The sequence below is a fragment of the Gilliamella sp. W8136 genome (assembly GCF_016101285.1).
GTDB classification, from domain to species: domain Bacteria; phylum Pseudomonadota; class Gammaproteobacteria; order Enterobacterales; family Orbaceae; genus Gilliamella; species Gilliamella apicola_N.
In genome coordinates this window covers 115,344-173,014 of record NZ_JACFQU010000004.1, presented here as the reverse complement: position 1 = coordinate 173,014, position 57,671 = coordinate 115,344, and the positions used below count along the sequence as shown (strand labels likewise).

Annotated in this window: 55 protein-coding genes and 1 riboswitch (2 of these 56 cut by a window edge); of the genes, 25 read left to right on the top strand and 30 right to left on the bottom strand. The window is 33.8% G+C overall.

Going from position 1 to position 57,671, the window contains the following annotated elements; all coding sequences use genetic code 11:
- Together H3T96_RS03765 and tpx are read right to left on the bottom strand one after the other, a co-directional pair.
- Positions 1-480 carry the start of a sugar transporter gene (locus H3T96_RS03765; protein ID WP_065603577.1) on the bottom strand. It extends 684 nt beyond the left edge of the window, so only the first 480 of its 1,164 coding nucleotides appear in the window; its start codon is at positions 478-480; its stop codon lies beyond the left edge, outside the window.
- A 142-nt stretch (positions 481-622) separates the two neighbouring features.
- Complete coding sequence (gene tpx / locus H3T96_RS03760; RefSeq protein WP_144091515.1) at positions 623-1,135, bottom strand: thiol peroxidase; 513 nt, start codon at positions 1,133-1,135, stop codon at positions 623-625.
- 233 nt (positions 1,136-1,368) lie between these two features.
- Between tpx and H3T96_RS03755 the strand changes: the two genes are divergently transcribed.
- Both H3T96_RS03755 and H3T96_RS03750 read left to right on the top strand, forming a co-directional pair.
- A complete protein-coding gene (locus tag H3T96_RS03755) occupies positions 1,369-1,722 on the top strand; it encodes a DMT family protein (RefSeq protein WP_144091516.1) in 354 nt (117 codons plus the stop codon).
- Between the two features lie 323 nt (positions 1,723-2,045).
- On the top strand, positions 2,046-2,789 hold the full coding sequence (locus H3T96_RS03750) for a phosphatase PAP2 family protein (protein ID WP_086326729.1): 744 nt from the start codon (positions 2,046-2,048) through the stop codon (positions 2,787-2,789).
- Between the two features lie 94 nt (positions 2,790-2,883).
- Here the strand turns inward: H3T96_RS03750 and apbC are convergent, their stop codons facing one another.
- On the bottom strand, positions 2,884-3,951 hold the full coding sequence (gene apbC / locus H3T96_RS03745) for an iron-sulfur cluster carrier protein ApbC (protein WP_144091517.1): 1,068 nt from the start codon (positions 3,949-3,951) through the stop codon (positions 2,884-2,886).
- A gap of 257 nt (positions 3,952-4,208) precedes the next feature.
- On the opposite strand from apbC, the gene metG reads away from it, so the two are divergent.
- Positions 4,209-6,236 carry a methionine--tRNA ligase gene (metG, locus tag H3T96_RS03740; protein ID WP_144091518.1) on the top strand — a complete coding sequence of 676 codons (2,028 nt, stop codon included), beginning with the start codon at positions 4,209-4,211 and terminating at the stop codon, positions 6,234-6,236.
- 1,748 nt (positions 6,237-7,984) lie between these two features.
- Here the strand turns inward: metG and H3T96_RS03735 are convergent.
- Complete coding sequence (locus tag H3T96_RS03735; protein WP_144091519.1) at positions 7,985-8,773, bottom strand: SDR family oxidoreductase; 789 nt, start codon at positions 8,771-8,773, stop codon at positions 7,985-7,987.
- 115 nt (positions 8,774-8,888) lie between these two features.
- Positions 8,889-9,554, bottom strand: coding sequence for an NADPH-dependent F420 reductase (locus tag H3T96_RS03730; RefSeq protein ID WP_144091520.1), 666 nt, complete (start codon positions 9,552-9,554; stop codon positions 8,889-8,891).
- Positions 9,555-9,656: 102 nt separating this feature from the next.
- Here H3T96_RS03730 and H3T96_RS03725 point away from each other — a divergent pair, with 102 nt between their 5' ends.
- Positions 9,657-10,544, top strand: a complete 888-nt coding sequence (locus tag H3T96_RS03725) for a LysR family transcriptional regulator (protein WP_144091521.1) — start codon at positions 9,657-9,659, stop codon at positions 10,542-10,544.
- 149 nt (positions 10,545-10,693) lie between these two features.
- On the opposite strand, the gene tolC is transcribed toward H3T96_RS03725, so the two are convergent.
- A complete protein-coding gene (gene tolC / locus H3T96_RS03720; protein WP_086327130.1) occupies positions 10,694-12,049 on the bottom strand; it encodes an outer membrane channel protein TolC in 1,356 nt (451 codons plus the stop codon).
- Between the two features lie 137 nt (positions 12,050-12,186).
- Between tolC and nudF the strand changes: the two genes are divergently transcribed.
- Together nudF and cpdA are read left to right on the top strand one after the other, a co-directional pair.
- Positions 12,187-12,816, top strand: a complete 630-nt coding sequence (gene nudF, locus H3T96_RS03715; protein WP_086327129.1) for an ADP-ribose diphosphatase — start codon at positions 12,187-12,189, stop codon at positions 12,814-12,816.
- A 160-nt stretch (positions 12,817-12,976) separates the two neighbouring features.
- A complete protein-coding gene (gene cpdA / locus H3T96_RS03710; RefSeq protein ID WP_086327219.1) occupies positions 12,977-13,807 on the top strand; it encodes a 3',5'-cyclic-AMP phosphodiesterase in 831 nt (276 codons plus the stop codon).
- Positions 13,808-13,833: 26 nt separating this feature from the next.
- On the opposite strand, the gene cls is transcribed toward cpdA, so the two are convergent.
- The 5 genes from cls to fldA form a co-directional block, all read right to left on the bottom strand.
- Positions 13,834-15,297 (bottom strand): cardiolipin synthase, encoded by a 1,464-nt coding sequence (cls, locus tag H3T96_RS03705; RefSeq protein WP_086327218.1) that lies wholly within the window; start codon positions 15,295-15,297, stop codon positions 13,834-13,836.
- Positions 15,298-15,302: 5 nt separating this feature from the next.
- Positions 15,303-15,761 carry an acyl-CoA thioester hydrolase YciA gene (gene yciA, locus H3T96_RS03700; RefSeq protein ID WP_086327217.1) on the bottom strand — a complete coding sequence of 153 codons (459 nt, stop codon included), beginning with the start codon at positions 15,759-15,761 and terminating at the stop codon, positions 15,303-15,305.
- 20 nt (positions 15,762-15,781) lie between these two features.
- A complete protein-coding gene (locus H3T96_RS03695; protein ID WP_144091522.1) occupies positions 15,782-16,324 on the bottom strand; it encodes an inner membrane-spanning protein YciB in 543 nt (180 codons plus the stop codon).
- A 75-nt stretch (positions 16,325-16,399) separates the two neighbouring features.
- A complete protein-coding gene (gene fur, locus H3T96_RS03690) occupies positions 16,400-16,858 on the bottom strand; it encodes a ferric iron uptake transcriptional regulator (protein ID WP_086327215.1) in 459 nt (152 codons plus the stop codon).
- Between the two features lie 79 nt (positions 16,859-16,937).
- Positions 16,938-17,450, bottom strand: coding sequence for a flavodoxin FldA (gene fldA, locus H3T96_RS03685; protein ID WP_086327214.1), 513 nt, complete (start codon positions 17,448-17,450; stop codon positions 16,938-16,940).
- Between the two features lie 180 nt (positions 17,451-17,630).
- Here fldA and sucC point away from each other — a divergent pair, with 180 nt between their 5' ends.
- The 11 genes from sucC (at position 17,631) to hslU (ending at position 27,524) form a co-directional block, all read left to right on the top strand.
- Positions 17,631-18,803 carry an ADP-forming succinate--CoA ligase subunit beta gene (gene sucC, locus H3T96_RS03680; RefSeq protein ID WP_086351315.1) on the top strand — a complete coding sequence of 391 codons (1,173 nt, stop codon included), beginning with the start codon at positions 17,631-17,633 and terminating at the stop codon, positions 18,801-18,803.
- Positions 18,804-18,824: 21 nt separating this feature from the next.
- Complete coding sequence (sucD, locus tag H3T96_RS03675) at positions 18,825-19,697, top strand: succinate--CoA ligase subunit alpha (RefSeq protein WP_144091523.1); 873 nt, start codon at positions 18,825-18,827, stop codon at positions 19,695-19,697.
- 109 nt (positions 19,698-19,806) lie between these two features.
- Positions 19,807-21,378 (top strand): cytochrome ubiquinol oxidase subunit I, encoded by a 1,572-nt coding sequence (locus H3T96_RS03670; protein ID WP_144091524.1) that lies wholly within the window; start codon positions 19,807-19,809, stop codon positions 21,376-21,378.
- An 18-nt stretch (positions 21,379-21,396) separates the two neighbouring features.
- Entirely contained in the window at positions 21,397-22,533 is a 1,137-nt protein-coding gene (gene cydB / locus H3T96_RS03665; RefSeq protein ID WP_086351316.1) for a cytochrome d ubiquinol oxidase subunit II, read from the top strand.
- 9 nt (positions 22,534-22,542) lie between these two features.
- A complete protein-coding gene (locus tag H3T96_RS03660) occupies positions 22,543-22,650 on the top strand; it encodes a cytochrome bd oxidase small subunit, CydX/CbdX family (protein ID WP_110287270.1) in 108 nt (35 codons plus the stop codon).
- A gap of 185 nt (positions 22,651-22,835) precedes the next feature.
- Entirely contained in the window at positions 22,836-23,231 is a 396-nt protein-coding gene (ybgC, locus tag H3T96_RS03655) for a tol-pal system-associated acyl-CoA thioesterase (protein ID WP_144091525.1), read from the top strand.
- The gene (gene tolQ, locus H3T96_RS03650; protein ID WP_086327584.1) at positions 23,232-23,912 is read left to right on the top strand and encodes a protein TolQ; all 681 of its coding nucleotides are present in this window, start codon (positions 23,232-23,234) and stop codon (positions 23,910-23,912) included.
- Positions 23,913-23,914: 2 nt separating this feature from the next.
- A complete protein-coding gene (gene tolR, locus H3T96_RS03645) occupies positions 23,915-24,334 on the top strand; it encodes a colicin uptake protein TolR (protein ID WP_039130651.1) in 420 nt (139 codons plus the stop codon).
- 41 nt (positions 24,335-24,375) lie between these two features.
- Positions 24,376-25,479 carry a cell envelope integrity protein TolA gene (gene tolA / locus H3T96_RS03640; RefSeq protein ID WP_222102788.1) on the top strand — a complete coding sequence of 368 codons (1,104 nt, stop codon included), beginning with the start codon at positions 24,376-24,378 and terminating at the stop codon, positions 25,477-25,479.
- A 161-nt stretch (positions 25,480-25,640) separates the two neighbouring features.
- Positions 25,641-26,168, top strand: a complete 528-nt coding sequence (gene hslV / locus H3T96_RS03635; RefSeq protein WP_025316169.1) for an ATP-dependent protease subunit HslV — start codon at positions 25,641-25,643, stop codon at positions 26,166-26,168.
- Positions 26,169-26,195: 27 nt separating this feature from the next.
- Positions 26,196-27,524 (top strand): HslU--HslV peptidase ATPase subunit, encoded by a 1,329-nt coding sequence (hslU, locus tag H3T96_RS03630; protein WP_065738670.1) that lies wholly within the window; start codon positions 26,196-26,198, stop codon positions 27,522-27,524.
- 87 nt (positions 27,525-27,611) lie between these two features.
- Here the strand turns inward: hslU and asmA are convergent, their stop codons facing one another.
- The 3 genes from asmA to mltA form a co-directional block, all read right to left on the bottom strand.
- The gene (gene asmA / locus H3T96_RS03625; protein ID WP_144091527.1) at positions 27,612-29,498 is read right to left on the bottom strand and encodes an outer membrane assembly protein AsmA; all 1,887 of its coding nucleotides are present in this window, start codon (positions 29,496-29,498) and stop codon (positions 27,612-27,614) included.
- A gap of 36 nt (positions 29,499-29,534) precedes the next feature.
- Complete coding sequence (gene dcd / locus H3T96_RS03620; RefSeq protein WP_065738672.1) at positions 29,535-30,116, bottom strand: dCTP deaminase; 582 nt, start codon at positions 30,114-30,116, stop codon at positions 29,535-29,537.
- A 70-nt stretch (positions 30,117-30,186) separates the two neighbouring features.
- Complete coding sequence (gene mltA / locus H3T96_RS03615; protein ID WP_186279217.1) at positions 30,187-31,275, bottom strand: murein transglycosylase A; 1,089 nt, start codon at positions 31,273-31,275, stop codon at positions 30,187-30,189.
- 196 nt (positions 31,276-31,471) lie between these two features.
- Between mltA and cycA the strand changes: the two genes are divergently transcribed.
- Positions 31,472-32,842 carry a D-serine/D-alanine/glycine transporter gene (gene cycA / locus H3T96_RS03610; protein WP_144091529.1) on the top strand — a complete coding sequence of 457 codons (1,371 nt, stop codon included), beginning with the start codon at positions 31,472-31,474 and terminating at the stop codon, positions 32,840-32,842.
- 47 nt (positions 32,843-32,889) lie between these two features.
- Here the strand turns inward: cycA and H3T96_RS03605 are convergent, their stop codons facing one another.
- A complete protein-coding gene (locus H3T96_RS03605; protein WP_144091530.1) occupies positions 32,890-33,912 on the bottom strand; it encodes a TerC/Alx family metal homeostasis membrane protein in 1,023 nt (340 codons plus the stop codon).
- A 183-nt stretch (positions 33,913-34,095) separates the two neighbouring features.
- Here H3T96_RS03605 and dacB point away from each other — a divergent pair, with 183 nt between their 5' ends.
- Entirely contained in the window at positions 34,096-35,532 is a 1,437-nt protein-coding gene (gene dacB / locus H3T96_RS03600; protein WP_144091531.1) for a serine-type D-Ala-D-Ala carboxypeptidase, read from the top strand.
- 76 nt (positions 35,533-35,608) lie between these two features.
- Here the strand turns inward: dacB and H3T96_RS03595 are convergent, their stop codons facing one another.
- Together H3T96_RS03595 and H3T96_RS03590 are read right to left on the bottom strand one after the other, a co-directional pair.
- The gene (locus tag H3T96_RS03595; protein ID WP_039127331.1) at positions 35,609-37,444 is read right to left on the bottom strand and encodes an ABC transporter ATP-binding protein; all 1,836 of its coding nucleotides are present in this window, start codon (positions 37,442-37,444) and stop codon (positions 35,609-35,611) included.
- Positions 37,445-37,697: 253 nt separating this feature from the next.
- Positions 37,698-38,390, bottom strand: coding sequence for a LexA family transcriptional regulator (locus H3T96_RS03590; protein ID WP_039127328.1), 693 nt, complete (start codon positions 38,388-38,390; stop codon positions 37,698-37,700).
- Between the two features lie 644 nt (positions 38,391-39,034).
- On the opposite strand from H3T96_RS03590, the gene tatA reads away from it, so the two are divergent.
- On the top strand, positions 39,035-39,199 hold the full coding sequence (gene tatA / locus H3T96_RS03585) for a twin-arginine translocase TatA/TatE family subunit (protein WP_051516275.1): 165 nt from the start codon (positions 39,035-39,037) through the stop codon (positions 39,197-39,199).
- A gap of 12 nt (positions 39,200-39,211) precedes the next feature.
- Positions 39,212-40,396, top strand: a complete 1,185-nt coding sequence (locus H3T96_RS03580) for an FAD-dependent monooxygenase (RefSeq protein ID WP_144091532.1) — start codon at positions 39,212-39,214, stop codon at positions 40,394-40,396.
- A gap of 56 nt (positions 40,397-40,452) precedes the next feature.
- Here H3T96_RS03580 and H3T96_RS03575 read toward each other — a convergent pair whose 3' ends face one another.
- From H3T96_RS03575 to raiA, 5 genes are all read right to left on the bottom strand, one after another.
- Positions 40,453-41,493 carry an NADH:flavin oxidoreductase/NADH oxidase gene (locus H3T96_RS03575; protein WP_144091533.1) on the bottom strand — a complete coding sequence of 347 codons (1,041 nt, stop codon included), beginning with the start codon at positions 41,491-41,493 and terminating at the stop codon, positions 40,453-40,455.
- Between the two features lie 314 nt (positions 41,494-41,807).
- Positions 41,808-42,986, bottom strand: coding sequence for an MFS transporter (locus H3T96_RS03570; protein WP_039127323.1), 1,179 nt, complete (start codon positions 42,984-42,986; stop codon positions 41,808-41,810).
- Positions 42,987-43,058: 72 nt separating this feature from the next.
- On the bottom strand, positions 43,059-44,093 hold the full coding sequence (gene mutY, locus H3T96_RS03565; protein ID WP_144091534.1) for an A/G-specific adenine glycosylase: 1,035 nt from the start codon (positions 44,091-44,093) through the stop codon (positions 43,059-43,061).
- Between the two features lie 11 nt (positions 44,094-44,104).
- Positions 44,105-45,256, bottom strand: coding sequence for a bifunctional chorismate mutase/prephenate dehydratase (gene pheA, locus H3T96_RS03560; protein ID WP_144091535.1), 1,152 nt, complete (start codon positions 45,254-45,256; stop codon positions 44,105-44,107).
- Between the two features lie 101 nt (positions 45,257-45,357).
- Entirely contained in the window at positions 45,358-45,690 is a 333-nt protein-coding gene (gene raiA / locus H3T96_RS03555; protein ID WP_144091536.1) for a ribosome-associated translation inhibitor RaiA, read from the bottom strand.
- 259 nt (positions 45,691-45,949) lie between these two features.
- Between raiA and trmJ the strand changes: the two genes are divergently transcribed.
- Positions 45,950-46,687: a tRNA (cytosine(32)/uridine(32)-2'-O)-methyltransferase TrmJ gene (trmJ, locus tag H3T96_RS03550; protein ID WP_086326700.1), complete on the top strand. Its 738-nt coding sequence runs from the start codon at positions 45,950-45,952 to the stop codon at positions 46,685-46,687.
- Between the two features lie 82 nt (positions 46,688-46,769).
- On the opposite strand, the gene cysS is transcribed toward trmJ, so the two are convergent.
- The 5 genes from cysS to mog all read right to left on the bottom strand — a co-directional run bounded on the left by cysS (position 46,770) and on the right by mog (position 52,247).
- Positions 46,770-48,161, bottom strand: coding sequence for a cysteine--tRNA ligase (gene cysS, locus H3T96_RS03545; protein ID WP_144091537.1), 1,392 nt, complete (start codon positions 48,159-48,161; stop codon positions 46,770-46,772).
- A 517-nt stretch (positions 48,162-48,678) separates the two neighbouring features.
- Complete coding sequence (locus H3T96_RS03540) at positions 48,679-48,921, bottom strand: GlsB/YeaQ/YmgE family stress response membrane protein (RefSeq protein WP_039127307.1); 243 nt, start codon at positions 48,919-48,921, stop codon at positions 48,679-48,681.
- A 365-nt stretch (positions 48,922-49,286) separates the two neighbouring features.
- Entirely contained in the window at positions 49,287-50,648 is a 1,362-nt protein-coding gene (lysC, locus tag H3T96_RS03535; RefSeq protein WP_144091538.1) for a lysine-sensitive aspartokinase 3, read from the bottom strand.
- A gap of 82 nt (positions 50,649-50,730) precedes the next feature.
- A riboswitch (Lysine riboswitch) is annotated at positions 50,731-50,905 on the bottom strand.
- Between the two features lie 109 nt (positions 50,906-51,014).
- Positions 51,015-51,473, bottom strand: a complete 459-nt coding sequence (gene argR / locus H3T96_RS03530; RefSeq protein WP_039127302.1) for a transcriptional regulator ArgR — start codon at positions 51,471-51,473, stop codon at positions 51,015-51,017.
- Between the two features lie 195 nt (positions 51,474-51,668).
- On the bottom strand, positions 51,669-52,247 hold the full coding sequence (gene mog, locus H3T96_RS03525) for a molybdopterin adenylyltransferase (RefSeq protein ID WP_144091539.1): 579 nt from the start codon (positions 52,245-52,247) through the stop codon (positions 51,669-51,671).
- Positions 52,248-52,488: 241 nt separating this feature from the next.
- Here mog and H3T96_RS03520 point away from each other — a divergent pair, with 241 nt between their 5' ends.
- Both H3T96_RS03520 and H3T96_RS03515 read left to right on the top strand, forming a co-directional pair.
- Positions 52,489-53,430: an ABC transporter ATP-binding protein gene (locus tag H3T96_RS03520; RefSeq protein WP_039127296.1), complete on the top strand. Its 942-nt coding sequence runs from the start codon at positions 52,489-52,491 to the stop codon at positions 53,428-53,430.
- On the top strand, positions 53,423-54,193 hold the full coding sequence (locus H3T96_RS03515; RefSeq protein WP_039127293.1) for an ABC transporter permease: 771 nt from the start codon (positions 53,423-53,425) through the stop codon (positions 54,191-54,193). The genes H3T96_RS03520 and H3T96_RS03515 overlap by 8 nt, the downstream gene beginning before the upstream one ends.
- A gap of 44 nt (positions 54,194-54,237) precedes the next feature.
- Here H3T96_RS03515 and H3T96_RS03510 read toward each other — a convergent pair whose 3' ends face one another.
- From H3T96_RS03510 to accB, 3 genes are read right to left on the bottom strand one after another with little or no spacing between them, the layout of a single operon-like run.
- Positions 54,238-54,876: a bifunctional 4-hydroxy-2-oxoglutarate aldolase/2-dehydro-3-deoxy-phosphogluconate aldolase gene (locus H3T96_RS03510; RefSeq protein ID WP_144091540.1), complete on the bottom strand. Its 639-nt coding sequence runs from the start codon at positions 54,874-54,876 to the stop codon at positions 54,238-54,240.
- A 58-nt stretch (positions 54,877-54,934) separates the two neighbouring features.
- Positions 54,935-56,281, bottom strand: a complete 1,347-nt coding sequence (accC, locus tag H3T96_RS03505) for an acetyl-CoA carboxylase biotin carboxylase subunit (RefSeq protein WP_039127287.1) — start codon at positions 56,279-56,281, stop codon at positions 54,935-54,937.
- 33 nt (positions 56,282-56,314) lie between these two features.
- On the bottom strand, positions 56,315-56,782 hold the full coding sequence (gene accB, locus H3T96_RS03500) for an acetyl-CoA carboxylase biotin carboxyl carrier protein (protein ID WP_039127285.1): 468 nt from the start codon (positions 56,780-56,782) through the stop codon (positions 56,315-56,317).
- 367 nt (positions 56,783-57,149) lie between these two features.
- Here accB and H3T96_RS03495 point away from each other — a divergent pair, with 367 nt between their 5' ends.
- On the top strand, positions 57,150-57,671 hold the 5' end (the start) of the coding sequence (locus H3T96_RS03495; protein WP_025316140.1) for a rod shape-determining protein. 522 nt of this gene lie beyond the right edge of the window; only the first 522 of its 1,044 coding nucleotides appear in the window; the start codon lies at positions 57,150-57,152; the stop codon falls past the right edge of the window.

The following is a 57,671-nucleotide window of genomic DNA, read 5'->3' as shown; positions in this document are numbered from 1 at the left end:
TCCTATTTTGGTACCAATAGGAATGCCGAGTACCGTTGCCATAGATGTGCCTACTACAATAAAGCTCATCGCTTTGGCCTTTTTGCCATTCGGCGCTAATCGAACCGCTAATGGCGTGGTAATAGCCCAAAATACTGCATGTGCACAAGCGATACCAATACGAGCTGTCATTAAGCTATAAAAATTCCAAGCAAAGCCAGCTAATAGATGGCTACCGATAAATAGACAAAACAGAAAAATAAGGAGTTTACGACGCTCCATTTTGGATGTTAATACTGTTAAGGGTAATGATAGTAATGATACCGCCCAAGCGTATATCGTTAATAATAACCCTGCATGAGCGACATCCATCGAAAAGCTTTCCGCAATATTAGGCAGTAAACCAACCGGTACAAATTCGGTGGTATTGAAAATAAATCCAGCAAAAGCTAAACAAAGAATCGACGACCAGATCCGAGAGCGCTTTTTAGCATTATTCATGATTTTACTTAAAGATGGGATAAATTGATTAGTGGTAATTATAACTGAATATTGACCATTGTTACATATATCGAATTAATAAATCTTAACAAAGGCCACCCGTTGTAGTAAGGTGGCATAAACTTCATTATTAGGCTTATTTTTATAATATCGTTTTGACTACCTTTAATATTTTATCGTAATCAGGTTCATTTGAGATCTCTTTAACATATTCGACATAAGCAATTTTATCGTTTTTATCAATGACAAATACCGCGCGTGCCAATAAACGCATTTCTTCAATTACAACACCATATTTTAATCCAAAATCGAGATTCTTGTGATCTGATGTCACTTTAACCTCATCAATTCCGTCTGCTGAACAATAGCGATTTAATGCAAAAGGTAAATCGACACTGACTGAAAATATAATGGTATTTTTTAATTTTGTTGCTTCGACATTAAAACGATGCACTTGAGCACTACATACCGAAGTATCAATGGAGGGAACTGAGTTAATAATTCTGACTTTACCTTTAAAATCCGATAATTTTACCGGTTGCATTTTGTTATTTTCGACAACAAAATCAGGCGCCTTATCACCAACTTTGATTTCAGGTCCGAGTAACGTGATAGGATGACCTTTCATGGTAACTTGATTTACTCTTTTTTGCATAATGGTTTCCTTTGTGTCGAGTTGAAGTGAATGACGTTTTTAATTTTCATTTACTATAAAGCTAGAATCAATAAGCAGCAATAATTTACTTTGCTTAAAATCCATAATTGATCTCATTATTAAATTTGTTGATAGCAATGCAATAAAACCAAAAAATAACCTCACCCTTTTGTCTGTTATTTATGCAAAGGTATATAATGATATTCCCTGATTTTAATACATTTATGATTATTATGAATCAACTTGTTATTACTGTCTGTTTACTCATTTTAAGTAATTTTTTTATGACGTTTGCTTGGTATGGGCATTTACGCTTTTTGCATAATCAAACTTGGATTATTGCAGTGTTTATTAGCAGGGGAATTGCACTTTTTGAATATTTATTGCAAGTTCCAACCAATCGGATTGGTTTTCAAGTCGCAACCGCGGGTCAGTTAAAAATTATTCAAGAAGTAATTAGTTTATCTGTCTTTATTCCATTTTCAATCTTTATCTTAAAAGAGCCTTTTAAAACTGATTTTATTTGGGCTGGTTTATGTCTGCTTGATGCCGTGTTTTTTATGTTTCGTGACAAAATCTTTGTGTAATGGAAGGTTAGAATCAGTTGATGGGTAGTTTAGTTTTTCTACTCTTTAATCCAAAACGATACTTTTTATAAAATTTTTAGATTCAGTCGTATACGTTGTTTAATATTGAAATGTGACTCTTGTCACATAATAAAACATCATGATTTATTAATATAAAATCCAATTTATGATTAATCAATTAATAAATAAGTCAGTATTATTCAGCAGTGATTTAACAATCTAAAGTAAATGCTTTTTATCACTTTAAAAAATGAGTAAGTAAATTTAGATTATTAAAGTAACTGACTAAATTTCAAATATTATTTTTTATTGAGGAGATAGGTATGCAAAAAGTTTTTGTAAAGAGTATTATCATTTGTTCTTTGTTATGTACGAATGTGTTTGCCATTGAAGCAAAGGATGTAACAACTGATCCGCAAGATTATTACCTTAGAGTAGATCAAGCTCCAGATAGTTTATTACTTTTGCCGCAACCACCCGCTTACAATAGTATTGAATTTCTTAGAGATAAAGCTCAATATGATTGGGGGAAATCCATGCGTAATACGGAACGAGGACATCAGGCATATTTAGATGCGGATGCGACAAAAGATAATGTTACTAAACAATTTTCCCCCTCTTTTGGTTATGAGATTTCGAGCACTAAAACACCAGAGATTTACAAGCTTATTACTACAATGAAAGAAGATGCGGGTGATCTTGCAACACGATCTGCAAAAGTTCATTATAATCGGGTTCGACCATTTTCATTTTTCAAAGAACCAACTTGTCGACCTGAAGATGAGAAAACATTATCAACCAATGGTTCTTATCCATCAGGGCATACTACTTTAGGATTTGCTATTTCGTTAGTGCTTGCCGAAATAAACCCACAACGCCAAAACGAGATTTTAAAACGTGGCTATGAAATTGGGGAAAGTCGAGTAATTTGTGGTTATCATTGGCAAAGTGATGTTGATGCAGCCAAAGTGATGGCTGCCGCCGTGGTCGCACAGTTACATACCAATGAAGAGTTTAATAAACAGTTAGTTAAAGCTAAAGCGGAATTTAGTCAATTGAAAAAGTAAATATCAAATCTGAAAGGCTTTATTCGATTACTATTTTTTAAAATTTATTTTGATATTGGCTTTTAGTCGTTAAAAGCCAATATATTTTTGCGTACTAAAGTGCTTTAAAGGATATATCCGGTAAGATCGCTTGACCTTGCCAATAAAGCTCGCTGGCAATGCGGCCTGCAATTTGACAATAAATTTGGGTAAATTCACTTTCTGGATGATTAATAACCGTTGGTTTACCTGTATCCAGATCTTGGCGCAAAATTTTATGTAAGGGGATCTGTCCGAGTAACGATGTTTGATATTGTTCAGATAGACGCTTTGCACCGCCTTCGCCAAAAATTGCTTCGTGATGACCACAGTTTTCACAAATATGGTAACTCATATTTTCAATAATACCCAAAGTAGGAATATTAACTTTAGTAAACATGGTAATCCCTTTTTTAGCATCAATGAGTGCAATATCTTGTGGAGTTGTAACAATGACCGCGGCTGTAACGGGAATACTTTGCGCAAGCGTTAACTGAATATCGCCCGTTCCTGGCGGCATATCAATAACTAGATAATCAAGTTCAGGCCAAAATGTGTCTTGTAAGATTTGCAATAAAGCTTTACTGGCCATTGGACCACGCCATACCATTGCACCATCAGAATCCACTAAATAGCCAATTGAATTACTGGCGAGTCCATAAGCCATTATGGGTGTCATGTGTTTATTATCTGGTGTTAAGGGTTGTTGTTTTTCTGTACCTAACATGGTGGGAATGGATGGGCCATAAATATCTGCATCTAAAATACCTACACTGGCGCCTTGTTTTTGTAGTGCAAGTGCTATATTAACGGCAGTTGACGATTTACCAACACCACCTTTACCAGAGCTAATGGCAATAATATTTTTTATATTGTTTATTGCATGTTGGTTGTTGGCACGCTTAAGTGTAGCGATATTGTATTCAATATGCCATTTTACTTCTTTAACATCGGTAAGTTTGAGTAACTGTGGCGTGAGCGCTGATTTAAGTTCTTCAAAAGCAACTTGCCATGCAAATGGCATAATTAACTTTATGGTTAGAATTTGATCGACTATTTCACAAGTTTTAACTGCACCAAGTTCAATCAAATTTTTTTGTAAGGTAGGATGAGTAAAATTTTCCAGAATTTTTTTCGCTTCCATGATATTAGCCTTATTTTTTGTGCATTTACTTTATACTCATATTGCTTTGACTTTAGACTATTTCAAGTATTGCCTTTATTTATAAAGTGTAAAATATAGTGTTGCAGATTTCTTAAATCTAACATTTTGGGCTTTGACACTTTACAATACTGTTGAGTATATAAAGAAATTTTATCAAATTATGGCATAAATCTAGCGATAATCACACGTTTGATGTACTATTTCTGTCATTATGTAATAGAAGGTAATTAATTAACATGACAACGCAACGCAAAATATTGGTGACTTGTGCACTTCCATATGCAAACGGTTCAATTCATTTAGGTCATATGCTTGAACATATTCAAGCGGATGTCTGGGTACGTTTTCAACGTATGCGCGGTAACGAAATCTATTTTATTTGTGCCGATGATGCGCACGGTACGCCAATTATGCTTAAAGCTCAGCAATTAGGTATTACACCAGAGCAGATGATTGAAGAAGTTAAAATTGAACATCAACGCGATTTTGCTGGTTTTAACATTAGTTATGATAATTACCATTCAACTCATAGCCCTGAAAATCGTCAAATATCAGAACAAATCTATAAGCGTTTAAAAGCTAACGGTTATATTAAAACTAAAGTTATTTCGCAATTATTCGATCCAGAAAAACAGATGTTTTTACCCGATCGTTTTGTTAAAGGCACATGTCCTCGTTGTAAAGCACCCGATCAATATGGTGACAACTGTGAAGTATGTAGTGCTACTTATAATCCGACTGATTTGATTGATCCTAAATCAGTTGTTTCGGGCGCAACGCCAATTTTGAAAGAATCAGAACATTTCTTTTTTGATCTGCCTGCTTTTTCAAACATGTTACAAGCTTGGATCCGTTCTGGTACATTGCAAGAACAAGTAGCAAATAAAATGCAAGAGTGGTTTGAAGCAGGTTTGCAACCATGGGATATCAGCCGTGATGCTCCTTATTTTGGTTTTGAAATTCCTGATGCACCGGGCAAATATTTTTATGTTTGGTTAGATGCGCCAATCGGTTATATGGGCTCTTTCCTTAATTATTGTAATAAAAATAACAAAGCAATCTTTGATGAATTCTGGAGTAAAGATTCAAGTACTGAACTTTATCACTTTATTGGTAAAGATATTGTCTATTTCCACAGCCTATTTTGGCCAGCGATGCTTGATGGTAGTGAACATCGTAAACCGTCCAATATTTTTGTACATGGCTATGTTACGGTTGATGGTGCGAAGATGTCTAAATCACGAGGTACTTTTATTCAAGCAAGCACTTACTTAAGACATTTAGATCCAGATTGTTTGCGCTACTATTATGCTGCAAAATTATCACCACATATTGATGATATTGATTTAAATTTAGAAGATTTTGTACAACGTGTTAATAGTGATTTAGTAAATAAAGTTGTGAACATCGCATCGCGTTCGGCTGGATTTATTAGCAAACGTTTTGATGGCAAATTATCTGATAAAGTTGCGGAGCCAGAGCTTTATGCGCAATTTGTTGAAAAGGCCAAAGTGATTGCCGATTACTATGAACAACGTGAATCAAGTAAGGCTATTCGCGAAATTATGGCATTAGCAGATGAAGCAAATCGCTATATTGACGAAAAAGCACCGTGGGTTGTGGCTAAACAAGAAGGACAAGATCAAGCTTTACAAGATATTTGTTCAATGGGTATTTTCCTATTCCGTATTCTAATGACTTACTTAAAACCTGTTGTGCCATCATTAGCACAGCGTACCGAAGAGTTTTTAAATAGCCAATTAGAATGGCGAGGTATTGATAACGCCTTAACTGGACATACAATTAATCGCTTTAAAGCCTTATTTAACCGAATTGATATGGATAAAATTACTGCAATGATAGAAGAAACTAAAGAATTAACGACATCGACAGTACCTGCTAAAGAAAAAGTAGCTGAGCCAATTGCTGATACCATTAATTTTGATGATTTTGCTAAAGTTGATATGCGTGTTGCATTAATCAAGAATGCTACTTTTGTAGAAGGTTCAGATAAATTATTGCAATTGACTCTCGATATTGGTGATGAAACGCGTAATGTGTTTTCGGGCATAAAACAATTTTATCCTGATCCTCAAGTTTTAATTGGTCGTTTAACGATTATGATTGCAAACTTAGCTCCTCGTAAAATGCGTTTTGGCGTTTCAGAAGGTATGGTTCTTTGTGCAAGTGGTAAAGACGATGGTGAGGGTGTTTACCTTTTATCACCGGATAGCGGAGCAAAACCAGGTATGCGAATTTCATAATTCATATCTACATTTTTAAAATAACATCTTAACAAGTTCATACACTTGTTAAGATGTTTGAGGTTACACACACGTTTTAGTATAAAAATTTATTCATTAAAGTAATATTTATTTAAGTCTCTTTTTCGATTATAAATGTTTATTTAACTAACTATCATGTAACCATTTCTGTTTTTGTCGACTTTATCAAATAAAATCTCATTCGGTATCTTTTGCAAATAGCATTACTGTTCTGTATTTTTAAAATAACATCTTAACAAGTTCATATGCTTGTTAAGATGTTTGAGGTTATGCATACGTTTTAGTATGAAAATTTATTCATTAGGGTAATATTTATTTAAGTCTCTTTTTCGATTATAAATGTTTATTTAACTAACTATCATGTAACCATTTCTGTTTTTGTCGACTTTATCAAATAAAATCTCATTCGGTATCTTTTGCAAATAGCATCACTCTTCTGTATTTTTAAAATAACATCTTAACAAGTTCATATGCTTGTTAAGATGTTTGAGGTTATGCATACGTTTAAATATAAAAATTTATTCATTAAAGTAATATTTATTTAAGTCCCTTTTTTGATTATAAATGTTTATTTAACTAACTATCATGTAACCATTTCTGTTTTTGTCGACCCTCTCAAATAAGATCTCATTCGGTATCTTTTGCAAATAGCATTACTGTTCTGTATTTTTAAAATAACATCTTAACAAGTTCATATGCTTGTTAAGATGTTTGAGGTTATGCATACGTTTTAGTATAAAAATTTATTCATTAAGGTAATATTTATTTAAGTCTCTTTTTCGATTATAAATGTTTATTTAACTAACTATCATGTAACCATTTCTGTTTTTGTCGACTTTATCAAATAAGATCTCATTCGGTATCTTTTGCAAATAGCATTACTGTTCTGTATTTTTAAAATAACATCTTAACAAGTTCATACACTTGTTAAGATGTTTGAGGTTACACACACGTTTTAGTATAAAAATTTATTCATTAAGGTAATATTTATTTAAGTCTCTTTTTCGATTATAAATGTTTATTTAACTAACTATCATGTAACCATTTCTGTTTTTGTCGACTTTATCAAATAAAATCTCATTCGGTATCTTTTGCAAATAGCATTACCGTTTTATCGGGTGTAATAATCGTTCAATAATAAAATCTGCGTTTAAATCACGGCACTTTACTTTCATACCTGTTAACGTAATCCAATATTACTTCGCGATGCATATTCAACAAATAGCAATAAATTTTTAGAAACTTACTTAAGTTAGCAAATATTAAAAAATCATTCTTATCCAATAATTAATGAACGATAGTTATTCATTAGATGGCGCAGTTAAAAGTTGAGGACAGAATAGCTAAAATAGAGTTATTGATGAATCTCATCCAAAAATATTTTCACATATCGGCAATTAGGTTGCCATAACCTTAATTTATGTACATGTCAGAGCGCTTTTTTGTAAAAAAGTTTCAGATTAAGTATACGTTTCAGTATAAAATTTATTGAATTTAAGCTGCTATTATCGGTCATAGCTAATAATTGAAATCCTTAATAATAAATCCTATTGCCATTATTTTAATTTTAGTATTATGTTATAAATGAAAGGCTAGGGGGATAGCAATGTTGTTATCCCCCAAGTGTCGTCGGTTAGTAATGTTAGATAAAAATATTGTCTATCTTTAAATTTATAAACTTTACATCCGATCTTGTTATTAATGGATAAAATAAATTAATATTTCCCTTAACTTTTTTGATTTTGCGAAGGATTTCCAGAATAAGGAAATATGCTGTCTTTTAACGAAAATGAAAAATCTTTCGTGTTGATCTCCCCAATGATTTTATCGCTATCATACAGAGCTAACAAAAATTGCGCCATTTCATCGGCGGAATGATATTTTGCAAAACGTTTATCATAATCATATTCATCAGTATTATTGGCTTTTTTTCCAAATTCGGTTTGCGTTGCTGCGGGAGCGAGAACTTTTGCTCGTAACGGTGCATTAGCTTGTATCAATTCTTGCGCTAATCCTTCGGTAAAGGCATTGACGTAAAACTTAGTTGCGCAATAAGTGACTGCATTTGGAACGATAGTATATCCTCCTCTTGATGAAATATTGATAAGTTGCGTATCTGGTTGATTATGATATTTACGCACATAGAGCGTTGATAGGATAGTTAATGCCTCAATATTTAAATGCAACATTGACTCTATTTTGTTTAAATCTTGCTCGCCAACACTGCCATAATGACCAAAACCAGCATTATTGATCCATGTTTCAATAAAATATGGTTCTAAATCGGTAAAAAGTGAATGCACATTGCTAGATACCGATAAGTCACATTTTTTTATAATGACATCTAATTCAGGATTAATATCGGCAATTTTTTGTTTGAGTAAAGTTAACTGTTCTTGTCGTCTAGCAATAACAATTAGTGGTTTATTTCGTTTTGCAAATGCGATGGCAGTTGCGTAACCTATTCCTGAACTTGCGCCAGTAATGACAGTATATCTTAAATCTGTATTGACCATTTTTTCATATCCATTTTTGAAATTGTTACTTAAATTTTGCTTAATGATTAAATTAACTTCTTAAAATCATCTTTAATTGTAAAAATATTAAGATGATAGAGTTTTATATTTTAACTTAGGATTTCCATGAGTTATGTGGTAATTCAAGTTTTCTATCAGCTTTAGATAATGCCTGCTGTAATTGCTCAAGATTGAGTGGCACACAATAAGCTGGTTTAGCACGTTCAAAACGCCAACTTTCAGATAAGTTTCCTATATCGATATAGTCAAATCCGACTTGATTAATTAATTCATATACAGTTTGTTTTGCTAAATCATCATTACCTGCGATAGGAAGTGCTCTTCGATTTGTTTTATCATATGGTTTTGCATCTTTTAATATATCTCTAGCAAGAATGGCATTAAATACTTTAACTATTTTTGATTTACAAAGATGCTGGGCGACTAATTCACTTGTGGTTGTTTGATAGGAATCTAATTGTTCAATGTGTCCATCACGATCGGGGTAGTAATTCATTGTATCAAGAACGATCTTATTACTGAGAAGATCCGTTGGCAATTGTTGATAATTGATAAAAGGAATTGCAACGAGAATAATATCACTGAAATCAATTGTTTCTTCTTGACTACCAATTTCACAACCCAAACTGCTTGCTACACTAAATAATGTGTTTTTATCTCGTGAGTTACATAACATGACTTGATATCCAGTTTGAATAAATAATTTAGCCCAAGCTTGACCAACAAATCCAGCTCCGATTATTCCAATTTTTTTTAACATATTAATTCCTAAGTCATAAATGAATTTGTTATATTATTCTCTTAAAATAAAAGAGAATAAATGATATCAAAATTGTTTTATTAACAACTAGAGGTTGGTAATGTGGATCTTTTAAGAAGTATGGAAGCTTTTGTATTGACCGTAAAAACAGGTTCATTTGCAGCTTCAGCCATTTCACTAAATACATCACCACAAATGATCGCCAAATATGTGGTATTTTTAGAAAATTATTTAGGTTTAAAGTTGCTGAATCGTACGACACGGTCGCAAAAGTTAACCGAGTTTGGTAAACAATATTATGAAAAGTGTTTATTCATCCTTGATGAAGTGAAAAGTTCAAAAACATTAGCGCAACAATTTATTGAGGAGCCTAAAGGTCGGCTTCGAATCAGTGCGCCAGTGAGTTATGGACATTTTAATTTGATTTCTGTGCTTAGTCGTTTTATGAGATGCTATCCAAAAGTAAATGTTGATCTTCAATTAAGTGATCGCTATGTCGATTTAGTTAAAGATGATTTTGATATTGTTTTTCGAATTGGCGAATTATCTAATTCAAGTTATATTGCTCGTAAACTCAATTCTTACAAACTTATTTTTGCAGCTTCACCAACTTATCTTGCTAAAAATGGTATACCGGTAACGCCTAATGATATAAAAAAACATCAATGTTTAATTTATCAATATGTCAATCCAACTAAAAAAGATTATCTTTGGCCTTTTAGTATTAATGGAAAAGTAATTAATATTCCCATATCAGGAACATTAAAAAGTAATGATACTTTAGCTTTAGCAAATGCCGCTGTCGAAGGTTTGGGGATAACGATGTTACCCCAATCAATGCTAAGTGAGCTTATTCGTCAGAATAAATTATTTCCAATATTACAAGATTTTTTACCACCAGCTAGAGAAGTTCATCTGCTTTATAAAGCTGATAAACAGCAACTTCCTAAACTTAAGATGTTTATTGAATTTATCACTAATTCAATGTGATAAATAGAAAGTTTTTTTGAAGTTTTAAATTAGTTTAAAAATTCAGATTTGCTTTATTAAGATAATCAATAAAGTCAACAATAACAAAAAAGGCGATAAAAAAAACCGCCTTTTTGTATGAGAGATTCTAAAATAATCAGAATTACTGATTATTTTATGGTAGCTAAAGTGCTTAGTTCTTTACCTAACATATTATTTAAATATACCAAGTCATCTGCAGTTAAAGTCCCAACGGCATATTTTAACTGTAGTAAACTTGTTAGATAATTATATTTTGCATCCGATAGATTTCGTTTAGAACTATAAAGCTGTGTTGTTGCATTTAGCACATCAACAATGGTACGTGTACCAACTTGATATCCAGATGAAGTTGCTTCTAATGAACTTTCGGCAGACACAACAGCTTGTTGATAAGCTTTGATTGAACTGATTGAAGATGAAATATTGTTATAAGATGAGCGAACTTGATTAATCACACTACGATTAGTGCTTTCTAATTTCTCGCTATAACTGACAAAATTATGCTGTGCTTGTTCAACTTGTGACATAGTTGCACCACCTGAAAAAATTGGCATGTTGACACTTACACCAACATAATTATTACCAGAATAGCTTTTACTATGATGAGATCCTATAGCACCATTTGAAGAGTAATTTCCATATCTCTCATTTTTATTTAAGTTTGTCGATGCATCTAAACTTGCAGTAGGCATATATCCTGATTGTGCAAGTTTAATTTGTTCACGGGCAATATCTTGATTTAATTTCATTGTTAATAAATTAAGATTAGATGCCTCAGATTGTTTTAATAATAAACTAATTTGAGTTGGTGCTTCGGTTTTAAATGTTTTGGTATCAATCGTTGCTAAACTAGAATAAAAACGTCCACTTACTTGACGTAAATTTTCAATTGAATTATTTAACTCATTTAATGCGTTAACCTGTTGAGCAACCGTTAAATCATAATTAGCTTGAGCATTTTGTACATCAGTAATGGCTACTAAACCAACTTGATGTTGTTGACGAGTTTGTTCTAATTGGCGACCAATTGCTTTTTTCTGAGCATCAATAAAGCTTAAAGCATCAAGTGCTTTTAAAACATTAAAATAAGCAACCGATGTATTTAAAATTAATGTTTGACCTTGGTATTGATAAGCAATATCAGCAATACTTGCTTGTTTTTTTGTAATATCTAAAGCTTTCCAACTTGAGAAATTAAAAATACTTTGTGATACCGTTACTTGGTATAAATTACCACTTTTATTTTTCTGTCCACTGATGTCGCGACGCCCATGTGTTACACCATAAGATGCATTAAGACCAACTTGTGGTAATAAACTTGCTCGTGAACCTGAAATTGCTGAGTAAGCTTTCTCTTTTTCTGCTAAAGAACTACGTAGATCTGGGTTTGTCTCTTTAGCTTGTTCATAAACTTGAATCAAATTTTCAGCAAAAACTGCTTGGCTTAATGTTAAGCCGATTAAAAAGGTTAGCGTTTTTTTCATCAATCATCTCTTTAAAAACATTAAAATATAATTGTATTTTCATTTGTGCGATTTTAACAGATAATTAGCATATAGTAAGCATAGTTTATTTACCATTCGCACTTTTTATTAAAATTCAGCCCAAAACGAGACACAATATGAAAATAAAAAATAATCCAATAAATTTTAACAAAAATGATGTATTTAATCTAACTAAACGGGTGCTTTATAAAGGTTTCTTTTCTTTACTAGAATATCGTTTTCAATATCGTAAATTTGATGGTTCAGTGAGCGATGTCGTTACCCGAGAGGTGTTAGAACGCGGTCATGCTGTGGTCTTGCTTGCATATGATGTTAAACGTGATGAAGTTGTTTTAATTGAACAAATCCGTATCGCTGCAATTGAAACTCAAGAAACCCCATGGATGTTAGAGTTGATAGCGGGAATGATGGATCATGAAAATGAATCATTTGAAGAAGTGGCTAGGCGTGAGGCAATTGAAGAAGCAGGTGTTACCATTGGTCGATGCAAACCTGTTATTAGTTATTTAGCTTCTCCGGGAGGATTAACTGAAAAATTACATATTTTGGTTGGTGAAGTTGATGCTTCAACCGCAACAGGGATTCATGGACTTGCGGAAGAAAATGAAGACATCAAAGTTCATGTTGTCAGTCGAGATCAAGCTTATAAATGGGTTGAAGATGGAGTAATTAATAATGCAGCATCAATTATTGCTTTGCAATGGTTGCAACTCAATTATTTAAATCTAAAAAATGAATGGAAGTAATTACTAATTATATTTAATTATTTCTTTCATTAAAATGTGATCTATTTTACACTTTAATATAACGCTAGGATTTATAATAAAATTATATAGCCTACTGCAATGTTTTGTTTTGCTATTAACATTATTAACCATATTATTTGATGAATAACTGAGGTGAATTTTGGAGTCACTTTTACAGCTGCCAACAAAAAATAAAAATTACGGTAAAATATTACAAATTACTGATACCCATCTTTTTGCTGATGGAAGCTGTGCTTTGCTTGGAGTGAATTCAAACGCAAGTTTTTTGGCTGTAATCGATGAGATTAAAAAATGCAGTAGAACATATGATTTAATTGTAGCTACCGGCGATTTTGTTCAAGATGGTACAAAAGAAGCTTATAAATTTTTTGCAGAGCAAATAACCACATTAAATACTCCTTGTGTTTGGTTGCCTGGAAATCATGATAACTATGACTACATGCAATCCGTTTTTGCTAATTATCGACTTTTAGATAATAAAGTTGTTTTGTTAAGTGATAAATGGATAATTATTCTTTTAAATAGTCAGGTTGAAGGCCAAGCTTACGGCTTATTAGCGGATTCAGAATTACTTTTTTTACAAAAAAATTTAGATAGATATTCTGATAGAAATGCACTGGTCTTTTTACATCATCATCCTATTAATTCAGAATGTCACTGGCTGGATCAGCATATCTTGAAAAATAGTATTGAGTTGGAAAAAATTATACAAGCATATCCTCAAATAAAAGGATTAGGGTGGGGGCATATCCATCAAAGCCAAGATCATCAATGGTATACATGTAAAGCATTTTCTACGCCTTCAACTTGTGTACAATTTAAACCTAATAGTTATAATTTTGGATTAGCTGATAATGATGCACCCGGTTGGCGTGAAATAACATTAACCAACGATGGTATGCTTGAAACAGAAGTATTTCGAATTAATGATAACCGTTTTGTTCCCGATTTATCCCAAAATGGTTATTAAGAGTAAGTGATAATCTTATCTGATTACTATAGTAGTGGGGCAAAAAAGTAAAATAATCGTTCAACAATACGTTGCCAAATAGGTCGCTGTTTCCATATTTCAATATTAACTTTTTCGGACTGTGCTAAATACCCTTGTAGAAGAGAAAAAAGTGATTGGGCAAATTCAGCATCATCAATGACAGTTGTAATTTCAAAATTTAACCATAAGCTTCGCATATCTAAATTGACTGTACCGACTAAACTAAGCTGATTATCAATTAAAACACTTTTAGTATGTAATAAATTATCATTGTATTGATAAAGTTTGACCCCTCCCTCAAGCAATTCTGAAAAAAATGCTCGACTAGCCCATTTAACCATTAAGGAATCGTTCTTTTTCGGAACAATAATAATAACGTCTACTCCACGCTGAGCTGCAGTACATACCGCATGTAAGATGTCGTCACTTGGAACTAAATAGGGTGTAGTAAAAATAATTTGTTTTTGAGCTGCATAAATTGCTGTCAATAATACCTGATGGATCATGTTTTCTGTATAACCAGGACCTGAAGCAATAAGTTGCATAATATGTTTTTTTTCTTCTGGGGGTTCGGCAAAGTCCGTAATTTGGGGTAAAGCAAGATCGGTACCTGTTTCTAATTCCCAATCACTAGCATAAATTGCACCCATTAACGTGGTAACAGGACCACGCATTCTTACCATAATATCGACCCATTCGCCCACATGCTTATTCTGTTTAAAAAAGCGGGGGTCGACAATATTCATGCTACCCGTATATGAGATATAGTTATCTATGATTGCAACTTTACGATGTTGTCTTAAATCTAATCGCCTAAACATAAATCGAAGTAAGTTAACTTTTAGGGCTTCAATAATAATGATTCCCGCTTCACGCATTCTTTTACTTGCCTTTGTTCTAAGAAAACGGCGACTACCTGCAGAATCTACCATTAAGTGACAAGTCACACCACGCTTAGTTGCTTCAATCAATGCTTTTTCAACATCATCGGCTCGACCTCCCTCATTCCAAATATAAAACACCATCTCGATGTTAGAGGTTGCTTGATTGATATCTTCAATTAGCTGATCGAAAATTGCGTCAGTATCACTCAGCAGTTCAATATGATTACCGTTTATACCATCAAGCCCCGTTTGATGTTTACAAAGTTGAAAAATAGGTTTACTAACTTGACTGACTTGGGTTGTGAAAATATCTGGAAAAATGCTAATTCTATTTATAAAGTTAGCAATGATTGGACGCATTTTTTGTGCGCGTTTAACACGCTGTTGCCCTAAATGAGCTTCACCTAACGAGAAATAAAGAATGATTCCAACTATCGGTAAAATATAAATTACTAGCATCCATGCAATTACATAGGTAGTTGGTCTTCGTTTAAACACTATTCGTAACGTCGTAGCAACGATCATCAACCAATAAATCAAAAAGATCAATGAACTGACTAAGGCGTGGAATGAAGTATATTGCATATAAGTTAGCTATTACTTAGGTTGAGTTTACTAATCCCATCTTTAGTACAATCATAATCCTGAAAGACTTCAGGTAATGGTTTAGGATTATTGTGTTTATCTACTGAAACATAAGTAAATACAGCATCAGTGATACAAAAACGTTTCAGTGAATCTGTTGTATCAATTACTTTTTTAACCCAAACTTCAATACCAATAGTAATAGATGTTTTGCCTGTTTTGATACAATGCGCATAGCAACAAACAACATCTCCTACCATTGCAGGCTTATGAAAGGTAATGCTACTTGCGTTAACCGTTACAACTCGATTTCTAGCGATCTCTTTCGATAGAATACCGCCAGCGAGATCCATTTGCGACATTATCCAACCGCCAAAAATGTGGCCATGAGGATTAGTATCAGCAGGCATTGCCAGTGTTCTTAGTACTAGTTGGCCTTTAGGGGATGTATCGGATTGTTTCATATTAAAATACTCCATCTATGCTATTTACTGTCTATATCTTTATCCATATTTTTATATATATAGATTCCCGATATTAAGGATAATAATAACGATGCACCAGGTAAAATAAATACTTTAAAAATCCAGAAAAAGTCATCTGTTGTATAATAGGTTGCACCTAAACTAATCACGCCACATGTCATGAAGAAAGCTATCCATAATATATTTAATCTATTCCAAATGACTGAATCTAGCTGAATTTCTTTGCCTAGAAGCTTTTGAAGCATATTTTTTTTGAAACCATACTGACTAATGAGTAAACCTGAGGCAAACAAAAAGTTAATAATTGTCACTTTCCATTTTATAACATTAGGTTCTCGGGTATAAAGAGTAAATCCACCAAAAACCATCACCATTAAATAAGATATCAATTCTACTTTGTCGATTTTTCGGTAAATGATAAGCACAATTAGAAAACAGACCGTTGCTGCTATCATCAAGGCTTGTACACCAACAAAGACATCATACATTGTCAAAAATATAAAAAAGATTACAAGGGGTATAAAATTTAAAAGCTGTTTCATGTAAATATTAACCTGATAGAAAAGATAACTTGTCTTAGTTATAATTGTAAGTGAAAAAGCCTATCAGAAATAGGCTTATTTTTTTGTATGAAGTTCAGGATGGGCTTTACAATTACCTGATTGGCAATGTCCATAAAGATATAAGCTATGAAAAGTTAATTTAACTCCATATTGCTCAGCAATTTCTTTTTGTCTTGCATTAATAATTTCATCTCGAAATTCAAATACTTCACCACAATCTAAACAAATTAAATGATCATGATGTTTTTGCGTTGCAAGCTCAAATACCGCTCTGCCACCCTCAAAATTATGACGTGTTACAATTCCAGCATCATCAAATTGGTTTAAAACACGGTAGACGGTGGCGAGTCCGATTTCTTCGCCCATATCAAGCAACTTTTTATAAAGATCCTCGACTGTGATATGTTGACATGAAGGATCTCTCAATAATTCTAAAATCTTTAATCGTGGTAACGTAACCTTTAAACCAGCACTTTTAAGCGCTGCATTATTATCATTATCATGATTTGTCATATTACATCCCAATTAAGTTATTAATAAACACATATTATAGAAACTATGCACGGTAAATAAAAGAAATCATTTTAATTGATTAAATGTTCATTTCGGTTTTGACTTGATTGACCCAATTATTGATTCGTTCTTCTGTTAATTCTGGTTGACGATCTTCATCAATGGCTAGTCCTACAAAGTGAGTATCGTCTACTAAACTTTTCGATGCTTCAAAGCTATATCCTTCTGTTGACCAGTGTCCAACTATTTTCGCACCTTTAGGCTCAATAACATCACGTAATGTACCCATGGCATCACAAAAATATTCAGCATAATCTTCTTGATCTCCACAACCAAAAATAGCCACCATTTTACCATTGAAATCAATTTGTTCTAAGTTAGGGAAAAAGTCATCCCAATCAGCTTGTGATTCGCCATAGTACCAAGTTGGAATACCTAAAAAAAGATAATTATATTGTTCTAGTGTTTCTTTAGTTGTTTTTGCAATATCAAAAATATCTGCTTTGTCACTGCCTAAAATTTGTTGGATTTGCTTTGCTACATTTTCTGTATTACCTGTATCGCTACCAAAAAAAATACCAACGTTTGCCATATTTATACCTTTACTGTTATTACTTCATCAAAAATATTTTTTGAGTATATCATTGTCAATTAATATCAGCAATCATTCTCAATTACTATCAACATAAGATATTATTTACTACACAATTTATTCATCTTAGATTAGAATTATTACTAGTGTTTATATTAATTTAAATCATGGAATTTAGTTATGAACCTGCACGAGTATCAATCAAAATATATTTTTAAAGAGTACAATTTACCTGTACCTGAAGGCTATGTTTGTAATTCAGTTGATGAGGTAAAAGATATTTTATCAAAATTACAATCCCAATCGGATATTAGTTCTTGGGTCGCTAAATGCCAGGTTCATGCCGGAGGAAGAGGTAAAGCTGGGGGCGTAATTTGTACTAAAAACTTCAATGAGATAAAAGGTTTTGCTGAAAAGTGGTTAGGTAAACATTTAGTCACTTATCAAACAACATCCAAAGGTCAGCCAGTAAATCAGATTTTAATCGAAAAAGCTTCAAATATTTCTAAAGAACTTTATTTAGGTGCAGTTATTGATCGAAGTTCTAAACGTGTTGTTATTATGGCATCGACTGAGGGAGGAGTTGATATTGAAAGTGTTGCTGAAAAATCTCCACACTTAATTCACAAAATGCCACTCGACCCGTTAACTGGACCATCTGCTTTCCAAGGTCGTGAACTTGCTTTTAAATTGGGATTAACAGGTAAGCTTGTTAACCAATTTTCTAAATTATTTGTTAATTTTGCTAATCTATTTTTAGATAACGATGTTGCATTAGCTGAAGTTAACCCTTTAGTTATTACTGATGAACAAGAACTTGTTTGTTTAGATGCTAAAATCGTTCTTGATGATAATGCTCTTTTTCGTCATCCAAAATTAAATTATTTAAAAGATACAACACAAGAAGATGAACTTGAATCCATTGCTGCCAAACAAGGTATTAGTTATGTTTCTTTAGATGGAAATATCGGATGCATGGTTAACGGTGCTGGATTAGCAATGGCTACAATGGATATCATCAAATTATATGGTGGTGAACCTGCTAACTTTTTAGATGTTGGTGGTAGTACAACTCAAGAACGTGTAGCAGAAGCATTTAAATTGATTTTATCAGAAAAAAATGTCAAAGCGATTTTAGTCAATATTTTTGGTGGTATTGTTCGTTGTGATTTAATTGCTGAAGGTATTATTAGTGCAATTCAAGAAATAGGTCTTAAGGTTCCGGTTGTCGTACGACTTCAAGGTAATAATGCCGAAATTGCCCGAAGTATTTTAGCTGATAGTAATCTAAATATTATTACCGCCAAAAGTTTAACAGATGCTGCACAGAAAATCGTTGGCGTTGCAAAATAGTGAGAGTGGAGAAGATTTATTATGTCAATTTTAGTCGATAAAGAAACCAAAGTCATCTGTCAAGGATTTACTGGTAGTCAAGGTACATTCCATTCTCAACAAGCGATAGCATATGGAACTAAAATGGTAGGAGGCGTCACACCGGGTAAAGGTGGAACAACACATTTAGGTTTGCCAGTCTTTAATACCGTTAAAGAGGCGGTTGCGGCAACGGGTGCTACAGCCACCGTCATTTATGTGCCTGCTGCATTTGGAAAAGATTCCATCCTAGAAGCAATTGATGCTGGAATAAAATTAATTGTTTGTATAACTGAAGGCATCCCAACTTTAGATATGTTAATCGTCAAAGAAAAATTGAAACAAAACGACGTAGTTATGATTGGACCAAATTGTCCTGGAATTATTGTACCGAATGAATGTAAAATTGGTATTATGCCAGGGCATATTCATTTAGCGGGTAAAGTTGGGATTGTTTCTCGCTCTGGAACGTTAACTTATGAAGCAGTTAAACAGACAACGGATATCGGTATTGGCCAATCTGTTTGTGTCGGTATTGGCGGTGACCCAATTCCTGGAAGTGATTTTGTTTCAATTTTGAAATTACTTGAACAAGATCCAAAGACTGAGGCTATTGTTATGATAGGTGAAATTGGGGGAAGTGCAGAAGAAGAGGCCGCTGAATATATTAAAAAACATGTAACTAAACCTGTTATAGCCTATATTGCAGGAACATCTGCTCCAGCAGGTAAACGCATGGGACATGCTGGTGCGATTATTTCTGGTAACAAAGGTACAGCGAAAGAAAAAACCAAAGCGCTATTATCAGCAGGTATAACTATTGTTACTAACCTTGCTGATATTGGAAGTGCTGTAAAAAAACAGTTTGATATATAATTTTTGATCCCTGTCAATTTTTATTCTTTAAATAATGTTGTACAATAGCTAAAATAACTTTACAAATTTTGTGGGCATTTAAGCATTTAAGGATAAGAGGGAGCGCTTTATGTTAGATATAGTAGAACTGTCACGCCTTCAATTTGCACTCACAGCAATGTATCATTTCATTTTTGTACCATTAACACTGGGTTTGGCATTTATGCTAGCAATTATGGAAACGGTATATGTTGTTAGTGGCAAGCAAGTCTGGAAGGATATGACCAAATTCTGGGGTAAACTATTCGGTATTAATTTTGCTGTTGGTGTTGCTACCGGTTTAACTATGGAATTTCAATTCGGTACCAACTGGTCTTATTACTCGCACTACGTGGGTGATATTTTTGGGGCACCGCTTGCAATTGAAGGATTAATGGCATTTTTCTTGGAATCAACGATGGTTGGTTTATTCTTTTTTGGATGGGATAGACTAAGTCGTGGTAAACATCTAATGGTTACTTGGTGTGTGGCGTTTGGTTCAAACTTTTCAGCGCTTTGGATTTTAGTCGCAAATGGGTGGATGCAATTCCCTATAGGATCTGAATTTAATCCGATAAACTCACGTATGGAAATGGCCAGCTTTTTCGAACTAATTACCAATTCTGTTGCTCAATACAAATTCGTACATACTGTTGCTGCAGGATACTTAACCGGTGCGATGTTTGTTTTAAGTATTAGCTCATATTATCTTTTAAAGAAACGAGATTTACCTTTCGCAAATCGTTCTTTTGCCGTAGCGGCCATGTTTGGTTTTATCATGTCAATTGTTGTCGCCGTCATGGGGGATGAAGCAGGTCACGAATTGTCGACCGTACAACCTACTAAACTGGCAGCAATTGAAGGTGAATGGGAAACTCAACCTGCACCAGCGTCATTTAATGTGATTGCATTCCCATCGCAAAAAAATAAGGAAAATTTATTTGCAATTGAGATTCCGTATGTAATGGGAATAATGACTACCCGTTCACTTGATAAGCAAGTAGTTGGTTTGAAAGATATTATTACTGACAATGAAACCAGAATCCGTAATGGTATCTTAGCCTATGCTAATTTAGAAAAAATTCAAAAAGGCGATCAAGATCCATCTGTTCTTAAAGCCTTTGAGGATAATAAAGCCGATTTAGGATATGGTTATTTGGTTAAACGTTTTACTGATCGTGATAATTTAACGATTCCTGAGGCTACTGAAGAACATATTAAAGCGGCGTCAGATGATTCAATTCCAACGGTATGGCCTTTGTTCTGGGCATTTAGAGGAATGGTTGGTTTTGGATTGCTGATGATTTTAGGTGCTGGACTCGCGTTGTGGGCAACTTACAAAAATAAAATTGGTCAAAAACGTTGGTTACATCGTTTACTTCTTCTATTATTGCCTGCGCCATGGCTTGCTTGTGAATGTGGCTGGTTTGTTGCGGAATATGGTCGTCAACCTTGGGCAATTCAAGATATTTTACCGACTGGAGTCGCCAATTCCTCGTTAACAGCAGGGGAAGTATTATTTACTATGACCTTAGTTTGTGGTCTGTATACACTATTTTTAGTTGCTGAATTGTTCTTGATGTTCAAGTTTGCGCGATTAGGACCAAGTTCATTAGGTACTGGCAACTATTATTATGAAAAAACACAAGCGATATCAGAATAGGCATAGGGAGTATATACAATGATTGATTACGAAATTGTACGCGTCATCTGGTGGGTGTTGATTAGTGTTGTTTTAATCGCTTTTGTTATCACTGATGGCTTTGATATGGGCGTTGGTATTTTATTACCTTTTATCGGTAAAACTGATTCTGAACGTCGTATAATGATAAATGCAATTGCCCCACATTGGGATGGTAACCAAGTTTGGTTAATTACTGGTGGTGCAGGTATATTTGCTGCTTGGCCTATGGCTTATGCTGTATCCTTTTCTGGTTTTTATATTGCGATGATTTTAGTGTTATGTGCATTATTCTTCAGACCAATTGGTTTTGATTATCGTAGTAAACTAGAGAACACTAAATGGCGTAATATGTGGGATATCGCTATCTTTTTAGGAAGCTTTGTTCCTGCACTTGTGTTAGGGGTAGCTTTTGGAAACTTATTAGAAGGTGTACCATTTAGATTCGATAATTCTTATCGTGCTTTTTATGATGGTTCTTTTTTTGGTCTACTTAATCCATTTGCATTATTAGCAGGTATTGTCAGCTTAATGTTAATGGTTGCCCATGGTGGAGCTTGGTTGCAATTAAAGACTTCTGGTGAACTTTATCTAAGAGCTAGAAAAGCAACCCAAATTGCTAGTTTAATTATGTTAATTGCATTCGTATTGGCTGGTGTGTGGGTTACTTTTGGTATTCATGGTTATGAAATTACTAGTGCAATAGATTACAATGGTGTTTCTCATCCGTTAAATAAGACTGTATCAACAGATGTTTCATGGTTGAAAAATTACATGAATTACCCTATTTTATGGCTTGTTCCTGCATTAGGTGTATTATTACCATTATTAACTATTTTCTTTTCTGGTTTGAATAAAAATGGATTAGTGTTTTTATCATCTTCTTTAACCATTGCTTGTGTATTATTTACATATGGTATTGCAACGTTCCCATTCGTTATTCCATCAAGCATTATGCCAAATGCTAGTTTAACAATATGGGATGCAAGTTCTAGTCAATTAACACTGAATATAATGTTTGGTGTGGTGGTAGTATTCTTACCAATCATACTTTTCTATACTATTTGGAGTTATATAAAAATGTTTGGACGATTAGACAAAAATCATATTGAAAATAATAAACATTCACTTTACTAAGGAATAATTATGTATTACGTGTTATGGTTCATTGGAGTTATTGCAACTTGTATGCTTGCTGTTGTTACTGGACTTTGGGTTGAAAACTCTAGTAACGAAAAAGAAACGAACAAATAGTGAAATCTACAAAAAATAAATATAAAGGTGGCAAATTGTCACCTTTTTGATTATTAGTCTGTCAATATGATAAATAATTGACAAATGATAATTGTTTTCATTTAACTATTTTTATATCATAGTGTAGCGAATTTTATATTCAGATATAATGTCGCTAATTTTTAGTTTAAATTAGATTATAGGATATGAAACAATTCAATTGGAATGCAAGAGTCTATTATGAAGACACAGATGCTGGCGGGGTTGTTTACCATGCTCGGTATCTTGCTTTTTATGAACGCGCTAGAACAGAAATGCTAAGACAGCTTAATATTAGTCAACAAACATTACTACAAGAAGGTATTGCATTTGTTGTTAAAAAGATGGATATTAGCTACGACTTTCCAGCCCGTTTAGATGACATGCTAACTATCAGCACTCAGGTTGAGCAAATTCGTAAGGCGTCTATTATTTTTAAACAGACTATATTAAATCAGAATAAGCAAATTATCAGCAATGCTGATGTAATTATTGCTTGTGTCAATATGACTAAAATGAAGCCATGTGCGCTTCCAAAGTTATTAGTTTTGGAGTTTATTTAAGTGGAAAATTTGAATATTATTGATCTTTTTTTACAGGCAGGCCTTTTGGTGCAAGGCGTTATGTTATTGTTATTAACATTTTCTGTGATGTCTTGGGCTATTATATTTCAACGTACTAAAATTTTAGGAAAGGCTAAAAAACAAATTGATCAATTTGAAAATAGTTTCTGGGCATCGGAAGAACTGAATATGTTGTTTGATAAAGCAAAACATCATAAAGAAGACATTAGCGGTACAGAACATATTTTTTATTCAGGTTTTAAGGAGTTTTCACGCCTTTACCAAATTAACCCGAATATGCCAGAAGCTGCATTAGATGGTGCTTCTCGCTCTATGCGGTTGGCAATGAACCGTGAACTTGATAATTTAGAATTACATATTCCTTTTTTAGGTACTGTAGGTTCAATTAGTCCTTATATCGGCTTATTTGGTACTGTTTGGGGGATTATGCATGCGTTTATTTCTTTGGGTGCGGTAAAACAAGCAACATTGCAAATGGTTGCTCCAGGGATTGCTGAAGCTTTAATTGCAACGGCCATTGGTTTATTCGCTGCTATACCTGCTGTTCTTGCTTATAATCGTTTATCATTACGTGTAAGTAGACTTGAACAGAGTTACCTTAATTTTATTGACGAATTTTCAGCTATTTTACAACGTCAAGCTGTGGCTGTTAGGAAATAATTATGAGTAGACGTTCACGATATTCAACCAAATCTGAAATCAATATAGTTCCTTTGCTTGATGTACTATTAGTATTGGTGCTTATTTTTATGGCAACAGCACCAATTATAAGCCAAAGTGTAGAAGTAGATTTACCTGAAGCATCAGAATCAAAAACAGTTTCTCCTGCTGATAATAAACCCATAATCATTGAAGTATCTGGTATTGGCGTATATGCTCTCATTATTGATCAAGATCGTCAATCCGACTTACCTCAAGAGCAGATTATTGCTGAAGTGAAACATCAACTTTCAATAAATGAAAAAGCTGTTTTTTTAATTGGTGGTGCTAAGAATGTTCCTTATGAAGAAATTATAAAAGCATTAAATTTATTGCAATCTGCAGGCGTTAAGTCAGTTGGATTGATGACTCAACCAATTTAATTAACCATAATAATACATTAAAAATATCAGCAATGTCTTATATGCGAAATTCTAAATTAAGTATACCAATTATAATATCGATTATATTACATTTAATCTTAATTATTATTCTTGGTTATCAAGCTATAAAAAATATGGATGGTATCAATTATGGCAAAGAGACTGGAAACAGTATTGATGCTATTATGATTGATCCTTCTGTTATGACAGATCAATATCAACGGCAATTAAAAACGAAAGAAAGCCAACAGCAAGCTGATAGAAAAAGAGAACAGCAGTTAGCCGATCAAGCTAAAGAATTGCAAGAAAAACAACTAGCTGAACAACAATATCTAAAGGATTTAACAAAAGAACGTATAAAACTTGCTGAGCAATTGAAAAAGCAAGAAGAAGAAAGGATTGCAGCAGAGAAAGCAGCAGCGGAAAAGGCGGCGGCAGAAAAAGCGGCAGCAGAGAAAGCGGCAGCAGAGAAAGCAGCAGCGGAAAAGGCAGCGGCAGAGAAAGCAGCAGCGGAAAAGGCAGCGGCAGAGAAAGCAGCAGCGGAAAAGGCAGCGGCAGAAAAAGCGGCAGCAGAGAAAGCAGCAGCGGAAAAGGCGGCGGCAGAGAAAGCAGCGGCGGAAAAGGCGGCGGCAGAGAAAGCAGCAGCGGAAAAGGCGGCGGCAGAGAAAGCAGCAGCGGAAAAGGCAGCGGCAGAAAAAGCGGCAGCAGAGAAAGCAGCAGCGGAAAAGAAAGCAGCGGAGATAAAAGCAAAACAAAAGGCAGAACAGGCTAAAAAAGATAAAGCTATCAATGATCTATTAGGTGGTCTGACTTCTGGTGCTCCAAATTCTCCAAGTGATCAAAGTGGAGCAGCTGCAAGCCGTAAAGGTTCATCCGATGATGAACTAGCTAAATACAAAGCATTAGTAACAAACGCTATAAGCAATAAATTTATAAATCCAGCTAATGTTTACAGTGGCAAAAGTTGTGTTTTACAAATTCAAATAGCACCGGATGGGTTATTACTTAATGTGACCTCTATTGAAGGCGATGAAGCTCTTTGTCGTGAAGCGGTTGCTACCACTAAACTTACCACCATTCCAAAACCAGCGAGTGGCTTATATGATGAAGTAAAAAATATGACAGTTGAATTCCAACCCAAATAGTATTGAAATTATTTTATTAAAAATGATTTGACCTAAAAGCTTCTTTATAGAAATAAATTTTCAACATCTTTTAATGGAGATGTTGAAAATCAATTATTCGTCCTTATATATGTTCTATTCATTCCAAATTTAGTTATTTTAAGTAAGAGAAGGAGCAGAATATGACAACAATAGTCAGCGTTCGCCGTGAAGGGCAAGTGGTTATTGGTGGTGATGGTCAAGTTACACTTGGTGAACGTATTATTATGAAAGGTAATGCACGTAAAGTTCGTCGTTTATATAATAACAAAGTAATTGCGGGTTTTGCCGGTGGTACTGCCGATGCTTTTACACTTTTTGAATTATTTGAACGTAAACTAGAAATGCACCAAGGTCATTTAACTAAGGCTGCTGTTGAACTAGCTAAAGATTGGCGTACAGATAGAATGCTACGTAAATTAGAAGCATTACTTGCGGTTGCCGATGAAAGTGCCTCACTGATTATTACAGGTACTGGTGATGTTATACAGCCAGAAGATGATCTTATTGCCATTGGTTCGGGTGGACCTTATGCTCAAGCAGCAGCTAGGGCTTTGTTAGATAATACATCATTATCTGCACATGATATCGTACAAAAATCTCTATCAATAGCGGGTGACATTTGTGTTTACACCAACAACTTCCAAACTATTGAAGAACTCAATTACTAATTAAACTGATTTAAGAGAACTACTATTATGTCTGAAATGACTCCTCGCGAAATTGTAAGCGAATTAAACCAACATATTATTGGGCAAGATAAAGCAAAACGTTCAGTTGCTATTGCTTTGCGTAATCGCTGGCGTCGAATGCAACTTGATGAAGCATTACGTCATGAAGTTACGCCAAAAAATATTCTTATGATAGGTCCAACGGGTGTTGGTAAAACAGAAATTGCAAGAAGATTAGCTAAACTTGCTAGAGCTCCATTTATTAAAGTCGAAGCAACAAAATTTACCGAAGTTGGTTATGTAGGTAAAGAAGTTGACTCAATCATACGAGATCTAACTGACTCTGCTGTTAAGATGATTCGACAAGAAGCAATTGAAAGAAACCGAAATAGAGCTCAAGAACTAGCTGAAGAACGTATTTTAGATGTGCTTGTACCACCTGCTAAAGATGGTTGGGGGCAAGTTGAAAATAATAATGATTCGACTGCTCGACAAGCATTTAGAAAAAAATTACGAGAAGGTTCACTTGACGATAAAGAAATAGAAATCGAAGTTGCTGGCGTTAATATTGGGGTTGAAATTATGGCTCCTCCTGGCATGGAAGAGATGACTAATCAACTACAGTCAATGTTCCAAAATTTAGGTGGGCAAAAAACTAAAGCTCGCAAAATGAAGATAAAAGATGCCTTCAAGCAGCTCACTGAAGAAGAAGCAGCAAAATTAGTGAATCCGGATGATCTTAAACATGAAGCAATTGAAGCTGTTGAACAAAATGGTATTGTGTTTATTGATGAGATCGATAAAGTGTGTAAAAGAGGTAATTCCTCTGGACCAGATGTTTCGCGTGAAGGTGTTCAGCGTGATTTATTACCACTTGTTGAAGGTTGTACTGTTTCAACTAAACATGGCTCGGTAAAAACCGATCATATTTTATTTATTGCTTCTGGTGCATTCCAAACGGCAAATCCATCAGATTTAATTCCTGAACTTCAAGGGCGTTTACCAATTCGAGTTGAATTACAAGCGTTAACTAGCGAAGATTTCGAAAGAATTTTAACTGAACCTAATGCATCATTAACTGTGCAATATAAAGCATTAATGGCAACTGAAGGGGTGAATATCGACTTTACACCGGACGGTATTCGTAAAATTGCTGAGTCAGCTTGGCAAGTAAATGAGCAAAATGAAAATATCGGTGCTCGTAGGTTGCATACTGTGCTTGAACGTCTAATGGAAGAAGTATCATTTGATGCAAGTGAACTTAATGGCAAAACAGTGACTATTGATGCTAAATATGTAAGTGACCATTTAGATAAACTTGTGGCAGATGAGGATTTAAGTAAATTTATTCTATAATAAATAGAGTAAGATTTAATTAACAATAAAAAAGGTGAGTTTTTTAACTCACCTTTTTTTATTATGCTTGTTAGTTAATTTAGCTTGTTATTTGCCCAATAAATTTTCTAACATATCGACAGCTTTTTGTTTGGAATCTGATTTTGAGCCATCTTTTGAGCTGCGATTTTCTAATTTGTTGCGAAATTTATCTAAACTTTCTTGCAACTTATCATTAAAGAGATCTTTAATCACTTGGCCTATATCAAGTTGATAATGAAGTTTAGAAAATTGCCCGTAAATACGCAATGGAATTACTAGCTTTTGTAGTTTGGCAATGGTGTTGCTTTTTCCGTTCCAACCACCAAGAATTTTAATATTCATGTTAATATCAAGATCTTTTTGAATCATCCCAACTTTGCCAGAACCATCAACTATTTCAAGGGTTGGTGAAAGGGCATTTAACGTTGTTAATTCCAGATTTCCTCTATTTAAATAGGCATCAGTACTGATTTTCGAAAATTCTGTATAATTTTTCATATTTTCAGTTGCTGAAACGTCTTTAGTATATTTAGTTGCAGCATTCTGAATGATACTATTTATATTGATTTTATTTAATTTCGCATTAGTTACATTAATTGATAAATTACCTTTTAAATTTTCTAATAATTTATTTCCAGATAATGTATTTACTTCTATATCTCCGCTTGCATTAAATACTCCCTCTAAATCATTAGGTGTTTCTATCTGGTTAAAGAAAGTATTTAAATCAATATTAGTAATTTTGGGAATTAATTTTATTTGAGTATATTTTTGTTTACCATTTGCCACACCCGTTGCTGCTATGTGACCTTTAGCGAAGTCAAAACCAATATTTTGAAATGTTGTAACTCCATCATTATTGGCTAAAGCTACATTGATATTATTTAATATCATCTTATTAATATTTAATTTTTTAATGTCTAGTTTTGCTTTAGCGTTAAAACTATTAAGAAAGTTTAGTTCGTTATCTACATTTGTAACATTAGATACAACAGGCGGAGATTGTTGTATTGTAATGTTTTCATTTGTTTTTTTGTCTTTCTCTAAAAAAGGCGTAAGATTTAGCTCATTACTTGTTACCGTTAAATCGATATAAGGCTTTTTATCAAAATTAGCATTAACGGCACCAGAAAAATAATTTTCATTAACTGAGAAAGATAAATCCTTGCTTGTTAATTGTTTTGAATTGTGTAGATAATTAATAACACCTTTCAAATTGCCTTTTAGTTCTTTGGTAGGAATAGCTACGCCCTTATAGGTGTAATCAAATTTCTTCAGATCAATTATGGCTTTTTCTGGGAATAGTGCTAAATCAACATCTGCATCAGCCACATAAGAAAAATTTTGTTGATTACGATCGATATTGCCTTTAACATCAATAGCGATTTTTTTATCAGATTTTTGGATGATAGCAAGGTTAATGTTTCTAAAGTTAATAAAATCATCTTTATTTTGTAAAACAACAGTGCTATCAGAAACTTCAAGTTTATTTAAGGTAAATGCCCATTTTGATGATTCTTTTTGCTGCTTAGTTTGTGTAGTTTGAGTATCATCAGTAGTTGGTTGCTGTTCAGTTTTATGTTTATAAACTTGTCCTTTACTTTCATCGGTAATATTGATAATAGCCGATTTTATAAATACATTTTTAATTTCTAATTTTTTTGAAAATAAAGGAAATAGCTCAACATCAAGGCGCATATTATCCGCTGTTAAAATTGGTTTTTTGGCATCAATGTCAGACAGTTTAACTGAATCGGTTAATATACTTACTTGCGGCCAGATGTGCCATCGTAAATTACCGTCAATAGTTAGTTCATAACCTGTTTTATCTTTAACTGTATCAGAAATAAAACCTCTATAATTATTAGGATCAACAAAAACAATAAGAGATACGATGCCAATGGCAGTAAGAAGAATTAAAATTAAAAGAGTAATCAATATTTTTTTGATCATGTTAATATTCCTTCAGAATAAAAACTACGGAGTGATTTAGTCTTTATCAATACGGCTAGCGACTGCGCCATGTTGATCTTTATATTTTGCATCTTGTCTACTATTATACGGTCTAGCTGCTGGACCGGTGAGTGTTTCAAAACTAAGTGCGCCTATTGTCATTCCTGGTCTAAGTGCTAACGGTATTTTTCCAGAATTAAAAAACTCAAGTACAATTTGTCCTTGCCAACCTGGATCGATACGATGAGCTGTTACATGTACCATAAGCCCAAGTCTAGCAAGGGATGATCGCCCATCTAACCAGCCAACCAAATCATTAGGAATTGTGACAGATTCTAAAGTAACGGCTAATGCTAATTCACCAGGATGAAGATAAAACGCATCACCTTCAGGTAAAACTATTTCTTCACTCATCACTTTTTCTAATACTGCGGATACTTCTTCTTTAGGACCGCTTAAATCAATATAAGGTGTAGTATGTTCTCTAAAAGTACGAAATTTATTACCTAATCTAACATCAATAGTTGCACCATTGATGCAGTTTGGTGCTGGTTGAGGGGTTATTTTTAATTTACCATTTTGTAAATACGTTTCGATATCTCGATCGCATAATCTCATGAGTTATCCTTAATGCAACTTATATTCGTTTATTCTAGCAGGTTCTTTTAATGTCGTCGATGTCCGCAAATTAAGGTTTTAGCACCCATACTCGTCCATAGTGATTATAAAAACCAGCCAGTTCTCCAGGCTTTTCACCAATGCCTAGATAAAGATCAAAGTGTTGACCTTTAATGGCTCCTCCTACATCTAGTGCAACCATTAATCGAGTCTCTCTTCTCCCTCGATGTTGACCATCATCATCAAGAAGTGGTACATCGGCTAAGATTACTGAACCAATGGGAATTAAAGACTTGTCAGAAGCGACCGATGCATTAGCGATTAAGGGAACCGATGCCGCACCTTTTACTTCTGCATTATATTTTGGTTCAAAAAAGACAAAAGAACGATTTTGAATGAGCAATTGTTTAAGTTTTTCCTCATTTTTATTTTTAGACCAATCTTTTATTGCTTGCATTGATAATTCTTCTTTTTTGATCTCACCTTGTTTTACTAACAATTGACCGATACTTGAGTAGCTATAACCATTTTTTCCAGCATAACTAAAAAACACTAAGGGATCGCCATCTTCAAAATCAATATAAGCACTTCCCTGAACTTCCATAATAAAGTTATCCATTAGAGAGTTACTGTAAGCTATTTCCAGTCCTTTGCCAGCTAATGCACCATTATAAATTTGCTCACGACTTGGAAATTCCCCTTCATTCAGGTTTGGCATCTTATAAATAGGGTATTTGAATTCCGCCGTTGGAGTATGTCTTGCTTTAATGACAGGCGTATAATAACCCGTAAAATGTACATTACCGTAGCCATCTTGCCCAATCATCCCATAGCTGTTTAATCCAACTTTATGAAACTCATCAAAGTCTAGTAAGTTATTAATCCAGTTATTAATAGCGGTATAAATATGTTCATTTTCACGATACAACTCAGGGGATGAAGATTCAATCATAGCAACTTGAAGAACATAATCGGATATGTTAACAGGAGCGCTTAAATGGGGATATGATACATTAGAAGTTAATAGCAACTTACCATCCATGTATTGATGATCTTGTGTAGTATCTTTATTTAAATGACTTTGGCAACCAGTTGATACTGATAGAATAATCAAAATGTATAAGACAGATAAGTAAATGCAGCGTTTCTTTTGTTTCATGTTAATCATTTATTGTAATAAGTTATAAAGTATAGTGGGTTATGCTACACAATTCTATTATAAGAAACTATAGATAATTATTATGAACCCATAAAAAGTTTTCATAACAATTCAACTTGCGCTTTGATTCTATAGACTTTATAGTCCTATATTCTTGTGAATCGGAAAATTGTGAAAATAAAAGGTAATAATAGCAATGAGCATTAAATCCTCTAACCATGATCTAAAGCGAAACCTTTCTAACCGACATATTCAGTTAATTGCCATTAGTGGTGCAATCGGTACTGGCTTATTTATGGGGTCAGGTAAAACGATAAGTCTGGCTGGACCTTCAATCGTTTTTGTCTATATGGTAATTGGTTTTATCCTGTTTTTTGTTATGCGAGCAATGGGTGAAATTTTACTTTCAAACTTAAAGTATAAATCATTTAGTGATTTTGCGAATGACCTTTTAGGGCCTTGGGCTGGTTTTTTTACAGGATGGACTTATTGGTTTTGTTGGGTGATTACCGGAATTGCAGACGTTGTTGCCATTGCGGGATATGCACAACATTGGTTTCCTGAATTACAGGCATGGATACCAATGTTTTTGACGGTTATTTTATTAGCAACTCTAAATTTATTAACCGTAAAAATGTTTGGTGAGACAGAATTTTGGTTTTCAATGATTAAAATCGTTGCGATTCTTGGATTAATTGTTATTGGGAGTATATTAATTTTAATCTCATATCATTCTACACAAACTGATACAACAGCAGCGTTTTCAAATTTATGGCAATATGGGGGGCTTTTCCCTAATGGTAGTATGGGCTTTTTTGCTGGTTTTCAAATTGCGATTTTTGCTTTTGTGGGAATTGAGCTAGTTGGTACTACCGCAGCAGAAACTGTCGACCCAAATAAAAATTTACCACGAGCAATTAATTCTGTACCTGCTCGGATTATCTTTTTTTATGTATTTGCTTTAATCATAATTATGAGTGTTACACCTTGGACATTAATTTCACCAAATAAAAGTCCGTTTGTGGAATTATTTACCTTAATAGGTTTACCTGCTGCGGCAAGCATTATTAATTTTGTAGTGCTGACATCAGCTGCCTCTTCCGCTAATAGTGGTATTTACTCAACGAGTCGTATGTTATTTGGACTTGCAAAAAAGCAAGATGCACCAGAGCCTTTCGGAAAACTGTCAAGTCGTTCTGTTCCAGCTAATGGTTTGTTATTTTCTTGTCTCTGCTTATTTGGTGGTGTGGTATTGATTTACCTTGTGCCTAATGTTATGGAGGCCTTTACCATAGTTACGACGATTTCGGCTATTTTATTTATGTTTATTTGGTCGATGATTTTAATTTCTTATATTGCTTATCGTCGTAAGAAAGCTGATTTGCATGAGCAATCTGACTTTAAAATGCCTGGCGGTATTTTGATGTGTTTTGTCTGTTTGGCCTTTTTTGCATTTGTGATTGTGTTGCTTACTTTCGAAGCTGATACTTGCCAAGCTTTAATTGCAACACCTATTTGGTTTGTAATATTAGGAATAAGTTATTATTTCCGTTCATTGAAAAGATAATATGTTAGTTAAATATTGGCAGGGGTCTCCTGCCAATTCTCTTTTAATTATTCATCATTTTTTGCTGGCCAGATAAAGCTTGCAATAATACCTAAAACTAAAATTCCTAAAACGATGTAAAGACTCATGTTTGGGCTAATATCAAGTCCATAACCAAACAGATGATGACTGGCATTTAAAGCTAATTTACCAGCAATGAAAAATAGTAAACAGATAACAGCTTTACCAAGATGCACCAAATATTGTCGCATAGCCTCTAAAACAAAATACATCGTTCTAAGCCCTAAAATAGCAAAAATCATGGCACTATAAACAATTAATGGTTCTTGGCTAACCGCAATCACCGCAGGGACTGAGTCAAAAGCGAACATAACATCACTAAGTTCAATAACAACAATACATAAAAATAACGGTGTTGCATAAAGTGCACTTTTAGAAATTTTGCCAATTAAATCGCTGTTTTCTGGTTTTTCAAGTTCGCTGTCTACTTGTTTTTGAGTCAATAAAAAAGAGTGTCCTACAATCTTAGGGTATGAGGGAAAAATATGTTTCGCTATGCGAAAGGCAATATGATTGGAATAATCTTTAATTTCATCATCACTGTTTTGATTTTTTAACATCATTACTCCCGTAAAAGCAACCATAACAGAGAAAACTAACTCCATCCACGGCCCTAAGGATAATAAACTTGTACCAATTATTACAAAAATTGCTCGGAATATAATGGCACCAATAACTCCCCAGTAAAGTAAGCGGTGACGGTAATTATTGGGTACGGTAAACCATGAAAAAATTGCCATAATAACAAACAAATTATCGACAGATAACGCTTTTTCAAGAACATAACCAGTTATAAATAAACTTGCAGCTGTACTACCATGATGAATATATAAAAATAGCGCAAACCCTAAGGCGACTGCTATCCAAAAAATTGACCATCCAATTGCATTTTTTAAACTAATCGGTTTATCATTGTGGTGAGCATATAAGTCGATAATAATTGCAGCTAGGGATAACCCAACAAATACTAATACTGTTTCTATTGGAAATCCTAATGAATGTTGAATCATATTTATGTGACCTAGTTATAATTTTGATATATAGATAATTTGAATGGTAAATACTGTTTAATATAAACGGTATCATGTAATTATAAAAGTGGTACAGTATATATTGCTAGCTAAATCAAAAAAAGTTATATTTGAGTCCCCCCATTAACAATTATAATTAATTAACATTTTGAGCCAATTTTCATGACAAATATCAGGATAATTATTTTATGTATTCTTCCTTTTTTATCAGGATTTTTACATGCACAATCGGTAGAACCTTATTTATCAACGTTACCTAAAGGAAGCGATTTATCCATTCTGGTTCAATCTGTTGGTAGTAATCCGAAAACATTAGCAAAATATAAGAGCGATCAATTTAAACAACCGGCTAGTACTCAAAAAGTTATTACGGCTTTAGCTGCACAACTTGAATTAGGTAGTGATTTTCGCTTTAAAACGCTTATGAAAACGAATGGTTCAATAAGCAATAAACAGTTGAATGGTGACCTTATCATTCAATTAAGTGGCGATCCCACCTTTTCAAGTGATAGATTAAAAATAATGCTTACTGAACTGCGGCAAAAAGGTATTGAAAAAATTGCAGGAAATATCATTTTAGATACTTCAGTTTTTGCCAGTCATGATAAAGCCGCTGGTTGGTCATGGAATAATTTAACTGCTTGTTATAATGCACCTCCATCTGCAGCAATCATAAACGATAACTGTTTTTATGCAACAATCACACCAGGAAAGGTAGGCTCTAAAGCATCTGTTTCAGTCGCATCTTATATTCCGGTAGTGGTATCTGCTGATATCAAAACAATTGCCGCCAATAGTAAAGATTTAAATGATAAATATTGTGAGCTAGATGTAAGCTATTTTGATAAAAATCGTTATCACCTATCTGGATGTGTTGCTTCTGGTAATAATAAAATACCATTAAAATTTGCGGTACTTGATGGAACAGCTTATTTTTCTGCAATATTAAAAAAAGAACTCAAATTACAAAAAATAGTTTATACCGGTAAAATTTTAGAGAAAAACCAAAAAAACAGTTCACAACTGACTTTATTAAGTTCCAATGAGTCAGCCCCACTTTCTGAATTACTGACTGTTATGTTAAAAAAATCAAATAATTTATATGCTGATGCTATTTTTAGAACACTCGGAGCACATCATTACAACATTGCTGGAACTTGGCGTAATAGTAGCGATGCAGTTAAACGAATTTTACTTAAGAAGGCAAGTATTAATCTTGAAAATTTAGTCATTGTGGATGGTTCAGGATTATCCCGATTAAACTTAGTTAGTGCAGACAAATTAATGGAAATATTACAATATATTTCGGCAAATAATGCGCAATTAGGGATTATTGAAATGTTGCCCATTGCTGGCGTTGATGGAACGCTGCAAAATCGTAAAAGCTTTAATCAATTACCCTTTAAGGAAACCATTCGAGCTAAAACAGGTTATATTCAAGGTAGTTATAATTTAGCTGGATTTATTCAAAAATCCGATGGTCAATATTTGGCGTTTGTGCAGTTATTATCAGGATATCACGCTGATACACAAGGTGAACCGAAAAATGGTGCAATAATGCGTTTTGAATCAGAATTTTATAAGAATTTTATTGATTAATAAATGAATTAAGGACACATATATTGGTATTAACTTTATATGTGTCCTACTACTTTTTGTTCTGATAAATCAATAATTAAATGTTTTCGCCTAAGAATCCACCACTCTGGTGTTTCCAAAGTTGAGCATACAGTCCATTTTTATCAAGCAGTTCTTGATGAGTTCCTTGTTCAATAATTTTTCCTTGATCAAGAACAACTAATCTATCCATTGCAGCGATGGTTGATAATCGGTGTGCAATGGCAATAACGGTTTTACCTTCCATTAAAGTATATAAACTTTCTTGAATAGCTTGCTCAATTTCAGAATCCAACGCACTGGTCGCTTCATCTAATAATAGAATTGGGGCATTTTTTAATATAACTCTGGCAATTGCAATGCGCTGTCGTTGTCCACCTGATAATTTTATGCCTCGCTCTCCTACAAATGCGTCATAGCCTGTTCTACCGTTTACATCAATAAGTGTATGAATAAAGCTATCAGCATGAGCTTTTTTTGCTGCTATAATCATCTCTTCTTCAGTGGCTTGATTGTTACCATAGAGTAGGTTTTCTCGTACTGAGCGGTGTAATAGGGACGTATCTTGAGTTACCATACCAATTTGGGCGCGTAAGCTTTCTTGGGTAACGGTTGTAATTTCTTGTCCATCAATAATAATTTTACCACTTTGTAAATCATAAAAGCGTAATAATAAATTAATAAGCGTGGATTTACCTGCCCCAGAGCGACCTACTAACCCTATTTTTTCACCTGGATTAATCGTTAAATCCAAATCTTGAATGATAGAGTTTTGTCTTTTGGCATCATAATTAAAGTTAATGTGTTGAAACTCAATTTTACCTTGTTTTACAACAAGTTCAGTTGCATTAGGTTGATCATTAACTGTTTTAGTTGAAGAAAATGTATTGATACCGTCTTTCACTACACCAATATTTTCAAATAGAGCAGCCATTTCCCACATGATCCAATGAGAGAAACCGTTTAATCGTAATGCGACTGCGGTAGTTGTTGCGATTGCTCCAACACCAACTAACTGATCTGTCCATAACCATAAAGCAACACCAGTCGTGCAGAGTATTAATGTAATGGATAAAAGATGGTTAACAATTTCAAAACTGCTGACTAAACGCATTTGTCGATTAACAGTAACTAAAAACTCATCCATTGATTCTTGAGCGTATTTAGCTTCATTACCTGCATGTGAGAACAGTTTAACTGTCATGATATTGGTATAGGCATCGGTGACTCGTCCTGTCATGGTAGAACGTGCATCGGCTTGCATACTGGCAACTTTACCTAGGCGTGGAATAAAATAGTACATTGCAATCCCATAAAGCACAGTCCAACCAAGAAAAGGCATTAATAACCAAAGATCTAATTGTCCAATGATAGCCGCCATGGTAATAAAGGAAATAAGTACATAGATAAAAATATCTGCGACTAAAAAACAAGTATCTCTAACCGCAAGCGCTGTTTGCATAACTTTTGCTGATATTCTTCCTGCAAATTCATCTTGGAAAAAGCGCATACTTTGATTAAGAACTAATCTGTGCAAATTCCAACGCATTCTCATTGGGAAATTGCCAGCAAGACATTGATGTTTAATAATCGTTTGTAAACTGATGATTAGCGTACTGGCTAAAATTATTAAAGCTAATAAAATTAATGTGGTTTTTTCTTGCTGCCAAAATTTAGATGGTTCAACTTCTGCAAGCCAGTCAACCACTTTACCTAATGCAGCAAATAAAAAGGCTTCAAAAGCACCACTTAATCCACTTAGTATGATTAATAACAGCATAAACACGCGAGTGCCTTTGGTTGATTGCCATATAAAACTAAAAAAGTTTTTAGCCGCTGGTTGAGGATCATCTTTAGGATAAGGTGACACCAATTTTTCAAAAAATCGATACATAATAGACCTAATTAGTAAAATGATATTTTATTGGTAAATATATCAATGATATATGGAATATGAGATTAAGGCTAATGGATATAATTCATCCTGATACCCAAATTTAAGTGAAATTTTAAATAAACATTGCTTAGCTATCTACCTGTCATTAAAGGATGTATGAACATAAAAAAATAGTGAGGAAAATGTTTGGTTAATATTTCCTCACTTTAGCAATTATATATTGAAAAACAGTAGATTTCTATTTATTGGTTTAAAAAACGTCTTTAATTATTTGTACAACACGACCAACTATATTGTACTTATCAAAATGTGCTTTAGGTACTTCTATTGTTGGATATTGCTCATTGTTACATATTAAAATCCAACTACTCAAAGTTAGGCGTATTTTTCTTAACAAGGTAAAATTTTCATATTCGATTAAATATATTGCTCCATCAACCATCTCCGTTATATCCGTGTTTATAATAAGTCCGTTATTATTTTCAATTTCAGGAGACATTAAATCACCTTTTGCCCAATAGATAATTAATTTTTTTATATCTAAACCACGATGAGATGCCCAACCTTCCACAACTGGATAATTCATTACAGGTGGTGTTTCTCTAATATAGCGTTGATATTGTGCTTCTTCTTTGGTTGGTAATTGTTTTTTATAAACAGGAATACGGTAAATATTTTCATTATATACATCATCGTCATCGTCTTTTGGGTCAAATACTTCAAGTCTATAACCCGTGGCAAGCCAGTTAAATGAAACATTACATTTCTCAGCAATTACCTCTAGACGAGTAAGTGAGGGATAGGTTTTTCCTGATAAATAATCCCTGATAACAGTTTCTGACATATCACATTTCTTCGCAAAAGCAGAAACAGATAAACCTTGCATTGAATTATATAGTCTGTCTTTGAAGGTTTTGACATTTTTATTTTTGATCATATTCATTTCTGTCTCGTTTTTCTTTTTTTCATCCGTATGGTAATTATAGTGCATATTTTTTAACTTTTATATACACGGTATTGGGAATAATGTGTGTTTTAATGTGTTTTTCTTCGATTTAATGTTTTTAATTCGTGTTATATCGCGATTAGTCCTTTTTTTTACGGTTTTAGATTTTTGAACCAATATTTAGAAAAAAACTTTTGTAAATTTTTTTCCGCTTTAAATCTGCAGTTTTATACGATATTTATATTATTTTTATGAGTAATAATATTTTTTTTCCTTTTTTTTGATATTTATCTAATTAATGAAAGAGCTGAATTTCATTGGTAATCTATTTTAGTAACATGATTTTTAATATTTTGTTCGTTTTTTTACCGATTCGTTTTTATAAAACAAAAAAACAAATAAAAACGTTGACTAAAGCGAAAAAAAATGGATAATAAGCAGGGTAAGGATTTTTCATTGTTTTCTTTCCTTATATTCCTTATATTTCATGTTGGCCTGTATAGTTTTATACAGGTCTTTTTTTTATTCATAATCTAGTTATGAAATCCTTTCACAAAAAGAGTATAATCAAACCTCATTAAAACTTACGTCTAAGAATAAAGTTTAAATAGATAAGAGTAGTTAATTAAGAGGATTTTATTATGTCATTTAGTATCCCACACCTTTTAGTGTTTCTTGCTGTGGTCGTTCTATTATTTGGTACTAAAAAATTACGTAATTTAGGTTCAGATCTTGGTTTCGCATTAAAAAGCTTCAAAAAAGCGATGAATGACGATGAAATTGAATTAAAGAAAGATAATAAGTAACGATTGATTAGTATGGATACTCACTTTGATATTGTAATCGTTGGCGGTGGTTTAGTTGGGTTAGCAACAGCTTGTGCACTTAGTCAATATGATTTGAAGATAGCGATCGTAGATGCTAAAGTTCATCATAATGAATCTTTTCTACAAAATGAAATCGGCATAAGGGCTTCAGCAATTAATGGTGCTAGCCAAAGGTATTTTTCTCAAATAGGCATTTGGGATGATTTATTAAATAGTCATCGTGTGCAAGACTTTACCGAAATAGGTGTATGGGAAAAAAACGGTATAGCACATCTTTCAGCTCACGCAAAAGATTATGGTTATCCAAATCTAGGCTATATCATCGAAAATAATCTGATCTCTCACTGTTTGTATCACTTTGCTAAAGAAAATCACAATATAACAATTTTTAATCTTGCTGCTATTGATAATTGCTATAATGACGATTATGCATTTTTAACCTTGGCAGATAATACTATTTTACAAGCTAAACTTATTATCGGCGCTGATGGTGCACACTCTTGGTTGCGTAAACATGAAAAAATTTCAGTTTTTGAACGTAACTATCTTCATCACGCAGTAATTACCACCGTTGAAACTCAGTATCCTCACCAATCTTGTGCTAAACAAATTTTTTATCCAAATGGTATTGTTGCTTTTTTACCTCTTTGGCAAGCAAATAAAAGTTGCTTGGTATGGTCAACCAAACCTAACCAAGCAACAATTTTAACATCGCTTACAGAATCAGAGTTCTGCCAAGAACTGTTTAAATTAACGGGCGATAAAGTAGGTAAATGCCAATTAATCAATCAACGGATGGTCTTTCCACTAAAAGCGCGTTTTGCCAAACAATTTGTTAAACATCGAACAGTGCTTATTGGTGATGCAGCACATACTATTCATCCTTTGGCAGGGCAGGGAGTGAATTTAGGTTTTCAAGATTCAGCTTTATTAGTTTCGACAATTAAGCAATTACATGATAAACACAAAGATATAGGACTTGCTGATAATTTAAAATCTTTCCAATTTACTCGCCGTAAAGATACGTTAGTAATGTTAACTGCGATGCGAACTATTCAAGACATGTTTAATGGTGATAACGTTTTGAAAAAAATGTTAAGAACTGCGGGCATGAATGCGATAGACAATTGTTCACCCTTGAAAAAACAACTTATTAAATACGCAATGCATATTTAATCGAATCTAAATATTTAAATCCTGCAAAATTTTTACAGGATTTAATAATAGTTGAGTTATTTGAAAGCAACTTGATAAGAAGTTGGTACAAATGGTGAAGAGGGTACATGTATCGCCCAATATGGATCGTTTAATAATCCTCGCCCAATTGCCACTAAGTCAGCATCCCCAGTACTTAATACATAATCTGCTAGGTATGGATCTTCTAACATACCAACAGCTATAACTGGTAAATTGATTGCTTGTTTGATCGCACGAGCCAAATATACTTGATATCCAGCATGAAACTGCGGTGTATGAGCTGGATCTAATTGCCCATCGCCACCACCACTTACATCCAAAATGTCAGCGCCTGCATCAGCAAAACGTTTTGCTATTTTGCGTCCATATTCTATATCATAGCCATTTTTACTATACTCTTGTGCAGAAAAACGGATAATAAGTGGCATATTGCTAGGCATTACAGATTTAACTGCTTGTATAACTTGTTCACCAAATAATAATTTATCTTGACCGTATTCATCGGTTCTGTGATTAGTTTTTGGTGAGCTGAATTGATGAATTAAATACCCGTGAGCACCATGAATTTCGATGGCGTCAAAACCTGCTTCAACTGCCCGTTTTGTTGATTCTTTAAATTTTTGAATGATATCAATAATTTCATCTTTTGATAATTCTCTTGGCATTTGATACTGCCATTTTGGATTAGCTTCGTTGGAACCATCATAAAGAATAGGTGAACAAGAGACAACATCTGAAGCTCCTAAAGCTTTTCGACCTGCATGAGCAATTTGGATAGCGATTTTACCATTTTGAGCATGTACAGCATCAACAATTCTTTTAAATTGATCACGCTGCTCATCATTCCATAATCCAAGACAATTTGGTGAAATACGACCATTAGGCGCTACATTTGTCATTTCAACAATAATTAAGCCTACACCACCAATTGCTCGAGATACATAGTGAACAAAATGCCAATCATTAGGCATGCCATCGGTGGCTTGATATTGGCACATAGGGGGCATTACGATGCGATTTTTTAGTGATAAATTTTTGATACTAAAGGGAGTATTGAGAAAAGAAATTTTAGCCATAAATGACTCCTTAGGTAACTTAGTAAAAGTATTAAGTTAGTTTATTCATCAGTAAAAGTAAATATTAATGTCTTAATTCAATTGAGTTTAGAATTTTTTATCAATTTCAATGATTAAAATGTAAGAGCACTTAAATTAAAAAAATGTGATAGTTTGGTCATTTGTTTACTTATTTGAAAAGAAGTTTTTGTTATCATTTCAACTTTCCCTTAAAACGTCTAATAATTTTTTAAAGGAATAATAAGTTACTTGTATTTAAAGTTAGAAACTAAATGATAATTTAATTATCAATTCATTTGTAAAAAAGTTTCAGGTTAACTATACGTTTTAGTATAAAATAACCAACAGATGATACCCATCAACCCCAATATTATTCCTGATAACACAATGGCTATCCACCCATAATGACTAAATAAATAGGTTGAACCAACAGAGCCAAGCATTCCACCAATAAAATAACAGACCATGTAACCAGTATTCATTCTGCTACGAGCTTCAGGTCTTATTTGATAAATTGCACTCATATTTGAAACATGTGTGACTTGCACTGAAAAATCTAATATAACCACACCTAAAATTAATGCAATGATTGAGTATTGCGCCAATGAAAGTGGTAACCACGATAACAGTAATAAACCTAATCCTATTGTGGTAGCAAGCCAACCTTTACCTTTGTCTGATAATTTACCTACTATAGGCGAACCCAATGCACCCGCCGCTCCAGCAATTCCGAATAGACCAATAATGAAGTCTGAATAGTGATAAGGATCATTACTTAATAAAAACGCAAGTGGTGTCCATAATAAAGAAAACAATGCAAATGATATAACTGCTAATAATGAACGAATTCTAAGGATAGGTTCTTGTTTGTATAATGAGCCAATTGACCATAACAATTGAAAGTAATTGATATTGATTGTATTACGGTAAGTAGGTAGTGAAATCCAAAGTAATAGGGTAACAATACCCATGATACTTGTGGCAATCCAATATACGTAATGCCAATCGGCAATAGTTGAAATGGCGCCAGCAAAAGTTCTACCCAATAAAATCCCTAGTAACATTCCACTCATTAAAGTGCCAACGATTTTACCACGGTGTTCAGGTTTGGATAGGGTAGCTGCAAAAGGAATTAAAACTTGTGCAACGGTTGAAAATAGCCCCGTCATGGATGTACCTATGATTAACATCCATAAATTTTTTGATAAGGCACTGACGATAAGCCCACAGGTGGATAACACCATTAAAATAATAATTAAGTGTTTTCGCTCAAATTTATCACCAAGAGGTGTGATAAAAAGTAAACCAACAGCATAACTAAACTGTGCTGCCATTATGATTGAGCCAGCATGCTCAACTGCAATATTTAAATCATGAGTAATTGAATGTAGTAGTGGTTGAGCATAATAATTGCTGGCAATAGTTACACCAATAGCAAATGCCATTAAAAAAACTAACCAGCTGGATAAACCTTGAGATTGTTTGCTTTGCATAAAATAAATGTTTCAAAAAAATAATGATGAATTATATATTAAAAATAAGATTGCTTCTGCTTGATAGTAATTTTAAGCAGATTGTTTTAGTAAGTTATAAACGGGTGTAGCAAGTCCAATTTTGGCATTATCTGATTCGAGTTTATACCAATAGCCAGAAGATTCATCCCAACATTTTGTGAAATTGGTAATAACACAATAAATTGGAACAATATTTAAATGAAAATGGCTAAATGTATGTCTGAACGAGTTTAATGGTTTAGGTTCAGTTGATACTATTCCTTTTTTTTCTAACCACTCTTTTAGCTCTTGCTCGCTTGAAAATTCTGGTAGGCAATATAAGCCTCCCCATATACCTGTTGGTGGTCTTTTTTCTAACCAAATGGCACGATTATATTCTAGCATTAAAAAATAAGCGGTTTTTTCTGGCTTAGTTGTTTTAGGTTTTGGTGTTGGATATTTTTGCCAACTTTCCGTTTTATAAGCAATACAATCTTCATGCAATGGGCACTGTGTGCACTTAGGCTTTGTACGAGTACAAACCATTGCCCCAATATCCATCATTGCTTGATTAAATTTAGCAATATTTTGTTCAGGCGTAACTTGTTCACTTAATTGCCAAAGTTTATTTTCGATTGTTTTATTACCTGGCCATCCTTCAACAGCAAAATATCGAGTTAAAACACGTTTTACATTACCATCTAAAATTGGGTAATGTTGATTTTTTGAAAGCGATAAAATTGCTCCAGCGGTTGAACGACCAATTCCTGGTAAAGCCACTACATCATCAAATTTGGTTGGAAATAGCCCATTAAACTTATTATTAATAACTTGTGCTGCTTTATGTAAGTTACGAGCACGAGCATAATAACCAAGCCCTGTCCAAATATGTAATACATCATCAATAGGTGCTTTTGCTAAATCCGTTATTTTTGGAAATAGCTTAATAAAATGATTAAAGTAGGGGATAACAGTTGCAACTTGTGTTTGTTGCAACATTACTTCTGATAACCACACATGATAAGGCGTTTTCTCAATCTGCCATGGTAGCGTTTTTCTGCCGTATTGTTCATACCATTTTAATACAGCCTTTGCAAAGGGGGGCATTGTTACAGGCATTACATTACAGCAGTAATTGTGTCACTTGGATAACAACCCAATACTTTTGTGTATAAGGTAATTTTTGCTAACTGTTTTAATGCGTTTTGCATTTCTTCAGAATAAAGATTACCTTGTAGATCAATATAGAACATCTCTTCCCATGGAGTACCATGAATTGGACGAGATTCAAGTTTAGTCATGACAATATTATGATTACGTAACACAGAAAGAGCATCAACGAGTGCACCTGCTTGCTGACCTGTTTTCATTAATATTGTGGTTTTAGCTGGGATTTGATCAGATACATGAACTGGCTTACGAGATAACACTATAAATCGAGTGATATTCTCTTTTTGATTAGCAAAACTATGTTCAAGAACTTGTAATCCATAAAGTTCACCGCCATCTTTATTACCCATAGCTGCAAAATTAGGCTTGTTTGACTTAGCAACCATGTCCATTGCTGATGAAGTGCTATCGCAAAAGACAATTTTCCAATGCGGATATCCTTCCAAAAAGTGAGAACATTGTTGGAATGGTTGTGGGTGACTATATACAGTGTCAATTTGATCTAATTGAGTATTTGGCAGCGCCAAAATACAGTGATCAATCGGTAGTGATAACTCTCCGATAATATGCAAATTCGTTTTTTGTAGTAAATCATAAACTTCGTTAATGGATCCGGAACTGGAGTTTTCAATTGGTACAACACCATAATCAACAATGCCTTTCTCTATTTGTTCGAAAACATCTTTAAAAGTCGCACAACTTGATTCAACTATCTGTTCTAAATGGGCGCTAGCATAGCGTCGAGCAGCTGAATGAGAGTAAGATCCTATGGGGCCTAGAAAAGCAATTTTTGCGGTCGTAATAGAACCATGATTTATTTTTTCTTGTAGGATTTTTTGTTGTAAAAGTACAGAATCTTCGATAATTATTTGATATAAATGTTTGATAAAAATATCATCGAGATGATATTTTTTACCGTGTTCAATTAGTGATTTAATCAATGAACGCTCACGTTCCATGTCGCGTACGGGTATATTTGCCTTAATTTTAGTATTAATTACTTGTGTCGAAAGCTCACGGCGTTTAGCAATCAGTTCTAAAAGAGTTTGATCAATTTCGTTAATTTTATCTCGTAAAGGTAATAAGTGATCTACTTTCATTTTTATTAGATTTCTTTAAAAGGTTAACGGTATTATAGCAAGCTACAAATAAAGGTACTACTTAAAGTAGTACCTTTTAAAAAAATAGAGCTTTTTATTTATTAGATTTCTTCTTCCAAAATTGCACCTTTAATACTTTCCGTTGCTCGACGAGCTTCACCTTTATGTTGAATTTTATTCAGTTGTTTTTCAAGTTTACCAATAAGATCGTTAATAGCTGCATACATGTCAATATGTTTTGCAGATGCGACTAGTGGTGTTCCTTTGGTGGCAATTGTTGCATCAATAACAAATCCATCGGGCTCTTTAGATAATATAAAATGAGGATTGATTAACAGCGCTCTCCATTTATCCAACTTCGAAAATTTATCTTCTAAATAACTACGAATTGCGGGGGTAATATCCATTTGTTTACTGGTAATACTTAAAGCCATAATCGACCTCCTTTATAATTTCAAACAACTAAGTTGATTTTTTAAGCTTCTATTAATACATTGGCAAATTATTTTTATTTCGTCAATAAGAACTTTGCTATTAACATGAGTTTTTGTGATTTAAATCTAAAAAAAAGATTTTATTAATCATGTGTTTTATGACTATACGACTATGAACCTGCATTTTGCTTTGCTTTACTATATACTGTAGGTAACTACTATTTTTATTTATTTTATAAGATATTTTAATGAGGAAGATGTGAGCTATTTAGATAATGTTAAGATTGTTTTGGTTGAAACGTCCCACACGGGTAATATGGGGTCTGCCGCCAGAGCAATGAAAACCATGGGTTTATCCAATCTTTGCTTAGTCAATCCAGTGATAAAGCCTGATTCACAATCAATTTCATTAGCGGCAGGTGCTAGTGATATTATTAAAAATGCAATAATTTTTTCATCTTTAGAAGAGGCAATCGCTGATTGTTCACTTGTGATAGGTACTAGTGCTCGTCCTCGCACTTTACAATGGCCTAATTTAACACCAAAAGAGTGCGGTGATAAAATCATTGGTGAGGCTGTTAATGCCCAAGTTGCGTTAGTTTTTGGTCGTGAGCGAGTGGGGTTAACCAATGATGAATTGCAAAAATGCCATTTTCATGTTGGTATTCCAGCTAATCCTCAGTACAGTTCTTTGAATCTAGCTATGTCAGTACAGGTATTATGTTATGAAATTCGCATGTCAATGCTAAACTTGCAAGATAATCAATCAGAGCAAGCAAATTTAAATGCACATACATCCGAATACCCTAAAGATATCGATGTTGAGCGTTTTTATCAGCATTTAGAGCAAACTTTATTGCAAACAGAATTTATCAATGCCAATCATCCAGGTCAAATTATGGGGCGTTTGCGAAGATTATTTACTCGGGCACGTATTGAACAACAAGAACTGAATATTTTACGTGGTATTCTAACGTCGATTGATAAAAAGTTATAATTTTTAAGCATGAAAATAAATACCCACAACAGAGTGGGTATTTTTAAATAATAACCGATTATGGTAAGGTTAACTTAATGGATTAACTTTTTTTCCGCCAAGTTGTACCATTTGCTCCATCCTCCAACACAATATTCATTGCGTTAAGTTTATCACGCGCTTCATCAGCTTGAGCCCAATTTTTGTTAGCACGAGCTTCATTACGTTGTTTTATTAATGCTTCAATTAATTCTGCATCGGCGTCATCTTGCTGATTACCTTGTAAGAATTTTATTGGATCTTGTTCAAGTAAACCAAGTACGGCTGCTAAATAACGTAATTCAGCCGCTAATTCGTTGGCAAATGACATATCGTTATCAGCTTTAGCTTTATTGATTTCTCGGGCTAAATCAAATAAGGTTGAATAAGCTTCAGGAGTATTGAAGTCATCGTTCATCGCATTACAGAATTGACGGTAATAATCGCTCTCTTTTGTCGTATATGGATAATTTGCATCAGTATCACGAAGTGCTGTATAAAGGCGCTCTAAAGCCATTCGTGCTTGTTTTAAATTTTCCTCGCTGTAATTAAGCTGACTACGATAATGACCCGATAGTAAAAAGTAACGGACAGTTTCAGCGTCATAGTGTTTTAATACATCGCGAATAGTGAAAAAATTATTAAGTGATTTTGACATCTTTTCTTGGTCTATCATCACCATCCCTGAATGCATCCAATAATTAACATATTGTCCATCATGGGCACATGTAGATTGAGCAATTTCATTTTCATGATGAGGAAACATCAAATCTGAACCCCCACCATGAATATCAAAGTGATTACCTAGTTGAAAACTGTTCATCGCAGAACATTCAATATGCCAACCTGGACGTCCTTTACCCCATGGGGAATCCCAGTTCGGTTCGTTAGGTTTTGACATCTTCCAAAGTACAAAGTCCATTGGATTACGTTTAACATCAACCACATCAACGCGCGCTCCAGCCTGAAGTTGCTCCAAATTTTGACGCGACAAAATACCGTAATTTGGATCGCTATCAACTGAAAACATTACATCACCATTATCGGCAATATAAGCATGATCTTTTGCAATTAATTCTTCTATTAATTGAATAATCTGTGGCATTTGCTGTGTAGCACGAGGTTCGACATCAGGGCGCTTAATATTGAGTGCATCAAAATCGGCATACATCTCTTGTAACATACGTTCGGTTAGTTGTTCACAGGTTTCACCGTTTTCTAGAGCACGTTTTATAATTTTGTCATCCACATCGGTGATATTGCGCACATAAGTTAATTGATAACCTAAAAAGCGCAAATAACGTGTTACAACATCAAATGCGACAAAGGTTCGACCATGACCAATATGACAAAGGTCATAAATTGTGACACCACAAACATAGAGTCCAATTTTATTGGGATGAATTGATTTAAAGGTTTCTTTTTCTCGAGTTAATGTATTGAATATTTTTAACATTACAATCTTTAGGTTTAGTTTAATGAAGTTTGTTAAATAATATAACAAAAATATGGTTATCGCGAAATTATTTATTATAATGCTTCTATGTACTGTAATTATAAATTTATCATATGCCCGGCGAATTTATTGTTAACATTGTAGAATCTATCATTGAAGAAATTGGTAGAGGATTTTTGGAATTAGGTGGGTCAAAAGATACTTTTAAAAGAAAACTATATTGGACTTCTTTTATTATTTTAAATATTGTTGTGTTTGTATCTCACTTAATATTTAAGTGGCCTATTACTATAACAGATGGTTTGTTCTTATTTTTCATTTCATCTTTACTTTCATTCTTCATTATAACTCTTTGTTGGGGTATATGGCGCTTCATTAAAGATTTTAAGAAATGTAAAATATAACTTAAAGTTTACAGAAATAAATGGTTGAAAGTATCTAGTCGATTATAATCTCAATTTACTTTTTAATAAATAATTGGCGGGTAATCCCCGCCAATTTTGTGTAAAACAAAGTATTATTTCATTAGGCGGTAGATATAAATAAGCAATATTGCACCTAAGACTGAGATAAACAAGCTAGGGAAATTAAATCCTGTCACAGAGCCCCAACCAAAGAATGTACTTATATATCCACCAACGATGGCGCCTGCAATTCCTAATAAAATCGTTTTAAATACTCCTACGCGTCCAAGTGGCATAAAAAACTTTGCAATCCAACCGGCAATTAATCCTAGAATAGCCCAACTTAAAATACCCATGATAATTTCCTTTGTTTGATTAAGGTTAAATTTAGTTTACAAACACAGTTTAAAAATCTAAGAAATGTTGATATTTAATGTAATAGCTTTAACAATATTGATTAAAATTAATAAATCAAAATTTAAAAATATTAATAAATAACAGTCATAAAATGGAGATAGAAGATTTAATCCTAAGACTAAAGAATGACTATATGAATTGAGTGCATAAAAGCGTATTCATATAGTAATTGATGAATATTCTATAATTATTTGTAACAAAAGTTAAGGTCTTTTATTGCGTTTTCAAACTTTTAACATGCTTCTTTTAAATAATCACTTTGATTTAAGTCGAAGGGAGATTAATTCTCCCTTTGAATGAGTTGTTATTCAAAAATAGATTTATGTAAAATTTTGATAATTGCTTCTGCATCATTACTTTTTGATAACAGACATAGATTGTGAGTGCTTGCGCCATAACAACAAAGTCTTATAACAAAATCATCTAATACGCCGAATACTTCTTTTGCTATACCTTTTGTCGTCGTTAGATTATTGCCAATGATGGCAATAAGAGCTAAATCTTCCTCAACATCTACATGACAAAGAGTTGAAAGTTCATCAAATAATTCTTTTGTTAATAAACTGTTACCATTAGTGCAAGTGCCTGTAGTATCAATCGTTAAAGCGATACTGACTTCGGATGTGGTAACTAAATCAACGGATATATTATGTTTAGCTAATATAGTAAATACTCTAGCAAGAAACCCTTGAGCATGCAGCATATTTAAACTGGTTAAGGTTAGTAATGTCTGTTTGCGTCGTAATGCTAGCGCTCTAAACACAGGTAATTTTGATGTGATACTATTCGTGTTATAAACAATTGTGCCACCATCTTGTGGAGCTTTGCTTGAACCAACAAAAACAGGAATATTACTTCGTACTGCTGGAACCAACGTCGCTGGATGTAAAACTTTTGCTCCAAACGTTGCCATTTCTGCAGCTTCCGCGAAAGATATTTCATCAATTCTTTTTGCCGCTGGCGTAATACGTGGGTCATTGGTATAAATCCCTGCAACATCAGTCCAAATGTCTATTTGCGTTGCATTTAATGCTTCACCAAGTAATGCTGCTGTATAATCACTTCCGCCTCGTCCCAACGTTGTTGTCTTACCTGTACTTTCACTGCCAATAAAACCTTGAGTAACAATTAGCGCATTAGTATTTAAAGATTTTAAATGTGCACAGCAAAGTTGTTTGATTTCTTCAATTTTAGGTTGAGCTTTACCAAATTTATCATCAGTACGCATAACTTTACGTACATCAAACCATACGGCACTTTTTTGTTTTTCTCTTAATATCTCAACAAAAAGTTTTGAAGACATAATTTCACCATGACTGACTAACTCATCAGTTAATGCTGGTGACGTTGCTAAACTTGCAGCTTCCGATAAAGAGGCTATATTTGCAATGATTCGATTAATTTCAGCTCTTAATGTAGGGTTTTCAGGGAGTTGCTCTAAAATATTGTATTGAATTGATTGAATTTTGGCTAAATGCTGAGCTCGAACCTCCGCATCACGGCCTTCAGCTAATGCAACTAATAAGTTCGTAATACCGGCAGAAGCGGATAATACAACAACTTTTACACTAGGGTTATTGATAACAATATTAGCACTGTTTACCATTGCTGAATAATCAGCAACACTAGTACCACCAAATTTAGCAATTACAAATGATGTTTCCATGGATTCCTCATATTAAAAATTTTATTTTTAACAGAGTTAGAGCGAGGGTATGTGCAATTTACAGTTATAATTTAAAAAGTACAAACCGCGAAGCGCTCCACCTGTTAAGGTGACAACCCAAGGGATTCAGCCCTTGCAGTCGATTTGATTGCTTTCTGGATACTCAATCAAACCTCGGCATTGCATCCCCTCAATCATTTATCACCGATTCCAGTATCTAAAATAATCTACCTGAGCAATGCGCCTCTTCGTTCTCGTAACGTAAGTTACAATTTAAGTGCCATATAGAATTAACGATTTTACTAAATGTGTCAATAGGTTAAATAGGAAAATTATTTATTAAATATTAAATTGCTATATCAATAGTTATAATTCTTGTTCAAATAGTTGAATAATAGTTTGATATAAACTTTTGACTGTACAAGATTTGGTCGGTGTACTAAAAATTGTATCATCGCCTGCAATTGAACCTAAAATGCCTTCTGATTTACCAATTGAATCAAGTAAGCGAGCGATAAGTTGAGCAGCTCCTGGACTGGTACGAATGACTACCATTGAGCTATTATAATCAATATCAACAACCAAATTTTTTAATGGACTACTGGCCGTTGGCACACTCATTTCAGCCGGCAAGCAATAGACCATTTCTGATTTTGCGTTGCGCGTTCTAACCGCGCCAAATTTGGTTAACATCCGTGAAACTTTGGATTGATTAATGTTATCAAATCCTTGCTCTTGTAAAGCTTGCACAATGCTTATTTGAGAACTAAACTTTTCTTGTAGAAGCATTTCTTTAAAAGCTTTAGTAAGATCTTCTTGTTTCATATTTTTCCTTTAGGATTAATTGATTGCTGTTTTAGGTGAAAGCAGCAATAATTTTATGTTGCTTAATATATCGGTAAAAAATCTAAGTTAATTAGTGAGTTTTATAAACACTTTTTTAAATGAATTGAGTATCAAACTACTAAGTTTTAGACTTTAAATTCTTTAAACATAATTATGCATAAGATTTGCATAAAATCAAATATTCGATTTGTTACTGCTTTTAGGGCGAAAAGATTTTACTATTTGCTCATGCGTTTCAATGTAAGGTCCTTCTAATAACTCTAAGCAATAAGGAACACTGGCAAAAATGCCATTAACAATTATTTTGCCATCACTATCTTTTACACCTTCAAGTGTCTCTTTTATCGATTTTGGTCTACCCGGTAAGTTCAAAATTAAACATTTTTTGCGAATAACGCCAACTTGTCTGGAAAGAATGGCAGTAGGTACAAAATGCAAACTAATTTGACGCATCTGTTCACCAAATCCTGGCATAACTCGATCGGCTATTGCTAAAGTTGCATCTGGGGTGACATCTCTAATGGCAGGTCCTGTACCGCCAGTGGTTAAAATCAAATCACAATGTAGTTTATCAACGAATTCACATAATGTTTGTTCAATAATAGGTTGTTCATCTGGAATTATTCGGGTTTCGGTAATAAATGGAGTTTTCAATGCTGATTGTAACCAAGATATTAATGATGGAATACCTTCATCGTCATAGATCCCTTTTGCCGCTCTATCAGACACAGAAACTAAACCAATTTTGAACATAGTACTTATTCCTTAGGTGATTATTTATCTATATTAATTAGAAATTAAGACCACATATATATGGCCAATGGTTCGCTAAAATTAATGTACGCTAAAAGTTGAAAATTATAACTCATTTATATTCAATATAAAGAAAACTAAAAAGACCTTTACAACCGCTGATTATGTTGTCAATATTGCTGCTCATTAATAATTGAGTTTACATAATTTCAATCATAACTTATTCAATTAGGATTTTACCATGTCATCTATTCCTGCGCTTGAATTGGTCGCGCTTAAAAAAATTTATAAAAATGGTGTAGAAGCATTAAAAGGTATTGATTTAACGGTTCAAGCAGGTGATTTTTATGCATTGCTTGGTCCAAATGGTGCCGGAAAATCAACAACTATTGGCATAATTAGCTCACTAGTAACCAAAACTTCAGGTGAAGTGCGAATTTTTGGTTATGATTTAGATACTGATATTGTCAATGCCAAAAGGCAATTAGGCTTAGTACCACAAGAATTTAATTTTAACCAATTTGAAGAAGTGATTCAGATCGTCACTAATCAAGGAGGCTATTATGGATTGCCACGTAAGTTAGCATTAGAACGTGCAGAAAAATATCTAAGAATTTTAGATTTATGGGATAAACGCCATAGCCGAGCAAACATGTTATCTGGTGGTATGAAAAGACGTTTAATGATTGCAAGAGCATTAGTTCATGAGCCTAAATTATTAATTCTTGATGAACCCACCGCGGGGGTTGATATTGAGTTGCGGCGCTCGATGTGGGACTTTTTACGTGAAATCAATCGTCAAGGCATTACCATTATATTAACTACCCATTATCTAGAAGAAGCAGAAATGCTATGTCGCAATATTGGTATAATTCAACATGGGCAATTAATAGCAAACTCTTCTATGCGTGAATTATTAGCTAATAGCCAATCTGAAACTATTATTATTGATTATGTACCAACAAGTGAACCCATTGTTTTAACAGATTATAGTTATGTAAATGTTGATACGGGCATGTTAGAAGTTAAAGTTGATAAACAACGTGGCTTAAATCAGTTGTTTGAGCAACTTAATTATCAAAACGTCAAAGTGATTAGCGTGCGTAATAAGACTAATCGATTAGAAGAGTTATTTGTTGATTTGTTGCGCAATAATAATCCAAAAGGAGCTGATAATGTGTAATTTATATTGGATTGCCTTAAAAAGTATTTGGCGTAAAGAGGTGACAAGATTTTTAAGAATTTGGCTGCAAACATTGATACCGCCAGTTATTACTATGTCACTTTATTTTATTATATTTGGTAATTTAATTGGCTCTCGTGTTGGGAATATGGGTGGCTTTAGTTATATGTCATTTATTGTTCCTGGTTTAATCATGATGTCTGTAATTACAAATTCTTATACCAATGTCTGTTCTTCATTTTTTAGTGCTAAATTTCAACGTAATATTGAGGAATTATTGGTTGCACCAGTACCAACGCATATTTTGATTTGGGGATATGTTGGTGGAGGTGTGATACGTGGAATTTTAACTGGAATTTTAGTGACGATAGTATCGTTATTTTTTGTTCGTCTTGAAGTGCATTCTTGGCTCTTTGTTATTTGCACTTTATTATTAACTTCAATTTTGTTTTCATTAGCAGGTTTACTAAATGCCGTATTTGCTAAGACTTTTGACGATATTAGTATTATTCCAACATTTGTATTAACGCCATTAACTTATCTTGGCGGGGTATTTTACTCAATATCCATGCTACCCACTTTTTGGCAATGGGTATCAAAACTAAATCCAATCGTTTATATGATTAATGGTTTTCGCTATGGTTTTTTAGGTGTGACCGACGTATCACTATGGATCACATTTTCAATGTTAATTTTGTTTGTAACCGTGCTCTATATAATTGCATGGCGACTCATTGAAAGTGGGCGAGGGCTAAGAAGTTAAATTAACTAGAAAAACAACCGCCGAATAAAATCGGCGGAAAATAATTACTTGGCACCAGCAACTGCTTCTTTTGCCAGTTGAGTAATTTTAGCAAAATCACCATTAGCAATAGCATCAGTTGGAATAAACCAAGTTCCACCAACACAAAGTACATTATTGAGCGCTAAATAGTCTCGATAATTTTTAGGGTTTACACCACCAGTAGGGCAAAACTTCATATATCCACAAGGACCAGCAAAAGCTTTTAATGCAGCTACGCCGCCATTGATTTCTGCTGGGAAGAACTTTAATGCAGTTAAGCCATATTCTTGGGCTGTTAATAATTCAGAAATAGTCGCAATACCGGGAATGACTGGAACAGGTCCTTCAACTGCTGCTTTTAAAATAGCGTCAGTTATGCCAGGAGTAATAATAAATTCAACTCCCGCTTCGGTTACTTGTTTAAGTTGCTCAACACTTGTTACTGTACCCGCACCAACTACAGCTTCTGGAACTTCTTTAATGATTTTTTTAATTGCTTCAAGCGCACATTCTGTTCGTAGGGTAACTTCAAGAACTTTTACACCACCAGCAATTAAAGCTTTTGCTAATGGTACTGCATCTTCTAGTCGTTCAATAACGATAACAGGAACAACAGGCCCCATAGTTAGAATTTCTTCAGCACTTCTTTTCCAGTTTTTCATTTGTATCTATCCATCTTTATTAAAAGCAATAATCCCTAAATAATAGGGATTATTTTTGTTACTCATAAATGCCTAATTTTTTCTCTAAATAATGAATGTTTGTTCCACCTTTTTGGAAACCTTTATCATTCATAATTTCAATGTGAAGATCAATATTCGTTTTAATACCATCAATCACTAGTTCAGCTAATGCGTTTTTCATTCGTGCAATAGCAACATCACGAGTTTCACCATAAGCAATTAGCTTACCAATCATTGAATCATAGTAAGGTGGTACTGTGTAACCTGCATAGATATGTGATTCCCAACGAATACCAAAACCACCTGGTGCATGAAAGCGAGTAATTTTCCCAGGCGAAGGCATAAATGTTTTAGGATCTTCGGCATTTATACGGCATTCAATAGCATGACCTTTGATTTCAATATCACTTTGTTTGATTGATAGAGGTTTGCCTGCGGCAATTAAGATCTGTTCTCTAATCAAATCCACACCCGTTATCATTTCAGTAACTGGATGTTCAACCTGAATACGCGTATTCATTTCAATGAAATAAAATTCACCATTTTCAAATAAGAATTCAAATGTTCCTGCACCACGATAACCAATTTCAATGCATGCATTAACACAGCGTTCACCAATGAATTTGCGCATTTTAGAGGTAATGCCAACCGCTGGTGCTTCTTCAACAACTTTTTGGTGACGTCTTTGCATTGAACAATCACGTTCACCTAAATAAATAGCATGACCTTGACCATCAGAAAGCACTTGGATCTCAATATGACGAGGATTTTCAAGGAATTTTTCCATATAAACCATATCATTATTGAAAGCGGTTTTTGCTTCTAATTTGGTCATTTTAATAGCTTGTTCAAGATCTTTTTCTTCCCGAACAATACGCATACCACGACCACCGCCACCACCGGACGCTTTGATAATAACCGGATAGCCTATTTGTTTAGCGATCTGCTTATTATTTTCAATATCATTACTTAAAGGACCATCAGAACCCGGTACACAAGGTACGCCAGCTTTTTTCATGGCATGAATTGCTGACACTTTATCACCCATTAACCGTATAGTCTCAGGTTTTGGTCCAATAAAAACAAATCCAGAACGTTCCACTTGCTCGGCGAAGTCAGCGTTTTCTGATAAAAAACCATATCCAGGATGAATTGCTGCTGCACCAGTAACTTCGGCGGCAGAAATTAATGCGGGGATATTGAGGTAGCTTTTAGCGGAAGCTGCTGGACCAATACAGACAGTTTCGTCTGCAAGTAATACATGTTTTAAATCTTTATCTGCCGAAGAATGAACAGCGACAGTTTTAATTCCAAGTTCTTTACATGCTCGTAGGATACGTAGAGCAATTTCTCCACGGTTAGCAATAAGAATTTTATCAAGCATATTCGATCTCTTAATCTTATAAATAAGTTAATATTACTCAATGATGAATAGTGGCTGATCAAATTCAACAGGTTGACCATTCTCAACTAAAATAGCTTTAATTGTACCCGCTTTTTCAGATTCAATTTGGTTCATCATTTTCATCGCTTCAACGATACAAAGTACATCACCGACATTGACAGTTTGACCAACTTCTACAAAAGCTTTCGACTCTGGGCTTGGCGTGCGATAAAACGTTCCAACCATTGGTGATTTTATAGTTGTACCTGTTGGAGCTGGAGCAATAGGATCCGCTTCAGCCACACTTTCACTAACTGAGTTAGGAGCAACAACAACTGGTGCTGCTTGAGGGATTTGAATGTTTTGTATTGGCGCTGAATAGTTTGTTGTAGGTATTGATCGACTAATTCGAACCGATTCTTCACCTTCAGAGATTTCAATTTCTGAAATACCTGACTCTTCAACTAATTCAATTAATTTTTTAATTTTGCGTATATCCATGAATTACACCGTGTTTATTTGATATAAGTAACAATTAATTTAATGCATCCTTAATATCTAAAAAGTAATCTTTTAAAGTGATAATAAGGCAGTAACTCAACATTAACGCGGAAGCATACACTGTAAAATAGATTTTGTCATTATATATCTCTCCTTTACAAACTGTTATTATACTATTTTCTAGGTATTATTTTAGAATTGCGATACAATATATAAACCTAATTGTTATTGAAGCAAACAGGTTTTAAAAAATAACTAGAATACTATTTTATACGATATAAAATTAAAATTAAGTATTTTATCCTATAGTTTGCTTCAAGTACTCACTAACACTTAAACAAGATTATTTCTAGGAAGAGTTTTTATTATGTTCAAAAAAGTTCGTGGCTTGTTTTCAAATGATCTATCGATTGATTTAGGTACAGCTAACACCCTTATTTATGTAAAAGGTCAAGGTATTGTACTAAACGAACCTTCAGTTGTCGCTATTCGTCAAGATCGCACAGGCACACCTAAAAGTGTCGCTGCTGTTGGGCAGGCTGCGAAACAGATGTTAGGACGTACTCCAGGCAATATTGCTGCGATTAGACCAATGAAAGATGGTGTAATCGCTGACTTTTCCGTGACTGAAAAGATGTTACAGTATTTTATTCGTCAAGTGCATAGTCATAGCTTTTTAAGACCAAGTCCTCGCGTTTTAGTTTGTGTGCCAGTTGGTGCAACACAAGTTGAGCGTCGTGCTATCCGTGAGTCTGCATTAGGAGCAGGTGCCCGTGAAGTTTACTTAATTGAAGAGCCGATGGCAGCAGCTATTGGTGCTGATTTACCAGTTTCATCGCCAACTGGTTCAATGGTGGTTGATATTGGCGGTGGTACCACAGAAGTTGCT

What these genes read in the sequence shown, in the direction of transcription:
- H3T96_RS03670 (WP_144091524.1), top strand. Translation starts at nt 19,807, where the DNA reads ATGTTAGATATAGTAGAACTGTCACGCCTTCAATTTGCACTCACAGCA.
- H3T96_RS03510 (WP_144091540.1), bottom strand. Translation starts at nt 54,876, where the DNA reads ATGAAAAACTGGAAAAGAAGTGCTGAAGAAATTCTAACTATGGGGCCT.
- H3T96_RS03735 (WP_144091519.1), bottom strand. Translation starts at nt 8,773, where the DNA reads ATGGTCAATACAGATTTAAGATATACTGTCATTACTGGCGCAAGTTCA.
- dcd (WP_065738672.1), bottom strand. Translation starts at nt 30,116, where the DNA reads ATGAGATTATGCGATCGAGATATCGAAACGTATTTACAAAATGGTAAA.
- fur (WP_086327215.1), bottom strand. Translation starts at nt 16,858, where the DNA reads ATGACAAATCATGATAATGATAATAATGCAGCGCTTAAAAGTGCTGGT.
- H3T96_RS03575 (WP_144091533.1), bottom strand. Translation starts at nt 41,493, where the DNA reads ATGGCTAAAATTTCTTTTCTCAATACTCCCTTTAGTATCAAAAATTTA.
- cysS (WP_144091537.1), bottom strand. Translation starts at nt 48,161, where the DNA reads ATGTTAAAAATATTCAATACATTAACTCGAGAAAAAGAAACCTTTAAA.
- dacB (WP_144091531.1), top strand. Translation starts at nt 34,096, where the DNA reads ATGACAAATATCAGGATAATTATTTTATGTATTCTTCCTTTTTTATCA.
- tolA (WP_222102788.1), top strand. Translation starts at nt 24,376, where the DNA reads ATGCGAAATTCTAAATTAAGTATACCAATTATAATATCGATTATATTA.
- apbC (WP_144091517.1), bottom strand. Translation starts at nt 3,951, where the DNA reads ATGGAAGCGAAAAAAATTCTGGAAAATTTTACTCATCCTACCTTACAA.
- asmA (WP_144091527.1), bottom strand. Translation starts at nt 29,498, where the DNA reads ATGATCAAAAAAATATTGATTACTCTTTTAATTTTAATTCTTCTTACT.
- H3T96_RS03580 (WP_144091532.1), top strand. Translation starts at nt 39,212, where the DNA reads ATGGATACTCACTTTGATATTGTAATCGTTGGCGGTGGTTTAGTTGGG.
- cls (WP_086327218.1), bottom strand. Translation starts at nt 15,297, where the DNA reads ATGCAATATACTTCATTCCACGCCTTAGTCAGTTCATTGATCTTTTTG.
- hslV (WP_025316169.1), top strand. Translation starts at nt 25,641, where the DNA reads ATGACAACAATAGTCAGCGTTCGCCGTGAAGGGCAAGTGGTTATTGGT.
- raiA (WP_144091536.1), bottom strand. Translation starts at nt 45,690, where the DNA reads ATGGCTTTAAGTATTACCAGTAAACAAATGGATATTACCCCCGCAATT.
- accB (WP_039127285.1), bottom strand. Translation starts at nt 56,782, where the DNA reads ATGGATATACGCAAAATTAAAAAATTAATTGAATTAGTTGAAGAGTCA.
- argR (WP_039127302.1), bottom strand. Translation starts at nt 51,473, where the DNA reads ATGAAACAAGAAGATCTTACTAAAGCTTTTAAAGAAATGCTTCTACAA.
- mog (WP_144091539.1), bottom strand. Translation starts at nt 52,247, where the DNA reads ATGTTCAAAATTGGTTTAGTTTCTGTGTCTGATAGAGCGGCAAAAGGG.
- sucD (WP_144091523.1), top strand. Translation starts at nt 18,825, where the DNA reads ATGTCAATTTTAGTCGATAAAGAAACCAAAGTCATCTGTCAAGGATTT.
- mltA (WP_186279217.1), bottom strand. Translation starts at nt 31,275, where the DNA reads ATGAAACAAAAGAAACGCTGCATTTACTTATCTGTCTTATACATTTTG.
- lysC (WP_144091538.1), bottom strand. Translation starts at nt 50,648, where the DNA reads ATGGAAACATCATTTGTAATTGCTAAATTTGGTGGTACTAGTGTTGCT.
- H3T96_RS03730 (WP_144091520.1), bottom strand. Translation starts at nt 9,554, where the DNA reads ATGTTAAAAAAAATTGGAATAATCGGAGCTGGATTTGTTGGTCAAGCT.
- metG (WP_144091518.1), top strand. Translation starts at nt 4,209, where the DNA reads ATGACAACGCAACGCAAAATATTGGTGACTTGTGCACTTCCATATGCA.
- H3T96_RS03570 (WP_039127323.1), bottom strand. Translation starts at nt 42,986, where the DNA reads ATGCAAAGCAAACAATCTCAAGGTTTATCCAGCTGGTTAGTTTTTTTA.
- sucC (WP_086351315.1), top strand. Translation starts at nt 17,631, where the DNA reads ATGAACCTGCACGAGTATCAATCAAAATATATTTTTAAAGAGTACAAT.
- tolR (WP_039130651.1), top strand. Translation starts at nt 23,915, where the DNA reads ATGAGTAGACGTTCACGATATTCAACCAAATCTGAAATCAATATAGTT.
- nudF (WP_086327129.1), top strand. Translation starts at nt 12,187, where the DNA reads ATGAAAATAAAAAATAATCCAATAAATTTTAACAAAAATGATGTATTT.
- cydB (WP_086351316.1), top strand. Translation starts at nt 21,397, where the DNA reads ATGATTGATTACGAAATTGTACGCGTCATCTGGTGGGTGTTGATTAGT.
- fldA (WP_086327214.1), bottom strand. Translation starts at nt 17,450, where the DNA reads ATGGCAAACGTTGGTATTTTTTTTGGTAGCGATACAGGTAATACAGAA.
- tolC (WP_086327130.1), bottom strand. Translation starts at nt 12,049, where the DNA reads ATGAAAAAAACGCTAACCTTTTTAATCGGCTTAACATTAAGCCAAGCA.
- H3T96_RS03595 (WP_039127331.1), bottom strand. Translation starts at nt 37,444, where the DNA reads ATGTATCGATTTTTTGAAAAATTGGTGTCACCTTATCCTAAAGATGAT.
- H3T96_RS03605 (WP_144091530.1), bottom strand. Translation starts at nt 33,912, where the DNA reads ATGATTCAACATTCATTAGGATTTCCAATAGAAACAGTATTAGTATTT.
- hslU (WP_065738670.1), top strand. Translation starts at nt 26,196, where the DNA reads ATGTCTGAAATGACTCCTCGCGAAATTGTAAGCGAATTAAACCAACAT.
- H3T96_RS03695 (WP_144091522.1), bottom strand. Translation starts at nt 16,324, where the DNA reads ATGAAACAGCTTTTAAATTTTATACCCCTTGTAATCTTTTTTATATTT.
- ybgC (WP_144091525.1), top strand. Translation starts at nt 22,836, where the DNA reads ATGAAACAATTCAATTGGAATGCAAGAGTCTATTATGAAGACACAGAT.
- H3T96_RS03755 (WP_144091516.1), top strand. Translation starts at nt 1,369, where the DNA reads ATGAATCAACTTGTTATTACTGTCTGTTTACTCATTTTAAGTAATTTT.
- yciA (WP_086327217.1), bottom strand. Translation starts at nt 15,761, where the DNA reads ATGAAACAATCCGATACATCCCCTAAAGGCCAACTAGTACTAAGAACA.
- mutY (WP_144091534.1), bottom strand. Translation starts at nt 44,093, where the DNA reads ATGCCCCCCTTTGCAAAGGCTGTATTAAAATGGTATGAACAATACGGC.
- cycA (WP_144091529.1), top strand. Translation starts at nt 31,472, where the DNA reads ATGAGCATTAAATCCTCTAACCATGATCTAAAGCGAAACCTTTCTAAC.
- H3T96_RS03660 (WP_110287270.1), top strand. Translation starts at nt 22,543, where the DNA reads ATGTATTACGTGTTATGGTTCATTGGAGTTATTGCAACTTGTATGCTT.
- H3T96_RS03540 (WP_039127307.1), bottom strand. Translation starts at nt 48,921, where the DNA reads ATGGGTATTTTAAGTTGGGCTATTCTAGGATTAATTGCCGGTTGGATT.
- tpx (WP_144091515.1), bottom strand. Translation starts at nt 1,135, where the DNA reads ATGCAAAAAAGAGTAAATCAAGTTACCATGAAAGGTCATCCTATCACG.
- tatA (WP_051516275.1), top strand. Translation starts at nt 39,035, where the DNA reads ATGTCATTTAGTATCCCACACCTTTTAGTGTTTCTTGCTGTGGTCGTT.
- accC (WP_039127287.1), bottom strand. Translation starts at nt 56,281, where the DNA reads ATGCTTGATAAAATTCTTATTGCTAACCGTGGAGAAATTGCTCTACGT.
- H3T96_RS03750 (WP_086326729.1), top strand. Translation starts at nt 2,046, where the DNA reads ATGCAAAAAGTTTTTGTAAAGAGTATTATCATTTGTTCTTTGTTATGT.
- H3T96_RS03590 (WP_039127328.1), bottom strand. Translation starts at nt 38,390, where the DNA reads ATGAATATGATCAAAAATAAAAATGTCAAAACCTTCAAAGACAGACTA.
- pheA (WP_144091535.1), bottom strand. Translation starts at nt 45,256, where the DNA reads ATGAAAGTAGATCACTTATTACCTTTACGAGATAAAATTAACGAAATT.
- H3T96_RS03515 (WP_039127293.1), top strand. Translation starts at nt 53,423, where the DNA reads ATGTGTAATTTATATTGGATTGCCTTAAAAAGTATTTGGCGTAAAGAG.
- H3T96_RS03520 (WP_039127296.1), top strand. Translation starts at nt 52,489, where the DNA reads ATGTCATCTATTCCTGCGCTTGAATTGGTCGCGCTTAAAAAAATTTAT.